We start from the raw sequence: 57,671 nt of genomic DNA on the forward strand, positions 1-57,671 counted from the left end.
ATTTCGGATTTCGGATGTGCGATTTCGGATTTATAATATGATTAAGCAAATATTAATCCAACTTTAAGCCTAACCAAATTGGCTTCTTCCCAAATAAAAAAATCCGAAATCGCACATCCGAAATCGAAATTCCGAAATCCGAAATCATATGTACCTTTGCAACGCCGATAAAATACTGATCAATGTCTGTAAATAAAGAAATAAAGCGCATCACCACCAATACTATCCAGGAGATGAAGGTTCGTGGCGAAAAGATCACCATGCTTACCGCCTACGATTACTCGATGGCTAATATTGTTGACGATGCCGGAACGGATATCATTCTGGTAGGCGATTCAGCCTCGAATGTGATGGCCGGGCATGAAACCACCCTGCCGATCACGCTGGACCAGATGATTTACCATGCCTCGTCTGTAGTGCGTGCCGCTAAACGCGCGCTGGTGGTGGTTGATCTGCCGTTTGGCTCCTACCAGGGCAACTCGAAAGAGGCCCTCAACTCAGCCATCCGCATTATGAAGGAGGCCGGTGCCCATGCTGTTAAAATTGAAGGGGGCATTGAAATTGCCGAATCAGTAAGCCGCATCCTCACCGCGGGCATCCCGGTGATGGGGCATTTGGGTTTAACACCGCAGTCTATTTATAAATTTGGTACTTACACCGTGCGCGCCAGGCACGAAGCAGAAGCACAAAAGCTGCGGGACGACGCCCTGAAACTGCAGGAACTGGGCTGCTTCGGCGTGGTATTGGAAAAAATCCCGGCCAAACTGGCACAGGAAGTAAGCGAAAGCCTGCAGATCCCCACCATTGGTATAGGCGCAGGCCAGCATTGCGACGGCCAGGTGCTGGTGATCCATGATATGCTGGGCATCAACAAAGGCTTTAAGCCCCGCTTTTTACGCCAGTATGCCAACCTGTACGATGTGATGCACGACGCGATAAAAAATTACAATACTGATGTAAAGGGAAATGATTTCCCGAGTGAAAAAGAACAATATTAATTAGTTCATAGTCGATGGTTCATGGATCATAGCAATTTACGTCTTTCCATGAACCATCAACCATGAACCATGAACTAAAAAAAATGCCCCGTCCCGAATTTAACTACAGCAGCAATGAGATTACCGATAAGGATGTTCTTTATGAGGATAACCATCTTATCGCTATCAACAAACGCGCGGGAGACATTGTGCAGGTTGATGAAACCGGCGATGAGCCGCTTGATGAGAAGGTAAAGAAATACATCGCTCAAAAATACAACAAACCCAACGGGGCTTTTTTAGGCGTAGTACACCGGCTGGACCGGCCGGTGAGCGGCGTGATCCTCTTCGCTAAAACCAGTAAGGCACTGGATAGGATCAACAAAATGTTCAAGGCCCGCGAAATGCATAAAACCTATTATGCCGTGGTACGCAAAAGGCCTTATCCCGAAGCGGGGACCCTGGTACACTGGCTGGTAAAAAATCCGCAAAAAAACGTAACCAAAGCGCACGATAAGGAAGTACAGGGCAGCCTGCGCTCGGAGCTCAGTTATAAACTGGTTGGCGAACTAAACGGCTACTATTTAATTGAAGTAGACCCGATAACAGGCAGGCCTCACCAAATCAGGGTGCAGCTTTCAACCCTGGGTACACCTATTGTTGGCGATAATAAATATGGCTACCCCCGCGGCAGCCTGCGCAAAAGTATCTGCCTGCATGCGCGCAAACTCACTTTTGTTCATCCCGTAAAAAATGAGCCGGTGGCTATTATTGCGCCTGTTCCGCGTGACGGTTTTTGGGAGAAATTTGAGGGAATGATGGTGGGGGAATGATCACATTGCTAAAACCTTCGCCCAGATCTTCTCATCTACCGGCACGCCTTCCTTTAAATTATTTTCCCTTGTTTTCAAAGTGCCTTCGCCGGGGTAAGAAATTGAAACACCTTCATGTTCGGGTGCGCTTGTTTGGGTATAGTTTATAATTTCTTCAATCAACTCCTGTGTTTGCCGGATGCCGGTAGGCCTGATGCAAATAAAAACCTGCGAAATTGCTGATTCATGCCCACTCCGGGTAATACGGGCAGTTGAGTTGCCACCGCTTAACAGGGTTGCAAGTATATCAAGTACCAGGGCCAGGCCGGATCCCTTCCAAAAACCGGCAGGCAACAACCTTTTGGTTTCGAGAATGGCCCTTGCATCGGTGGTTAATTTGCCTTCATGGTCGTAACCGCCCGGCAATGGCAGCGCCTGGTTATCATTGCTTTCAAATTGTTTCAGTTTACCAACGGCATATTGCGAAATAGCCATATCAAGCACCACATGCCCGTTTGCGCGCGGAACAGCTATTACCAGCGGATTGTTACCCAGCCTTGGTTCAAGCCCTCCCCATGGCGGTAAATTGGCAATGGTATTGGTGAACGATATGCTGATAAAACCAGCCTCGGCCGCCTGCCAGCCGTAAGTGCCGCCACGCATCCAATGGTTGGTATTTTTCAGGGCTACACAGCCTATGCCGTTATCGCGGGCCAGTTGCATGGCCCTGTTCATGGCGAATTGCGCGTTCAATATGCCCGGCCCCAAATTTCCGTCCCATTGTTCCAACGCGCCAAAACCGCCTGTTTTTTCGGGTCCGGCTTTAATAGCTATCAATCCCTGTTTAACAAAGTCAATAAAAACAGGAAAACGGTTTAGTCCGTGGGTGTACACGCCATCCCTGCTGTTTTCTGCGAAAACGGTTGCCATGGTTTCGGCTTTGTCATCCTCAAAATTAACAGCCAGCAATACCCTTTTAAATTCGGCCTTAAGTTTTTTAAACGGAACGCGCATCATAGTTTGAAATAAATTTTATTTACAGCGTTTATTACTGTAGGTTGATGCAAGGTAATCAACCATATTTTATAATTTTGCTGTTACATAATAAATGAAAAAAGTCCCGCTGTTGTTTTGTTCCTGCCTGGCTGGTATCGCGTTGGTTATTAATTCGTGCAAAAAAGATAACCTGAGCCATATTCCCGATCTGTTTGTGGGCAACTGGCAGCTGGCTTCCTTAACGGTTACCAATTACATTGGCGATACCCAGGTTTCCCTGGATACTTTAAACCAAACCTGCCAAAAAACACAGATCTTTGCATTTAGCGCCGATAATTCGTGTGGTTATGCCCGCTTTCAATGCGGTGACGACAGCGTGAAAGGTCGCTGGTCTCTTACCCAAAACAAACTGTTTTTAGTTTCGGATATGGTTTGCAAGGACAGCACCAAGGCATCAGGAGGAAGTTCAAAACCATTTGAAAATGCAAAAATAGTAACCCTGGGTAATTACGGACTGGTATTGGAAACCGGCGATGTGCAACCTAATTATTCGGCTACAAAAAAACGCCGGATTATGCGGTATGGCTTTGTAAGGATGAAAAAAACGACTACAACCCAATAGAATAATATTGATTTTAAATTTTAAAATGGTTTTAGTAAAATAGTTTCCATACAGATTAAACAATCAGGCTGATGAAACTATTGTAGCTTCATCTTCGTTGAAAACAAACACGATGAAAAAAAGAATCGCCATTTTTGCTTCAGGATCAGGCTCGAACGCTCAAAAATTGATGGAGCATTTTAAGCGCAACGCCGATGCCGAGGTAGTAATTATACTTACCAACAACCCGCAGGCCTACGTGTTACAGCGTGCCGATAACTTCGAAATCCCATCGCACATATTTACCCGGCACGAGTTTTTTCAAACCGATGATGTGGTGCGCCTGCTGAAAAACCTCCAGGTAGACCTCATTGTGCTGGCCGGCTTTTTATGGCTGGTACCGCAATCACTATTAAAAGCGTTCCCCAATAAAATCATCAACCTGCACCCCGCCCTGTTACCTAAATATGGCGGCAAAGGCATGTATGGCGATAACGTACACCGCGCCGTGCTGGAAAATAAGGAAGAGGAAAGCGGCATTACCATCCATTTTGTTAACGAGAATTTTGATGAAGGCGAGATCATACACCAATCAAAATTTAAAATTGAACCGGGAGATACGTTGGAAATTGTAAAATTTAAAGGACAGCAGTTAGAGCATAACCATTTCCCTAAGGTGGTAGAGGCGTTACTGAAAAAGATGAAGAGTTGAGGTTGGAGTTACTGATCAATCAATACAACAGCGACCCGTGAATGATCTCATAAACCGTTAACTGGTTGTTTTGAATTTTGAAAACTATAACCCAATCGTTAAAATGCCTGCATGAATATCTAAATGCTGCCAATACATGATGGTTGCAAATAGCGTATTCTACGCCTCCTGGCAATGCCATCTTTTTGATAGCTTCATGAAATTTTAAAGCATATCTATCGCCGCTTCCGGGGGGTATTTTTCGATTCAACAAAATCCGCGATAGCGTCAATTGCTCTTAAGGCCTTAGGTTTAATTACAATATTCAATTTGGCAGAATGTTATTTGTTATATTTAGCAAAAGCCTGCTCTAAAGGGATCCCCTCTTCATCTATATCTTTATTCAGATAATTAATCAATTCCTCATCCGTTGCTTTACTTCCTATTCCTCTCGCCATTGCTAATGCGTCTAATTCCACAAATTCTTGTGTTTTTACCGACAAACCGAGTTCTTCGGCAAGTTGCATTAACAAAAGGGTCTTTTTGTCTGAGTCAAATTTAATAATCACTGTTGTCATATCTCTAAATTAATAAATTATTTATAACTATTTGTTATAGTTACCAGATTGAACGCATAGCAGGCGTTGCAAATATCGGATTCGTTGAAAAACTATTGTGGAAAAATAACCAGATCCATGCCGATAACTAATCTCTGATTAACTAACCTCCAATTAACTAAATATCACTACCTTTGCGGCTCTAAAAACAGCGTGTACATGAGCCAGTCAGTTCAAATAAAAAATGCTTTAATTTCTGTTTATTATAAAGACAATTTAGAGCCCATCATTCATGAGTTAAACCGCCTTGGTGTAAATATCTATTCAACAGGCGGCACCGAAACTTTTATCCGCAATTTAGGTGTTAACGTAATCCCGGTAGAAGATCTTACTTCTTACCCATCTATCCTGGGTGGCCGCGTTAAAACCCTGCATCCTAAGGTTTTCGGTGGTATTTTAGCCCGCAGAAGTTTTGATGGCGATAAACAGCAGCTGGAGCAATATGAAATCCCTGAAATTGACCTGGTGATTGTTGATCTGTACCCTTTTGAAGAAACCGTACAATCGGGCGCAGGTGCCGAAGATGTGATCGAAAAGATCGATATCGGCGGTATCTCTTTAATCCGCGCGGCTGCCAAAAACTTTAAAGATGTGGTGATCGTTGCTTCGAAAGATGACTACGCCGGTTTGGAAAATATCCTGAAAACACAGGATGGCGCCACTACAATCGATCAGCGCCGTCTGTTCGCCCAGAAAGCATTCAACATTTCGTCGAACTACGATACGCATATTTTCAATTACTTTAACGAGGCCGAGCCACTTCCGGTATTTAAACAAAGCATCCAAACCAGCCAGGTTTTACGCTACGGCGAAAACCCGCACCAAAAAGGTACTTTTTATGGTAACCTGGATGCCATGTTCAACAAACTTAACGGCAAAGAATTATCATACAATAACCTGGTTGATGTTGACGCAGCTGTTGCTATTATCGATGAGTTTACCGAACCAACCGTTGCCATTCTTAAACACACCAACGCCTGTGGTGTAGCTACACGCCAAACCATTAAACATGCCTGGATCGATGCATTGGCCTGTGACCCGGTTTCGGCATTTGGTGGTGTAATCATTGCCAATGCGGAGATCGATGCTGAAACAGCTACCGAGATCGACAAATTGTTTTATGAAGTATTGATCGCACCTGCTTTCACTGACGAGGCTATCCAGATTCTTTCGGGCAAAAAGAACCGCATACTGTTGGTTCGTCAACCTGTTGAGTTGCCGGTTAAACACTTTAAAACTTTATTGAACGGTGTTATTGAGCAGGATAAAGACGCGGTTATTGAAGGCCCGGCCCAGATGACCACCGTTACCGAAAAAGCTCCGACCGAGGCAGAGTTGAAAGACCTGTTCTTCGCCAATAAAATTGTTAAGCATACCAAATCAAACACCATTGTGTTTGCTAAAAATAACCAGCTGATGGCAAGCGGCGTTGGTCAAACCTCAAGGGTTGACGCGCTGAAACAAGCCGTAATTAAGGCGCATAGCTTTGGTTTTGATCTGAATGGCGCGGTAATGGCATCCGATGCCTTCTTCCCCTTCCCGGATTGTGCCGAACTGGCCGCCGAGGCCGGTATTACCGCCATTTTACAACCAGGCGGCTCCATTAATGATAAACTTTCGGTTGCGATGTGTAACGAGAAGGGTTTAGCCATGGTTACCACCGGTGTTCGTCACTTTAAACACTAAATTTAAAGGTTGATTAGGTTAATTGGATCATTGAGTGAGAGGTTTTTGAGGAAGATTGGAAATAATGATTTTCTTTTAACTTAATCAACCTGAAAAATAACCTGTTCAACCTTTCTACCTGTTCACAACACAATAAATGTGATTTTTTAACGCTTTAGATTGCAAAATGCTAAACTATTTAAGCGTATTTTTATAAACTTTGCATAACATACTGAAAGAAATACCAGATGGGTTTATTTAACTTTTTTACACAAGAAATTGCTATCGACTTAGGTACGGCAAATACCCTCATTATACATAACGATAAAGTTGTTGTTGACGAACCGTCTATCGTGGCGTTCGACAGGACCACCAACAAAGTGATTGCCATTGGGCGCCAGGCCATGCAGATGGAAGGTAAAACGCACGATAACATCCGTACCGTGCGCCCGCTTAAAGACGGCGTAATAGCCGACTTTAACGCTGCCGAACACATGATCCGCGGGATGATCAAGATGATTAACCAGGGTAAGGGCTGGTTTTTCCCATCATTACGTATGGTGATCTGTATCCCCTCAGGTATTACCGAGGTAGAGAAACGTGCCGTACGCGACTCGGCCGAGATTGCCGGCGCTAAAGAGGTTTACCTCATTCACGAGCCAATGGCTGCCGCGGTAGGTATCGGTATCGATGTGGAAGAACCGATGGGCAACATGATCATCGATATTGGCGGCGGTACTACCGAGATCGCCGTTATCGCTTTATCGGGTATCGTTTGCGACCAGTCGATCCGTGTAGCGGGCGATAACTTCGATTCGGACATCGTTCAGTACATCCGCCGTCAGCACAACATCATGATTGGTGACCGTACTGCCGAGAAGATCAAAATAGAGGTTGGCTCCGCCCTTCCTGAACTGAGCGAGCCGCCGGGCGATTTTGCTGTTCAGGGCCGTGACCTGATGACTGGTGTACCTAAACAGATCATGGTATCCTACACCGAAATTGCACATTGCTTAGATAAATCTATCTCTAAAATAGAAGAAGCCATACTAAAAGCGTTAGAGATCACTCCGCCGGAACTTTCGGCCGATATTTACCAAACCGGTATTTATTTAACCGGTGGCGGTGCCTTACTGCGCGGCCTGGATAAGCGTGTAGCTGCCAAAACCAAACTCCCGGTACACGTAGCCGAAGACCCGCTTCGCGCCGTAGTACGCGGAACCGGTACCGCCCTGAAGAATATCGGTAACTTTAAATTTTTAATGCAGTAATTTAGAAGCAAGAAATCAGGAATCAAGAAACAGGAAGAAAATACCTTACAATCTACTCCTTCTTGTTTCCTGGTTCTTGTTATCTTGAATCCAACTTCAAAACTGATCTCCAACAATGCGTAACCTTTGGGCTTTTATAAGAAAGTATAACGCGTTTTTTTTGTTCCTGATTTTTGAGATCAGCTCGCTTATCATTTACATTAAGTATAATTCGTTTCAAAAGGCCTCGTTTTTAAACTCAACCAACGCGGTTACAGGTACTTTGTTTAAGCAGGTCGACGCGTTTAAAAGCTATCTCTCCTTAAGGGAAGCCAATGATAGCCTCGCGCGCGAAAACGCTAAGCTGCGCGGCGAAGTTAAATCCTCCTTTTATGTAGACAGTGTTGAGAAGCGCAAGGTTAACGATACCGTTTACAAGCAGCAATACAGCTACATTGTAGCCAAGGTTATCAACAACTCGTTCAACAAACGGAGTAATTATATCACCATAGACAGGGGCAGTAAAGACGGCATCCAAAAGGATATGGGCGTTATAACCGGAGCCGGCGTAGTTGGCCAGGTAATTGATGTTACGGAACATTTGGCCATCATTCAATCGGTACTGCATAAAAACACCCGTTTTAGCGCCATGCTTACCAATACCAAAGATATCGGCTCGTTTGTATGGGGTGATGATCTGGACCCGCATAAAGGTTTGCTGATTGATATCCAGAACAATGCCCAGCCCAAAATTGGAGAACTGGTGGTAACCTCGGGTTATTCGTTATTCCCTACAGGGATCCCATTCGGTAAAATAACTAACCTGCATGCCAAAGGCGGCGGTTTGCTGATCAATGTAGAGGTTTCACTGGCGGTAGATTTTACCAAACTGCAATACGTATACGTGGTAAACAATAAATTTGCCGCCGAACAAACGGGACTGGAGGCCGTACAAAACAAAAATGAGTAGGACTATCCTGATTAACGTTTTAAGGTTTTTGGCACTGGTTTTTATGCAGGTTTTCCTGCTCAAAAACATTACGTTTTATAACCTGGCCACGCCGTATTTTTATATCCTTTTTATTTTATTGCTCCCTTTTGAGGTTCCTAACATACTGCTGTTCACGCTATCGTTTGTTTTAGGTTTAACGGTTGATGTTTTTTACTATACGCCCGGTTTACATGCCGCCGCCTGTGTGGTACTGGCGCTGGTAAGGATCTTATTTATCAGCATTACTGTACAAAAGGATGGCTTTGATAACGAGCCTGAACCTACGTTAAGTATCATGGGCTTCCGGTGGTTTTTTACCTACGCGGTTGTACTTACCCTGGTACACCATTTTTTCCTGCTTAACCTGGAGGTATTCAGCTTTTCTGAGATCCAATATACACTAAGTCGTGTTGCTTTAAGTTCATTATTTACAGTATTTTTAATACTGATTTCGGGCCTGCTATTTTACAGGAGGAAAGAACGTAAATGAATAAATTTTTTGAACGCCGATACGTAATTACGGGTATATTTTTAGTGATTATTTTTACCGTACTGGCGAGGTTGTACTATATCCAGATAGTTGACGATAAGTACGAGATTTATGCCAACAGCAACGTAAGGCGTACCACCATCCTGTACCCTGCCCGCGGGCCGATACTGGACCGTAACGGCAAAATCCTGGTACAAAACGAACCCATTTATGATGTGATGGTTAACCCGAAAGATGTTAACCGCCCCTTTGATACCCTGCTGCTTTGTAAAATGATAGGCATTGATAAAGAGGGCTTTTACAAACGCTTTATCAAAGCCCAAAAACAATCGCCTGCCAAACCATTCATTTTCGAAAAACAACTTTCAGTACAGTTATATGCCGCCCTGCAGGAGAAGCTTTTTGAGTTTCCGGGCTTTTCGGTAGTGCCACGTACCATACGTACCTACCCGGACTCAATAGCGGCGCAGTTTCTGGGTTTTATCGGAGAGGTGACGGACAGAGATATCAAACGCTCAAACGGCTATTACCGGCTTGGCGATTACATAGGCGTTACCGGTGTAGAAAAAGCTTACGAAACCGTGCTCCGCGGACAGCGTGGCGTACAGGTACAAATGGTAGATTCGAAGGGGGTACCGAAAGGCTCATTCGCTAACGGCGCTTTAGATACCGTTCCCCGTTCGGGCGAGCGTTTAACGTCATCCTTAGATATCGAACTGCAAAGGCTTGGTGAAAAGCTGATGAAGAATAAATTGGGGAGTATTGTAGCGATCGAACCATCAAGCGGCGAGATTTTGTGCTATGTAAGCAGCCCTACTTATGATCCTAACCTGATGGTTGGCCGCCAGCGCGGTAATAACCTGGCCAAAATGTATAACAACCCGTACAAACCGTTTTTCATCAGGCCTATACAGGCACAGTATCCTCCCGGCTCATCGTTTAAACCTTTAAGCGCGCTTATCGCTTTGCAGGAAGGCATCATCAGCCCTAACGAAATCTTTTATTGTACCGGTCACTATAAGGCAGGTAACCGGTATGTGCCTTGTAATAAGGGGGAGGCTCATGGCAATGTAAATATGGCCCGGGCTGTAGCCGAATCATGTAATGGTTATTTTTCGATGGTTTTTCAGCGTATTGTTGACAGGTACGGCGTAAAAAATACAGAAGCAAACTTCAAAGCATGGCGAAACAATGTAATGAAGTTTGGCCTCGGCGCACGGCTTGACCTGGATATGCCGGCCGAAAGCCGCGGCAATGTACCTACTCCTTTGTACTATGATAATATCTACCACAATGGTGGCTGGCGCTCAAGCACCATCGTTTCGTTAGCTATTGGCCAGGGCGAGCTTTTAGCAACTCCGCTTCAGTTGGCTAACCTGGAATGTATCATTGCAAACAGGGGGTTTTTCTACAAGCCGCACCTGATTAAAGCCATCGGTACCGAAAATGTTATTAAAAAGGAGTATACCGAAAAGAACTATGTGGGCATTGATTCGGGATATTTTGAACCGGTGATTAACGGGATGCAACAGGTAGTTGAAAACGGTACCGCGCGCCGCTCAAAAATACCGGGCATTATCATGTGCGGTAAAACCGGTACAGCGCAAAACCCGCACGGTGAAGACCATTCGGTTTTTGTGGCCTTCGCTCCGCGCGATAATCCTAAAATAGCTATAGCGGTTGTTGTTGAAAACTCGGGCGAGGGCGCGCACTGGGCCGCTCCTATTGCCAGCTTTATCGTCGAAAAGTATTTAACGGGTAAGGTAACCGCGCGCGAAGCCGGCTATACGGTTGATTATTTTGCCAATGCCAACCGCCTTCCCGATCTGGCTTTATATGCCAAAGACTTGGCAAAGGAACGCAGACGAGACAGTATCCGGGCAGCTAAGATAGATTCAGTACGAAAATTCAAGACTGATTCCATCAAAAAAGCCAAGGCCGATTCAATTAAAAAAGCCAAACAGGAAACCGCCGGTAATAACAAAGCAGGCAGCATTATCAGTATATTAACAGGCAGGAGGGCACGATGATGAGTAACCAGCAACAACGCAGCTTTTTTTTCAATGTTGATTGGTTAACGGTTTTACTGTACCTGGTGCTTTGCGCTATCGGTTGGTTTAATATTCGTGCGGCTGTTTATGCACCCGGCCATTCAAGCCTTATCGATACGTCGACAAATTATGGTAAGCAATTTATATTTATTTGCGCATCCTTAGTGGTCGCTATCGTGATCCTGCTGCTGGAAAGCCGGTTTATAGCCGCCCTCGCCCCTGCGTTTTATGTAATAGTGCTTTTACTGCTGATCCTTGTATTGATCATTGGGCGAAATGTGGGCGGTAACCAGGCCTGGATCAATATGGGCGGCGGTTTCAGGCTGCAACCCTCCGAGTTTGCCAAGCTGGCCACCTGCCTGCTGCTTGCGCGCTATTTAAGCGGTACCAATATCCGGGTAACCGAACCTAAATCATTTATGATGGCAGCCGGCATTATCGGCTTGCCCATGCTCCTGATCCTGAGGCAGCCGGATATGGGCTCAACCCTGGTATTTTGCTCGCTGATATTTGTACTATACCGTGAAGGCCTGTCGCCTTACTTTCTGGTTATAGCGGGCCTGTTTATTGCTTTGTTTGTAATGGCTTTGCTATATAACCCGCTTTATATTATCCTTACCCTGGTAGCCATAACCGCCCTGGTTGTGTATTGGGGCAGGCGCAACCGCAAGCTGATAACAACCATGGTTATAGGGCTTGGTATTTGTATCGCGTTTATATTCAGTGTTAAATTCATTTATTCCAAAGTATTAAAACAACACCAAACCGAACGTATCAATATCCTGTTGGGTATCACTACCGATTTAAGGGGCGAGGGTTATAACGTCAATCAATCAAAAATAGCCATTGGCTCGGGCAAGCTTTGGGGTAAAGGTTATTTGCACGGTACACAAACGCAATACTCATTTGTGCCGGCCCCAAGTACCGACTTTATTTTTTGTACGATAGGTGAAGAATGGGGATTTGTCGGTTCAATAACGGTAATAGGCCTGTTCATGTTCCTCATTCTCCGGGTTATTTACATCGCCGAACGACAGCGATCGCCTTTTACGCGGGTATATGCCTACGGCGTAGCATCGGTTTTGTTCTTCCACGTGGTCATCAATATCGGGATGACTATCGGCATTGTACCTGTTATCGGTATCCCCTTGCCTTTTATCAGCTATGGGGGCTCTTCGTTATTAAACTTTACAATATTGTTATTCGTACTGATTAAGCTGGATTCGAACCGGATGGGGATTATTTAATTGGAGGATTCCATCAGTTATCAGTCAGCAAAACCTGAAGGTTGATAAGTATAAATTTGCTGCCACTCCCGTCAGATGTGGGATTTGCCGACAACAAGCTTTGTGTCGGCTTTTGTATCGGTATCATCCCGTTAAAACATAGCAACCAAAGCTATTGCCGGCACTATGGTTTCCGCAAACAGCAGCCTGTTTTCAGCTTTTATTTACTCTCTGTCGAATCGGGCACTACCACATACACATCCTCATTTTGCTTTTTCATGAGGTATTTTTCGCGGGCAAATTTTTCCAGTTGCTGCGGATTGGTGGTAAGTTCGTTGAGTTCTTTATTTACCTGGTCGGTTTGCGCTTTATAGAAATCACGCTCAACCCTAAGCTTTTTAACCTGCTGATGGTATTGATATTGTGAGAAAAGATCGTTCCTGTCAAAAAATATCATCCATACAATAAAAGCCAGCGTAACCAGGAAAAATTTGTTCTTGAAAAGATCAATAAGGCGTTTCATCGATATCGGCTGCGTAAATTTCATTTAAAGCTATTTGATTTTTTCTACAGCCGCAAATATGGTTATTAACTTATTAACAGGGAAATGTTTTTGTTGGTGAGTGGTTGATTGGGTTGATGAGGTGAGTGGTTGTTTTTTTGGTGGATGGTTTATTAGCTTGATTGAGTGAGTGGTTGTTTTTGGGAAAAAACAACCACTCACCTAATCCACTATTCACTTAATCAACCCCTTCTGGCCCCGCTCATACCGCTTTTACCGCTTTTACCGCCGGGTTTACCGGCTTCAGAGCGATTGCCGCTGCCTGATCTGTTATTGCCGCCGGAGCGGTTATTACCGGCCGACCGGCTATTGCTACCGCCGCGTTTACTGCCGCTACGGCCACCGCCGCGCTGGTTACCACCGCCCCCCGAGCCGCCTTTTTTAGGCGTTTCGTTCAGTTTAGCGGTCATAGCCGCCGGGCTTAGCGGGTATGGGTGACCTTCCTCTACCGGGATCTGTTTGGCTATCAGCTTGTGGATATCTTTTAAAAATTCAAGTTCTTCGGCATCGCAAAATGAAAACGCTATACCGTTGGCGCCCGCGCGGCCTGTACGGCCAATACGGTGTACATAAGTTTCGGGCACGTTAGGCAGTTCGTAGTTGATTACGTGGGTTAACTCATCAATATCAATACCACGGGCGGCAATATCGGTAGCTATCAATACGCGGGTGGTACGGTTTTTAAAATTGGTTAAAGCCCGCTGCCTTGCGTTTTGCGATTTGTTGCCGTGTATGGCTTCAGCGGTGATGCCTACCCGGTTCAAATCTTTCACCACCTTATCGGCGCCGTGTTTGGTACGGGTAAATACAAGTGCCGTTTTAATACCCTTATCTTTCAGGATGTGGATAAGCAGGTTTTTCTTATCGCTTTTATCTACATAATAAATGGCCTGCTGGATAGTATCAGCGGTAGATGATACGGGGGTAACTTCTACCTTTTCGGGATTATTCAGGATGCTATCGGCCAAACTCTGAATTTCTTTAGGCATGGTAGCCGAAAAGAAAAGGGTTTGCCTTTTGGCCGGAACTTTGGCAATGATCTTTTTAACATCGTTAACAAAGCCCATATCCAGCATCCGGTCGGCCTCATCCAGTATCAGGAATTTAACATGTTCCAGGTTAATGAAACGCTGGTTCATTAAATCCAGCAAGCGGCCCGGTGTTGCTACCAGGATATCAACGCCGCGGCGCAATGCATCAACCTGTGGGTTTTGCGATACGCCGCCAAAGATCACCAGGTTTTTAAGGCCGGTATGTTTGCCGTAGGCGGTAAAGCTTTCGCCAATTTGCAGGGCCAGCTCGCGGGTTGGCGTTAAAACCAGCGCTTTAATGGTTTTCTGCTCTTTGTGGGCTATCCTGTCCTGGTGTAAAAGCTGCAGGGTGGGTATAGCAAAGGCAGCGGTTTTGCCGGTACCTGTTTGCGCACAGCCAAGCAAATCCCGGCGTTGTAAAATAATAGGTATGGCTTGTGCCTGTATAGGTGTAGGTGTGGTATATCCCTCAGTTTTTAAAGCCTTGAGGATAGGCTCAATTAAATTTAAATTTTCGAATGACATTTGATCGTGTGTAATATATAATATGCTCACGCGAAGGCATAAGCGGATCTGAAAAGTTTGGAGAACTCAAAGCCGTAAGCAAACGGGTAATTGCCGCAAAGATACGCTTTTTATTGTTAAGAAGATTTTAAGGAAAATACCCTCAAAACATCCGGTGATAGGATTTTTTTAAACGATTTTTTACGAATTACACGATTTTTTTGACTGCTTTTACTCAGCTTAGATTTGTGTAATTCGATTAATTGTATTGAAAAAGCAAATAATTCGTGTGGAAATTTCTTTAATATTTACAACAAATTATCCTAATTCGTGTAATTCGTTTTAATTATTATCAGCCTGCAAAGTATTTGTGTCCTAAATTAATTAAGCAGTTGTTGTCTCCGCGTCTGCTTCCTCCTGCTGTTTCTTTTTGGCAGCTTTATCTTTTTTCCACGATTCAAGCAGAATAAGGCCCATACCCACCATAATGGATACATCGGCCACGTTGAACACCCCTGTTTGAAAAATATGGAAGTTCATGTGCATAAAATCGGTTACGCTGCCGTACATCATCCTGTCGTATAAGTTACCGGCCCCGCCGGCAATTACCAGCACAATACCAATAGTAGTAAGTTTGCCTATGGATGGCTTAAGCATTACATAACCTATACCGAAAGCCAACGCAATTAAAGGCAGTAAAGAAAGCAGGATAAAGCGCCAGGGGTTTTCCAACGAATCGCCGAGGCTTAAAAAAGCTCCGGTATTTTCGGCATGCAGTATGGTAAAGAAATTTTTGATTACAAATATGTTATCACTGATGTGAACATGCTCGCGGATATAAAGTTTGGTAACCCTGTCTAATCCTACGCTTGCAATAAATATCAGCACAATAGCCAGTATCCTCAAAATCCCTTTTTTGTTCATCAGTATTATGGTAACAAATTTATAACGTGGCTGCCGCGGTTTAATTATCCGGTTGCCGGGAGGCAAAGGTATAAAATATGTTTTGATCGATGAATGAAAATAGAGTACACAACATCTTAAAACGTTTTGTCATGCCGAGGAACGAAGCATCTTCTTCGCCCTGTATAGCCGCTATGCTTGCGAAGAAGATCATTTGCTACGCTCAGGATGACAATTCAGGACTACACAAAAAAAGGCCACCTGCTTGCACAGATGGCCTTTGATATCATCAAAACAAGAGATTACTTTTTAAAGAATTTGAAATCTTTACCGATGAATTTAGCGTTAGCGCCCAATTCCTCTTCAATACGTAATAATTGGTTGTATTTAGCGATCCTGTCTGAACGTGAAGCCGAACCGGTTTTGATCTGACCGCAGTTTAATGCCACAGCAAGGTCGGCAATGGTTGAATCTTCAGTTTCGCCCGAACGGTGGCTCATTACCGAAGTAAAACCGTTGGTTTGCGCTAAGGTAACCGCGTTGATCGTTTCGGTTAATGAACCAATCTGGTTAACTTTTACCAGGATTGAGTTGGCAATACCTTCGCTAACACCTCTTTGTAAACGTTTGGTGTTGGTTACAAATAAATCGTCGCCTACTAATTGTACGGTTTTACCGATTTTTTCGGTCAGGATTTTCCAGCCTTCCCAATCGTCTTCGGCCATACCGTCTTCAATCGAGATCACAGGGTATTTAGCCACTAATTCGGCAAGGTATTCAGCCTGCTCGGCGCTGGTGCGGATAGCGCCTTTTTCGCCTTCAAATTTGGTGTAGTCGTATTTACCGTCTTTATAAAACTCAGATGATGCGCAGTCGAAGGCGATGCAGATATCTTCGCCTGGTTTGTAACCCGCTTTTTCGATAGCCTGCAAAATGGTTTCAACACCATCTTCAGTACCTTCAAAAGTTGGGGCGAAACCACCTTCGTCACCTACCGCGGTTGATAAACCACGATCATGAAGGATCTTTTTCAGGTTGTGGAATACTTCGGTACCCCAACGTAAAGCTTCAGAGAATGAAGGGGCGCCAACCGGCATAATCATAAATTCCTGGAAAGCGATAGGCGCGTCAGAGTGTGAACCACCGTTAACGATGTTCATCATCGGGATAGGTAAAGTGTTGGCGTTTACACCACCGATGTAGCGGTATAAAGGCTGGCGGCTTTCCTGGGCGGCAGCTTTAGCTACAGCTAATGAAACACCTAATATAGCGTTGGCACCAATTTTACCTTTGTTTTCGGTACCGTCAATCTCAATCATTAAAGCGTCGATAGCGTTTTGTTCAAACACGTCGATACCTTTTAATTCGGGAGCTAAAATTTCGTTTACATTTTCAACGGCCTTTAAAACGCCTTTGCCCATGTATTTTGATTTGTCGTTGTCGCGAAGCTCAACAGCCTCGTGAACGCCGGTTGATGCACCAGAAGGTACAGCAGCGCGACCAAACGCGCCATTCTCGGTTAAAACTTCTACCTCGATGGTAGGGTTACCGCGCGAATCTAAAATCTGGCGGGCATGCACATCAATTATTATGCTCATAATGAATTATCAGAGTGGTTTGAATGAATACTATTAATAACGGCGGCTAAGTTAACTTCTAAAACAGGAAATCGCAATTGAAATTTTGTATTTGTAATGATTATTAGCCCAATGGCATACAATTTAACATGAATTTAATATAGAATTGGCTGTTTTTTTAAAAAACACACAACCCAACCTCGTTCAGGCTCGATTCTTTGAGGATTTAACGTTATTTTTTCGAATTGCCCGGGCATTCCCGACACCATAAAACCAGGATGAATTCAACTATAAATCCGAAATCGAAAATCCGGCATCCGAAATCTCAACATCACGTTTTCTGCTTTTTCTTTTTAGCGGCCGGGAACAGCACATTATTTAATATCAGTCTGTAACCTGGCGAATTAGGGTGCAGTTTGAGATCGGTTGGCGGATCATTTACCGCGTGCTGGTAATCTTCCGGGTCGTGACCGCCATAAAACGTCCATTGGCCTTTGCCGTATTCGCCGTGAATATAGCGGGCTTCATTGGCGGTTTTCATTTCGCCCATAATGGTAACGCCGGGCTTCAGCATGTTTTTATTATAGGCGGTGGTAAGGCCCATAAAACCTTTAATCACCTTATCATGGTTTTGGGTGAGCATGCTCGGTACCACATCCCATTTGGCCGAAAAATCAAACAACGTAAAAAAATCCCTTGTACGGTCAACCTGCCGGGTGGTGGTAACATCAATATTGCTGAACGAGTGTGAAACCGGGCTCATATCCAGCGTAAAGTTCCGGAAGGCAAAGGTTTGCGTAAAATCCAGTTTGGATTGCGCGTCCTGATCGGCGGCATCACCATCAAACATCCGTTCGCAGATATCGGTATTGGCTGCCGACAGGGCGATATCAAAAGTATCGGTACCCGAACACATGGCAAACAAAAAGCCGCCCCCGGCACAAAAATCGCGGATATTTTGGGCAACGGCCAGTTTCATTTTTGATACCTTGCTAAAGCCAAGCTTGCGGGCCATGGCTTCCTGTACTTTAACATCGTCGGTATACCATTGGGCGTAGCGGTAAACACCGTAAAATTTACTGTACTGACCGGTAAAATCTTCATGGTGCAGGTGCAGCCAATCGTATTTGGGCAGCTCGCCGTGAATCACCTCCTCATCATAAACCAAATCATAAGGGATTTCGGCATATTTTAAAACCAGGGTTACGGCATCATCCCAGGGCAGCTTGTTTTTTGGGGAATACACCGCCATTTTAGGGGCTTTTTCCAGCTTAACCACATCCATATTTACGGATGGATCGCTTACTTCGGTAATAATTTCGCCGGCTTTGGCATCGGCAATTACTTCATAACTCACGCCGCGGATTTTGCATTCCTCTTCAATTTTCTGCCCGTATTTCATCATAAAGCTGCCGCCACGGTAATTCAGCAGCCAATCAACCTCCTCGCCGTTTTTCAATACCCAAAAAGCAATACCATAAGATTTTAGATGGTCCTTTTGCTCATCATCCATCGGGATCAGTATAGAAGCAGCCCTGGTAATGAAAGGTAAAAGGAGAAAGGCTAAAGGCAAAAGGTATTTTATGCTGAAGATATGTTTATAGCCTGCTTGATTATTCACGGTACCTGTTATTTGTTATTGCCGGTTTATCAAAAGTAACTAATAATAATCGAAAGTCTTAAGTCGGAAGTTGGAAGTCAGGGCAGTCGCTAAAAAAAGAGTTACCATTACCAAAGCGGAAAGGCCTCACCCCGGCCATTTGTTTCTTAAAGTCCTCTCCTTTGGAGAGGATTTAGGTGAGGCTTTGGCATGACTTTTAAAAGCGATTGCTGGTCTTCAGTCAAAAGTTCCGGTTGTTCTGATGATGCGACTAACTTCTGACTTGAGACTTCCGACTTAAGACTTTGAACTTTAGACTTTCCAACTAAATCCCTAACTTCACCGCCCTGAAATCATATACTTTAATTATGAAATTATTAGAAGGAAAAACCGCGTTGGTTACCGGCGCGTCAAAAGGAATAGGCCGAAAAATTGCCGAAAAATTTGCCGAGCATGGCGCTAACGTTGCTTTTACTTATTTATCATCGGTAGAGAAAGGCCAGGCGCTTGAACAGGAATTACAAAGCTTTGGTACCAAAATTAAAGGCTACCGTTCTGACGCTTCGAAATTTGACGAGGCCGATAAACTGATCAATGATATTGTTGCGGATTTTGGCACTATCGATATCGTGGTGAACAATGCCGGTATTACCAAAGACGGCCTGCTGATGCGCATGACCGAGGAGCAATGGGACGAAGTGCTTGATGTAAACCTGAAATCGATATTCAACGTTACCAAAGCCGCTTCTAAAATTATGATGAAGAACCGTAAAGGGGTATTTATTAACATGAGTTCGGTAGTAGGTGTGCAGGGTAATGCAGGTCAGGCTAATTATGCCGCTTCAAAAGCCGGGATCATCGGTTTCTCTAAATCGGTAGCAAAAGAGTTGGGGTCGCGTAATATCCGTACCAACGTGGTTGCCCCGGGCTTTATCCGTACCGAAATGACCGAAGTGCTCGACCCGAAAGTGGTTGAGGGCTGGGCAGCGGGCATCCCCCTTAAACGTGCCGGCGAAGTTGAAGACGTGGCCAATGCCTGCGTATTCCTGGCTTCGGATATGGCAGCTTATATTACCGGCCAGGTTATCCCGGTTGATGGCGGTATGTTGTAAAAATTTTCTTCTGATGTCAATGCCGGTTAATACCGGCATTGACATTTATACCTAAACCTTGATATGAGTGCCTGCAAATGTATTTTTCTTACTTTATGTGCCTGGTGTTTAGCTTATCAAGTCAGCTCAGCTCAAAATAACAAGCATTCATGCATAGGTAAAACAGATTCCATTTTACATAAGTTTGTTTACACTTCTGTTGATCAAATGCCTGAGCCTGAAGGAGGATTTGAGAAATTAATTACTTTTCTGTTAAAAAACATTAAAGTCCCGGCTAATTCTAAGGAATATTTAGGAACGGTCATAGTCAGTTTTATTGTAGAAGCAAACGGTAAATTAAATCGGCTAAGAATCCTGCGTGATGCATCTCCTAATCATAAAATGGGCAAGCAATTTTTCAAACTCGCTAAAACGGTTAAATGGAAATCGGGTTTGTGCAATGGTGTCGCGGTTCCTGTCGTTTATTCGATTCCATTAAGATTTGAGCCATCGCTAACCGAATAAAAACTTATTCCCCTCTTCTCACAATAATTTCGCATTTTGCAGTTAATGTTACCGGGCCTGGTTGTCGGCGCCCCAATCATACTATAGCTACAAATGTTTTCACTTACATGGGGTTCTGTTTCGGGATGGTGGACACCGGTTTGCCTGTTATCAGGTTTGGCCTATGCCTGGCTCATGTACCGCCAACCTGTGGGAATAAGCCGTAATTTACGTTACGGTTTAGCGGCACTTCGCGCTTTAGCGGTTTTCTTCATCGCTTTTTTATTAGTCTCCCCGCTTGTTAAGTCGGTTAAATATGAGCCTCAAAAACCCCTGGTGCTCATCGCCCAGGATAATTCTTCATCCGTTAATACCTTTAAACCGGCAGGTTTCAATTCACCGGGTTTTATTGATGAGCTTACCCGGCTGAAAGAACAGTTGGGCGATCAGTACGATGTGCGCGAATTTAACTTCGATAAAGATTTGCACCGCGGCTTATCCAAAAGTTTTAACGGTAAACAAACCAATATAGCAGGCGCGCTTCGCCAGTTAAATAACGGGTTCGCCAACCAAAACATCGGCGCGCTGGTGCTGGCTACCGATGGTTTATACAACCAGGGTAACGACCCGCAATATGAAGCCAAAAACATCAAAACCAGTATTTATACCGTTGCCCTTGGCGATACCACGGCCAAACGCGATCTGCTTATCGGCAATGTCAATTACAATAAAACCGCTTTTTTAGGGAACGACTTTGTAATTGAGATACTGGCGGCCGCCTACCAAAGCGAGGGCGAAAACATGGCGCTTTCCATTGCCGAAGATGGCAAACAGGTATACCAACAAAACATCCGGGTTACGGCAAGCGATTTTAAAAAGGTGATCCCTGTAAAATTAAATGCTGCCAGAAAAGGGTTACGAAAATATACCATCAGCATAGCGCCGGTAAAAAACGAGCTTTCAACCCAAAACAATACCGAAACCATTTATGTAGAAGTGCTTGATGCGCGTCAAAAGGTTTTACTGCTTTATAATGGTCCGCACCCGGATATCACAGTTATAAAAAAAGCCATCGAAACCAATAAAAACTACGAAGTTAAAGCGGCCTCAATTAGCTCCGCTGCAGATATCAAACCGGCAGATTACAGCCTGGTTATTCTTTACCAGGTAAGCGCGGCCGATTACCCACCTGTAAAAAGTTACATCAGCAAAAGCAAAACGCCTGTATGGTACATCATCGGTTCGCAAAGTAATTTACAGGCTGTAAATAATGAACAGGGCGTCGTGAAGATCAGCGCCGGGCATGCTGAAACCCAGGAAGTGCTGGCTTTACCCGCTAATGATTTTACAGCCTTTAACCTTTCGGATTCTGCAAAAAGAAAGATCGCCGTGTTGCCGCCCCTGTTAGCTCCGTTTGGCAGTTACGGCACATCAACCGGCGCTACTGTTTTATTAAGGCAAAAAATAGGCGCCGTGGCTACAACTTATCCTTTACTGGCTTTTGGGGATGAGGCCGGTCGGCGTGTGGCCGTATTAACCGGCGAAGGTATTTGGCGCTGGCAGCTATCGCAGTATCAAAACTACGAGAACCAAAATGCTACCGACGAATTATTTAGCCAAACCGTACAATATTTAACGGCTAATTCCAACCGCAGGCGTTTCAGGGTTTATGCTGCCCGTAACGTGTTTGATGAAGGGGAAAATGTGATATTAAACGCAGAGCTATATAACGATGCGCTTGAACTGATCAATACGCCGGACGTGAAGATTGAACTGAAAAACGCTGCAGGCAAAAATTACAGTTACCTGTTTACCCGCACCGGCCAAAGCTACCAGTTAGATGCCGGCCCGCTGCCGGTAGGCGAATACACCTATAACGCCTCCACCCAAAACGGCAGGCAGGATTTTAAAGCAAGCGGGCAATTCACCATTAAACCTTTAAACCTCGAGGCCCGCCAAAGCGCAGCCAACCATGTGCTGTTAAACACCCTTGCCAGGCAAAGCGGCGGACAAATGCTCAAACCCGCTGATATAGGCAAACTGGCTGATCTGATCCGTAAAAATGATAATGTTAAAACTGTGGTTTATGAAGATAAACATTACAGCGATCTGGTGGATATAAAATGGCTCTTCGGCCTGATCTTGTCACTTTTATCAGCCGAGTGGTTTTTAAGGAAACGTGAAGGGGAACTTTAGCCTGCAGAATTGGGATAATAAGAGATAGCAGGTGAAGTCAAAGACACTTCAACACGGATATAGCCTAAATGCCCCATACTCCCAGATGCAGGAAATAAAAAATCTGAACCCTTTATATGGGTTACTATATCAGCAGCGGTACCGGGAGATCACGCGCCCGGATATCAGCTAACAGGATATCTCCTCTTTAACAAGGCGTAAAACTTCGCGGTGGTAGTGGGTTTACTTTCCCAGTTATTTTTAACAACGTAATTGGTTTTCAGGAAACGCTCAGCCTCCTCGAAGGTATTAAACCGGTTTACTATTTCAATGGCTTCGCTGTAGGCCAGGCTGTAACCGTTAAACAGATCTTTAATGTAAAGCAATTTATCGTTCAGGTTAATGGCCGATTTCAGATCAGTAACAGGAAGTTCGGCAGGCGTGTTTGCAGCCGCGGTTTTCTCTGCCTTCTGCGCCATCATCTTCTGGTTAAAGGTTAGTACCTGCTGCCCTTCGGTATCTGCTTTTGCTATAACCGGCTGCTGCACTTCGGGCTTTTTAATTTCGGGCTCAATTGTAGTTTCAGCTGCAACCGGAGCCGGTTCCGGCGCGTTTTCAGTTACGGTGTCGTCTAAAGTATCGGCTTCGTTTAAATCAAGCTCAAAGCTTTTGCTTTCCGGTATTTCCCGCTGAAAGGAATAACTGTCTTTTTCACTTGCCGTGGCCAGGTCTATCTGAGGTTCGGGCGCCGTTTTCTGCTCAGGTTCGGCGGGCACCAGATCAATAACCGGGGTGTTGAAAGGCGCAGGCGCTACGGGCACCGGATCTTTGGTTATCTCAATTTTATTAACGGGAACCGGGATGTGCTGCTGCACTACCGGCTCAAAAAAACGCTGCTCGTGCAGGGCTTCGGTTTTGAGTGGCGGCGGCGGTACGGGCCTGGGTGTTACTTCCGGTTGCGGCGGCTCTGGTTTGGGCTGCTCAACCGCGGCTTGTGGTTTTTCGGCAGGTTCGGCAGGTGCTGCCGCACGCTCGTTAATACGGCGCAGTATTTCGGCATGGTCTTTTAAAAAATGGGCGTTAGCTACAAAAAGCTCCAGTTCAAGCTCATTCAGTTCGCCGGGATCGGCTGCGAGGTAGTCATATTGATCATTAAGCTCTTTTAAAATCCCACCTATCTTTTTAAATACATCCAATTGCTTCATGGCCCCAATGTTACTAAAATGCTTCTCAAAAGTAGGATTAAATTCTGATATTTGCCGACTATAAAAGGCATAAATGGTATATCACGAAGAGGTTTTCAGGCGTAAAAGCGAGTTTGGCGGCAGCATCGAAGTTATTTGCGGATCAATGTTTTCGGGCAAAACCGAAGAGCTGATCAGGCGCCTCAGCCGTGCCCGCATAGCCAAACTTAAGGTGGAAATTTTTAGCCCCAAGGCCGATACGCGTTACGGTGAAGAAGCCATCATATCACACAATGCCAATAAAATAACTTCTACCCCGGTTGACAGTGCCGCGGCCATTTTACTGTTAGCCAGCGATGCCCATGTAATAGGTGTTGATGAGGCCCAGTTTTTTGACGAAGGGCTGCCCGAGGTTTGTACCCTACTGGCCAACCGCGGCATCCGTGTAATTGTTGCCGGTTTGGATATGGATTTTAAGGGCCGCCCCTTTGGCCCCATGCCCGCCATTATGGCCATTGCCGAATCGGTTACCAAGCTGCAGGCCGTTTGTGTACGGTGCGGCAACTCCGCGCTTTATTCGTACCGGCTGGTACCCGACGAAGCGAAGATTTTGCTGGGCGAAAAAGAGAGCTACGAGCCCCGTTGCAGGGTTTGCTACAACAGCAAAGCTTAACCGGCTCCGGCAACTAATATTTTTTTATTTATTACGATACTAAAACAAATACCCGGTATTTGATTGTTATAACTACAAAAAACGGCGCGTAATAGCCCCGCTCAACAAGCATATATCAATCATGGCCAAAAAGGTTTTAGTAATAGAAGACGATAAGGACATTCGCGATACCGTAGTGTATGTATTGGAAGAAGAGGGTTATGAAGTGATCCAGTCTGACAATTCGCGCATATTACGCACATTGGCCACCTTACAGCCCGACCTGATATTGCTTGATAACTGGCTAACCGACTGGAGCAGCGATGCCAACGGACAGCAGTTAAGCAAAACTATAAAAGACGATCCGGCTACAAGTGATATCCCCGTTGTAATAATTTCGGCGGTGAGCAATATCAAGGAGGTTGCCAAAGCGGGCAATGCCGATGGTTACCTGGCCAAACCTTTCGACCTCACTTCATTATCAGAAACAGTAAAGAAGTTCATCAGGTAAAAAGCCTTATCATACCAACTACGTAAAACGGCTTCTCCATTACCCGGGGAAGCCGTTTTTTTGTATGGCTGCACTTTTAAATCGCTGCGCTTGTTACCCCTCTCTACTCCGCCCACACTACAATCTAAGTGATATGATTTAAGAACACCCAGGATTATAAAAATGTCTTTCATCTATAAAAGAGGATATTTATTAGTATTCCAAGAGGACGCAGGCCAATTTCATATTGCTTTTTTTATAAATTCGATACCTGTATTATTCATAATAGGATGAAAAAGTATTTAGGATATGGTATAGTAGCATTTTTTTTTATTTATGTGCTTTTTGAGTTTTATACTGCACATGGGAACATAAACTCTCAGTTTATCGGCATTGTGCAAAAAGTCTCAAAAAAGCCTTTCTCTTCAAGTCAGATAATCACTGTAAATGATAAAGATTATGACTTGGAATATATCAGATGGTACGATGATGCAGCAATAGTAGCGGTTGGCGATAGCGTAGTTAAAGAGAAAGGAACCCAAATGATGTCTTTGTTTAAAAAAGGAAATAAATAGATACCGAATACAGGCATTACCCTACCCGGTATCTATTTTTAGAGAAACCTTATATCCTCAGCCCAAAACCAACATTAAATGTACTTCCGTCGGCAGGTAAAATACCCGGACCGGGATACATGTTAATACGGCGTGTAAAATATTTAGCGTTAAAAATATTGTTCACGTTTGCTGTAAAATGATAGTTTTTCAGAAAGTTATAATTAAACGCCCAGTCAAATAAATGATAGGCCGGTACCACACCTGTAGCGCCCGTAGGGTTTAACAACGTGTTATTAGCATCGCTAAAGCTTTTGCCAACATAGCTATATTGCAACGTGCTGCTTACATGGCCACTTAAAAAGGTTAAGCCCGCGCGGTCAATCCAATCAGGAGTACCCTCTAAATGGTTACCTACCAGGCTCACATTTTTACCGTTTTGGCTGATAGAACCAGTAGTATAACGGGCATGAGTGTAGGATAGGGAGTTGAATAACCTCAAATCGCCGGTGGCGGTTTTATTAAACGAACGGATAAGCGATACCTCGGTGTAGGCCTCAATGCCCTTAGCCTCACCATCGCCAATATTGGTTAGGTACAGGTGGTTTACGTTGTTGGCATCTATTTGGGTTAATGTACCCGCACGGTTGCCGTAAAAAACATAAAACGCGCTCAAGTCAAAGCTAAACACGGTGCTGAAATGCCCGCGGTATCCCAAATCGGCGCTGTAACCCTTGCTGTCTTTAATATGAGGGTCAATGATGGTCAGCTGATCGGCAGGGGTAACTGCCGCGTAAAGGAACGGGCGGTATGCCTGCGATATATTGCCGTAAAGCTGGTTGCCGTTATTAAACTGGTATTGCAAACCTGTACCGAACAGCGGAAAGTTACGATCATTTTTATAGCTTACCGGCACGGTGCGGTTCACGATAACGCCCGACGTAGTAGTACGGATATCCTCAAACCGTACGCCCGGTGTAACGGTAAAGCCATGTGTAACCTGGAACATATTTTCGGCAAAGGCAGCATAATTAAGGGTGTGCAAGCTCAGGTCGATACCATAATCTTTAACCAGGCTCAAATCAAAATCAGATGCCGCGGTGCCAACACCCTTTTGCTTACGCCGGGTAGTTTGCTCAAAATACCTTAGCCCGGCGGTGAACGAGCTGTTCAGGTTACCTAATTTATATAGGTGCAACAACCTTGCTTCGGTAGTAAAGCCGCGGTAGTAATCCCTGTCAACCTGGCGGGGGTTAAAGGTTTTCAGGCTTGTATTGACCGTATCGGGGATATTGGCCGTATTAATAAACTGCACGCTGTTACGCTGGCCCGATAATAAATGCGATACAATTTCAACTGTGGTATTTTTATCAAACAGGTAGTTGAACAACAACGCCGGGATATTAATTTCGGGGTTAAAAAAGTTACGCGTACGCGTGGCCTGGCGGTTGTTGGCATCAAATTGAGCATCGGTTAAACCGCCTGCTATCTGCTGCCGGTAATCCGACCTTGAAAACTGAAACGCGATGCTGCCTTTATTATTAAACCGGTATTTGATATTGGCATAGTAAGCCCTCGAGTTGAAAGCCGCGTCGGGCCGCCAGCCATCACCGGTGCGGGCGCTGTAATAAGCATAATAGCTTACTTTACCTACCTTACCGCCAATGGCATTGTACGAGTTGAAAAAACGGTTTGAACCCGCAGATTGCTCACTCTCAAAGCCAAAAACCTTGGTGCTGTCACCCTCTTTAATTTTAAAATTGAGCATGCCGCCAAACTGGCTGCCAAACTGTAACGCCGCCGAGCCACGAACAATCTGGATTTCACTTACCGCCTGGAAAGGTACATTGTAATGATTTTCGGGGTAACCGGCCATGTCCGAGTTGGTGTTGTAACCGTTTTGGCGGATATTAGTTTCGATAGAGCGGTGCGTATCAGTGCCACGTGTACCAATGTTAAGCTGCAAACCCGCGCCATCCATTTCCCAAACGTTAACGCCCGGTACTTTGGCAAAAGCCATGCGGGCATTGTTATTGGCTAAGTTGGCCTTACCGGCATCAAAAAACAAATCAAATGTTTTTTTTCCGGCAAAAATGTTGGTACCCGATATATTTGGCAGGTGCCTGGTGCGGCTTTCGCGAATGATAACGCTATCTAATTGTAAGGTATCTTTTACGCTTTTATGCTGCGCGGCGGCCTTACCCGCGCAACAAACAAACAGCGCAGGCAATAAAATTTTATAAAAAGTATTCATTTATTCAAATTAAAAAAACAGGAAATGCTGTTGTAACCGCCATAGTAACACTGCCGTGCACGCAAAACGGCATAAGGCAATACTTGCTTAGGCCGGTAAACAAAACAGGTTTAAAAATCAAAAAAAAGAGGTTATGCAAGCGGGGCTTCAGGTGGCTGACCGCCAACAGGTACTACAGGATCGGGTATGCTGATATTAATGAACGTGCCTGGCTGTTGAATAAGCTCATCGGGCTTTGTAAATGAGAAGGTAATTTCCGGGCAATTGTATTTAGCATCGCTCCCGAGTTTTTTGTCTGTCGATTCATGCATCCTCTTACTTACCGGGGCTTTATCTAAATTTTTGGCACAAATAATATTTTGATTGAGGAGCCTGGTTGTTTCATAGTTCGGGATACATTGCAGGTAAAGCGTATCGCGGGTAACCCTCATTTTTACATAATTGTAAGATGTGCCATTAAGCTGTACCTGACCCGAAATATGCTCATATCCGGGCCAATTATGAATACCGGGAAGGTTTTGCGCTATTTTTATCTCAATCAGTTCGCGGCTGTCATACTTACCGCTGCTTATTTGCCGGGCAATTACGCCAATTGACCGATTAGCAAAATATTGATTAAGCATCATATAACCCAACAGGTTAAGCAGGTGCGTAGTAAGCATCAATATAGCAAAAAGCTTTTTCAATCAATAATTACGCTGGGTAAAGGCAATGCTACATAAAATTTATGAAAAATAATCATAGTGTTAAAAACATTAAATAAAGATTATTAATCCTGGATAAATCCTGTAGAATAGTAGTGCAACGATGGCTGAATGATTGCTAACGCTGATATTATGCTATTAATGAGCATTTAATGCAGGGTATGATTGATCAGACTCTAATAGACAGCTTTAATCAATTGGCTACAAATCTTTTTTATTTTTATTTGGATTTATTCTAAATAAGGTATTTCTTTGTTGAGTTATTTATCTGATTGAATTTGATGCGCGGGTGTAAAAACAGCATGATGGAAGTTATTGCGCTTGTATGCATCATTAAAATATAAAGTCCTGTTCTGTGGTGGTGCAGTTCGAAGCCGGATTACACCAGTAACAGAGCAGGCACTAACTAACAAAAACCGGTTTATGTGCGAAACGAAGATACTTAGTAAAAAAGGCGCTGCAGTGATAAGCAGGTGTGCCGAATGCCGTTGTATATTTATATGGCACCATAACCTCATCCTAAGTTTTACGCCGGGCCAGTTTATCCAGTTTAAAAACTTCACGGTCGATCTTGAATTTGGTGATCATTCGTTTCCTTTTCCCGACGGACAGGAACGCGTGGTAATGCGTACCCCGGTTAACGATATCCAGCTTACCTTTACCAGCGATGAATGGGACGATTTTCATGCCGCCATGGACGAAGCGGCCTACATGTACGAAATTTACATGCTGGTTGACGGCGACCGTTAATTTTAGCTACCGGTTAAGATTTATCACCACAACAAAAAATACCCCTGATGAAAGATATCCCCGTACATCAATTAATTGAACGCTCAAGCTCGGGCCTTGAAATCAGCTACTTTACCCTCGGCGACCGGCCTAAAGAGAAAGAGCCGCTGGGTGCGCACCGCGACGATCATTACCTGTTTTTTTTGGTTGAAGCGGGGTCGGCCTCATTGATGATAGATTTTCACGAAATCCGGTTCAGCGAAGGATCCTTATACTATATTTTGCCGGGCCAGGTACACCACCGTATCCGCAATGAGGTTGCCGGCGGCTGGTTTGTAGCGTTAGATACCCAGCACATTCCGCCTGGCTATCGCGCCGTATTTGAGAACCAGTTGTTACTGCAGCAACCCTGCCAGCTAAGCAACTGCGAATTGAACCAGTACCAACAACTGCTCCACCTGATTAGTGAAAAGCATGCCGAAAGCACGCAGAACCCATTTTATGCGCCAGTTTTGCAATCGCTGCTACAATCGTTCACCGGCATGGTGGCTGCCAACTTCAGCAAGGTACACAACCCCGAAATGCAGTTGTCGCGCCCCGGGCAAATCTCGCTGATGTTTAAAAAATTGCTGATGGAGCAGGTGCGTGTTATCAAAAGCCCCTCCGCCTACGCGGCGCTACTCAATGTATCAGAAACGTACCTGAACGAGGTTTTGAAAAAGACCACGGGTTTCCCCGTGAGCTACTGGATTACGCAGGAGGTGATGCTGGAAGCCAAGCGGCTTTTGTTTTACAGCGATTTAAATGTAAAGGAAATTGCCCACACGCTGGGTTATGATGACCATACTTATTTTTCGAGGTTGTTTAAAAAGTCGGCGGCTGTAACGCCTTTAACATTCAGAGATAACAGCCGTAAATAATCCAACCATTACCGCAATCAATCTATTTCAGCACAGCTATATACACCGTTTCTTTGTAATATAAATTTAATATTACATGGAAACATCCACTTTAAATAAACTGAAAAGAAGGGCTGGTAACCTGTTGGAAAACCAGATTTTGCAAAGCGGCCGTGTGCTGGAAGTAAGGCGATGGCAGCCATCAACCATGATAGAAGTTGATTTGCACCTGCCGCAGGCTAATATGCACACCTGGCATGAAGTGCCTTATATCAAGGTGAAGGTTGATAACTTTACCTATCGCGATTATACCCCTGCCGGCTGGGATGCCGATACCAGTACCTGCACACTTTATATCGACGCCGCACACAAAGGCCCCGGCAGCCAATGGGCCAGGCAACTTAAAACCGGCGATACGATGCGCTATATAAAAATCGGTTCTACCCGGCATGTCCCGGCAAGCACACCCGCCATTATAGGCCTTGGCGACGAAAGCAGTATGGGGCATTTGCTGGCCCTGCAACAAATGGTATTACCGTTAACGCGTTTTTCGGGCGCCATTATTATGGCTAACGATGACCACCGGGAATTATTCGGTCAGTATTTTAAATCGCCCATAAAACCCATCGACCGCAGGGATGCTTTTGGTCATCACAGCCTCATCCGCTGGGTGATGGAACAACACTACAACCTTGAACATTCGGTATTTTACCTTGCCGGTAACCATACCATGGTTAGCGAGTTGCGTAAGCTGTTAAAACTACAGGGCTATAGCTCAAACCAGATCAGGGCGCAGGGCTTTTGGTCATGACTAAAACTTTGACAACGCTAATTCATCCTAAAGGGGCCGGTTTTATTTGCGCTATTGGGAGCCTTCCCTGCCCGGATATAGCCGTCAACTTAAGCAAAAAACGACGGCATTGTGCGATTCCCCTCTTGAGAGCATAGCCGTTAACTTAAGCTGCCGTATGCAAATTTTCCAATGCGCCGTTAGGCGCTACCCGTTTGTAGGATAAATATAAAAGGGCATTTTGCCTCGTAGAGGCTACCCCCTATAAACCATGCCTATAAATGTCCTAAAGAGGGGTAGCCTCTACGAGGCAAAAGACTGTCTGCCTGTATCTTCTACAAACAGGTATCCCCCGCGGGGAATCTAAGCACAGTAGTTCATAGGGCATGAATCATACCTTTCTCCTCAACTTTTGAATGGCTTTTGTCCTTAAGTTAACGGCTATGCTCTTAAGAGGGTGTGTTATTCTGCGCGAGGCCTATCGCTCGCATCCCCCCCTGCTTTCGCCTTTTTCCGTCGCACCTATTCTCGAGGGGGATTTTAAAAGCTTGATTCCTTAATTTAACGGCGCGCCGCGCCGAGGCAACATTTGGACGGACTTTCACCTCATCTTACCCCCATACTAAAAAACTTTACCGATACTTCCCCGTTTCCAACAGCATTTCTCCGATGTTTTAACCCCGTTTACCGGAAGTTGGAGCCCGTTTACCTAATAACCCTAACGGCAGGGTGCTATTTGTATGCAATTTTGGATCACTAAACAACAACAATTAAATGCCATGAAAACTTTACTTGCAGTACAAATAATCCATTTGATAGTGAAAGCCGCCGAACACGCGGTAACTATAGCCCACTCAATTGGTCATCTTATTAAATAAGCTCCGGCACCCCCGATGGAGCCGTTATTTCATCTTTGTTAAATCAATAATATCCCCGCAGTGTTATCTGAAAAAGAATGAACATATGAAAAAGGGAGATGAAGTAACCTGGAAATGGGGAAAATCAGAGGCTGAAGGCAAGGTGGTTAAAAAACATACCGAACCGGTAAGCAAAACCATAAAAGGGGCAAAGGTTAAACGCAACGCCGACAAAAATGAGCCGGCTTACGAAATTGAGCAGGATAACGGCAATAAAGTGCTGAAATCAGAAAGCGAGTTAAGCCCCGCCCGCTAACCCCCTAAAGGGAGAATACTTGCGCAAAGTAACTAAGCCCGGAGATTATGCTTCCGGGCTTTTTCATTTCAGCAAAGTTAAACTGAAAACATGTTCAAAACTTAACCCCAATCTTTGCGACTTAGCGCCTTCGCGTGCCCAAACAATCAGAAAGAAAGGCTATCATACTGCGCATTTCCGGGCCTTTTCCTGCTTAAACCGCAACCAGGACAGCCTAAACGTACATTCACCGTAAAAATTATGCAACTCGCCGAAAAACTCATGGTTATTTCATTAACGAAATGCATTTTTACGTTATGGCAAAACAACCCATTATCACTGTAAATAACCTGGTAAAAAATTACGGCGATTTTGCCGCCGTTAAAGGCATCAGTTTTGAAGTTTATGAGGGCGAAATCTTCGGTTTACTTGGCCCTAACGGCGCCGGAAAAACCACCACCCTCGAAATTATCGAAACCCTTCGCGATAAAACCTCGGGCAGCATTATTGTTGATGGTTTTGATATTGAAACAGATGCTAATCAAATAAAAAAACGTATCGGCGTGCAATTGCAGGCAGCCGGGTATTACCCTAACCTTAACCTGTCCGAACTGATCGTACTGTTTTCCGGTCTCTACGGTATTGATAAAACCCCTGCGGAAATGCTGGAGAAAGTGGCGCTGACAGATAAGGCTAAAGCCAAATATAAAGACCTATCGGGCGGTCAGAAACAACGCTTTTCTATCGCTACCACGCTTATCAACAACCCGAGGATAATTTTTTTAGATGAGCCTACAACCGGCCTCGACCCACAGGCCCGCCGTAACCTCTGGGACCTGATCCGTGAGATTCGCGACCAGGGAACAACAGTGGTAATTACCACCCACTATATGGACGAAGCCGAAGTACTGTGCGACCGCGTAGCTTTTGTTGACGGCGGCCATATTATCGGCATCGATACCCCCGATCATTTTATTGACCAACTGGTTGCCTCTGGCTTTGAGCGCAAAAAACAGGTAAAACTGGCCAACCTGGAGGATGTATTTATTAACCTCACCGGAAAGGAATGGCGGGAAGGGTAAGCCCCCGGCCTCCTGAATGGGGAGGGAGTATACAGTTTTTAGTTGCAGTTAGCACGCTGAAAATGTCCCAATGACCTAATGACTCAATGACGCCCAAAGGCAAATGATTTAAACAAAATGAACCCAAAATATAGCAATACAAAAGCAACACTCGCCATTGCCAGAGCCAGTTTCCGGTCGATATTACGCAGCCCCTCGGCGGTTGTGTTTACGCTGGCGTTCCCGTTAATATTCATCATCGTTTTTGCCAATATTGGCGGCGGCGGTATGAAAATAGATGTCGGGGTAGCCAAGGGTAGCGATACCTCATCAAAAAACCCGGTTTACATGGCCCTGAAAAAAAACAAGATCATGAACCTCATCACCGATCAAACGGCTGATGAGATGAGCAAAAACCTGGCTAAGGGTAATATCGACGCCATTCTTGACCTGAAACCATTTGCGCCGCCCGCTGCCATGACCGTGCATGTACAATACAGCGAGGCTTCGGGCGATAAGGGCAGTGTATTAAAATCGGCCCTGAATAATATTTTTTACAGGATCCAATCAGAAGAACTTGCCCGGATCCAATCTTACACCAACACGCAAATACCTAAAATAATCGACCTGAAGGAAGAAACCATCAGCGGCAGGCCTTACAAATACATCGATTTCATATTGCCCGGCCAGTTGGGCTTTTCGTTATTAAGCAGCGGCGTTTTTGGTACCGCCTTCGTATTTCTGAGCCTGCGTTTAACCCTGGTTATCAAGCGATTTTTCGCTACACCCGTAAAACGCTACAGCATTGTTTTGGGCGAGGCTATTGCAAGGCTTACTTTTTCATTACTGGGCGCGCTGTTTATCATTTTAGTTGGCCATTACTTGTTTGGCTTTACGCTGATACACGGGGTAACTACCGTGTTGAATATGCTGGTGCTCTCGGCTATCGGGTTAATTATATTTATGGGCTTCGGCTTTACCATATCGGGCCTGGCTAAAAACGAGAGCTCGGTTCCGCCGCTTTCAAATATCATTACCCTGCCGCAATTTTTGTTGTCGGGTACTTTCTTTTCTATAACGGCTTTCCCTAAATGGTTACAATATATCAGCAGGGTTTTACCCTTAACGCACTTAAACGATGCCATGCGCAAAGTAGCCTTTGAAGGGGCCGGCCTCGGTGATGTAACGCACCAGTTACTGATACTTTTAGCCTGGTTTATTGGCGTATACGCTGTTGCCGTTAAAACCTTTAAGTGGGAATAGCGTATTGATTTCGGATATCGGATGTTCGGTTTCGGATTTATTTTTTTATTGATTATCGTCACAACATATCAATGATTTCATTTTAAATTAATGTTAATAAAATGCAATTTTGCAACTTATTAACATTAATTTAAAGTGTCCAGATTTTTACGTTCCTTATTTCTTTTAGTATTTATTTCATCAGCTGCATGGGCTCAGGATTCGAAAGTAGGCACCTGGGGAATTGCCACAGTGGTTTTACCAGGAGATAGCGCACACAAATGGGGCGGCTACACCGAGTTTCAAACCCGCACCAATAACGTTTTCAGCCAGTTTCAATATTTTGAAATAAAAGGCGGCATAAGCTACGATATCGATAAAAATTTTACCGCGCTGCTGGGCACAGGCCGTTACACCACTTATGATTATATGGACGTAGGCAAAGGCCCAACTATTACCGAAACCCGCTTTTGGGAACAGATTACCAGCAACCAGTTTCTTTACCGTTTAAAGCTGGAACATAGGTACCGGGTTGAACAACGCTGGGTTAACGGCGATTACCGCAACCGTTTCCGGTACAGGCTTAATGTCTTTGTTCCGTTTAACAACACCAAAATAGTAGCCAAAACATGGTTCCTTTCGGTTTTTGATGAGGTTTTCCTAAACAATAAAGTCCCTAATTTTGAGCGTAACCGCGTGTCGGCGGCTTTGGGCTACCAGTTTGATAAATCGTTGATTTTGCAGGCGGGCTGGATCAATCAATACAATTATTCGGCCACCGCCAAAAGCGATAAGAATAATATTATGCTGATCCTGATGTACCGCATCCAGCGCAAAAATGCGATACAGCGCGAGCATGTACCTACAACAAGCGATTAACAGTGGATCGCACCATTTTACTCCCTAAGAACTACTGTGCTTAGATTCCCCGTAGGGGATACCTGTTTGTAGACGAGGCAAAGGGTCCTTTTATCTTTATCCTATAAATGGGTAGCGCCTAACGGCGCATCGAAAAATTTGCATACGGCAGCTTACGTTAACGGCTATGTTGGTAACGCTGACTTAGCCGATTTGCCCGGATCAATTATAAAACGTCCACGAAACGCCAAACTTCAACACGGCATCCTGCTGCGGGTAGCGGTTAACGGTGTAATAACCTTTACTCCAGGCTCCCTGGTTAACATAATCGTACGCTACAAAAAGGTTGGTGCGCTGCAGCGTGGCCTTAAAGAACAGGCCGAATATGGGGTATGATGAAAAAGTAACGTTAGCCCCGTTATAAAACTGCCCTAAACCCGGCGCAAATGATGGCGCCACATATTCGGTATTATACCGCCCGTTTACACCAAAGCTGGAGTGCAGCACATTAAACAGCAGGCGGTTTAAATACAGGCTGCTGTAGGCGTAAACTTCGGGGGTACGCAGGGTGTTTTGGTAATCGGTTTTTTGATACACCACATAGTTATCAAAATGCAAACTGCGATAAGTGAAGTTTTTAGCCAGGCTTATTTTAAGCAGGTTGATGGAATTGTTTAGCTGTGCCGGGCGGGCATCGGTGCCACCGGGCTGCGCCGTAAAGTAAAGGTAGTTGTTAATTAAAAAATACTCAGCCTTTAAATCAATCGCCAAAGCATCGTTGATATAATTGAACGAAGCGCTGGTAGTTTTCTGGTTGCTGAAATTGTTGTGAAAAATGTAATGGTTTGAGATCCAGTTGTTGTAAACCAGCGGCGGGGAGCTGTTTTGCGCATAAGCCTCCAAAACAATCTTTCCGGTTTTGTTGCCGCCTGCAAGGGTTAGTTTGGCATCATAAAGATAATTGCCAAAATCACGGCCCTGCGCTATCTGCCTGAAATCGGCATCCAGGGCTATGCGATCGCTAAAGCGGTAACCGAGTTTTGCTTTCAGCGTAATATCCTGAAAGGTGTTATGCTGTACCTTGTCCTGGTGAACATACTTTACCCCGTACTCGTTCATGGTGGTATCGCTTACATACTGGTTGTAAGTATAAAAGTCATGCACGAGGCCCAGGTCAAGCTTCAGTTCATTTTTAACAAATTTTACCGATTTACTGCGGAGATAAAAGCTATACGAGAATTCGTTTTGAATGTGTGTTACAACCGTCGAATCCCGCGACCGGTTGCTGCTGTAAAAATAATCAGGAAATACGTTATAGGTATCTACGCCGCTTTGCTTGTACAGGTACCTGCTGTTTTGTATGTGCAGGGTATGGGCTACGCGCTGCGTAGGTAAAATCTTCGAATCTGTTTTTCCCTTATTCAGACTATCAATTCTGCCGAGGTAATAAAATTGCTTGATATATAAGCCCTTGTCGTTCCAGTTTTCATAACTGTAGGGCAGGCGTACCTGGGCCCTGTCTTTTGAAAAGGAATTACTTACAACGGATGATGTAAAAACGCTGTCGTTAAGGATGCCCCCGGTTTCGGGAGCTTTCAGATTATTGAACAGGAGGTTGGCCAGCAGGTTATAGCGTTTGTTTTTTGATTCGTACCAGGTAAAGATGGAAGCATTCAGGCTGCTTACATTCTGGCCCAGTACATTATTGAAGCTATAAAATCCCTTCGAACCGTTAAAGTTAAGGTTGAAGCCGATGTTCCAGTTAGGTTTGATATTCTGCGTATGCAAAACATTAAACAACTGCACAGCCGCTTTACCAAATGTGTTGTACAAGGTAAGTTTGCTATACGGTACCCTGGTATTGAAATAACTCAGATCCTGCGGCTTAAGCGCATAAATATCCAAGGAGTGCAAGCCGAGGTCAAACCCGATGGTTTTATCCGGCTCGAACAACAAAGGGCGCTGCGCCAGGCCAACATTACCCAGGTGGATACGCGGACTGCGCGGATCGACAAGCGGACTATAAATTTCAAAATTGGTGATGCCCGTATCCAGCGGGAACATCTGCGTACTATCATTCAGCAAACGTTCGTTGGTGATGCGCACAAACTTTGAACTGAACACTACCGAATCTTTCTTGTTTTCTTCCTTACGGCGCAAGCTATCCAGCAACTGATCGTCGGTGAGTTGTTTGCCCTGCCTACGGGTGCTGGTATCGCGGGTGGGAAGATTGCGCGGATTGGTACGGTTACCGTATTGTGCAACGGCGGCTTGTACCGATAAGCACATCAGCAATAAAAAAAAGTATTTGAGCTTTTGGCGCATTAATTACCGGCTATCAGTTCTTTAAGTATCTGGGTCATTTTGGGTTCGGCTTCCTGCGCAATGGCAATGATCTCTTCAAGCGTTATGGGCTTCAATATTTCAGGGAAACCTTCATCCGTTAACACCGAAATGGCAAACACCGGGATGCCCATATGGTTGGCAACTATCACTTCGGGCACAGTGCTCATGCCTACAGCGTCGCCGCCAATAATGCGCAGGTATTTATATTCGGCACGGGTTTCCAGGTTGGGGCCGGTTACCGCTACGTAAACGCCTTTATGGCAGGTAATATTATTTTTTTGAGCGATAGATAAACCTTTTTCGATCATATCATGACGGTAAGGCTCGCTCATATCCGGGAACCGCGGACCCAACTCCTCATAATTGCGCCCCACCAGCGGGTTTTGCGGCTGCAGGTTAATATGATCTTCAATGATCATGAGGTCGCCTTTTTTAAACTCCGGGTTTAATGATCCGCTGGCATTTGAAACGTAAAGCGTTTTGATGCCGAGGTATTTCATCACCCTCACCGGGAAGGTGATCTGCTGCATATTATAACCTTCGTAGTAGTGCAAACGGCCCTGCATGGCTACCACCCTTTTTCCGGCCAGCGTACCGAAAATCAGCTTACCCGAATGAAACTCGAGGGTTGAGATGGGAAAATCAGGGATGTTGGAATACATAAGCTGTTTTTCAACCTCAATTTCCTTTACCAGGCCGCCAAGTCCGGTACCTAAAATTATACCCACTTCGGGTTCAAAATCGCCTATACGGTTTTTGATATACCTGGCGGTGCTTTCAATATTGTCTAACATAGTTTTGTATGAGTATGTCAAATTGTTGCCGGCCGTTATTTAAAAAACTGATCCCTATGGGCAGCACCCAAACGGGCAGTTTCAGTACTTCGGCAAGCAGGTCCTGTTCCCCTAAACGCTGTGCATCCTTTTCTGTTGTGATGATCACTTTTTTTTGCGCCGTACAGGCCTCAAATTCACCGGCAAGTTTACTGATATTTTTCAAGCTAAAGCGGTGATGATCCGGATAATTATGATGTATAATGCTTTGCGTTTGCTTTTTTAAATGTATTAATAAAGGCGTTGGGTTGGCAATGCCTGTTAGCAGGAATATGGTGGTTTCGGCATCAATTGCCTGGTTAACCGGCTCTCCGGCCATGTTTTGCAGCGGAAGGTAAGTTATCGATGTAAAAAACAGCGACTGGTGCGGATACGGCCTGATACGTTTTATAACCCTTCCCTGTTCCAGGAGGGTTAAGGTTGCCGGGCATTTGCTGATGATGATGATGCCGGCCCTTTTTCGCCCGGCAAAAGGTTCGCGCAGGTTACCGGCAGGCAGCAGCAGGCGCGGCTCGTTTACCCGGCTGTAATCAAAAAGCAAAATACTCAATCCCGGTTTTAAAGCGCGGTGCTGGTAAGCATCATCCAAAATAATAACTTCATGGTCATCTTTAAGATGCTCCACACCTGCTACCCTTTTTTCGCACACGGCCACACCAATATCCGGAAATTTGCTTTTAAACTGCGCCGGTTCATCGCCAATATCTGATGCGGTGCTTTGTGCCGATGCCATTAAGAAGCCCTTAGTTGCACGGCCGTAACCGCGGCTAAGGGTGGCTATTTTGTATGATGATTTTAATAACCGGATCAGGTACTCGGTCATGGGGCTTTTGCCTGCGCCACCTACGTCAAGGTTGCCTACCACAATAATGGGCATCTCAAAACCGGTGCTTTTCAATATTCCCCAATCATAAAACCGGTTACGAATGCGTACAACCAGGCCGTATAACAGTGAAAGCGGGAGTAAAAGCAGGCGGAGGTATTTCATATAATCAGCCTGTAAAGATAGCTGTTATAAACTAATGATAGTTGGACCAGCGGAGATGCCTTGTTTTAAATGATTTTTTATTTGCGGTACAAGCTTAACCAATACAGCATGGATATCAATTGGAGCCATCAATACCATCACCGCAATAGTATATTTATCGAAATTTTGTTGGTGCTGCAAATTCTTATCAAACGTTAACAGCGCATCGAAGCCTTCTTGTAAAAGAAGTTTTAACAGTTCGCCGTTCTTTACACCGTTCCAGCCTTTGTCTGAAACGGCATATATCTCATGTTCAGGAAAATCACTTTTCAGCTTTTTAGGCAGGTTTTCATCAAGCAACAGCTTCATAAAGTTTGGCAATATCTTTTGAAGAGATCAGTTTACTGGCAATATCCAATAAGCCGATAGCTTGTTCTTTTTTTACCGATGGAAAATCATCAAGAAATTCATCAAGCGACACCCCTGCTTCCAGGTGATCAAAAAGAGTATCAACCGGAACACGCGTGCCCACAAAAACCGGCTTTCCTCCAAGGATATCCGGATTTATATCTATTACTTTTTGGATGTCCATGATATTTTTTTTTTCGCCATTTATTAATTTATTGCCGTGCCTCTTCCATAGCGGCTATCTGTTCCTCCGAAAAAGAGGGCGCTTTTAATAAAAGCTCTTCTAATTCTTTTAATTCTGCATCCCTTACAAGTTCCTTATCCAACTCTTATTTAAAGCGGATAAGCTCCTCTTTGGGAAGTTGCTTTACAATCTTAACCAAATTATCAAAACCTATATCTACCTGAACTTGCATAGTCAAGTTTACTAAATAATTTATTGAGTTTTCAATACTACAATTATACCTGCAAACCTCACATTATCACCCCAAACTGCTTTAAATGATGTGTAAAATGCTTGCCATGCCAAATGATCCACTCGTAATAATCCAGCGGACCGAAACCGCCGTGAATCACTTTAATATCATTGGTATTAAAATACCTGTCGAATGTGTCCAATTCTTTCATGAGCTGATTGATGGCGGTTTCCAGGTCGGGATAAACCAGTACCTCCGGCACGTTGCCCAAAACTACATTAAGCGGAATTTCGGCATCGGTGTAAATGCCGTTTTGCTTACGTAAGGCGGTATTTTCATCCGGGCCATCCCAGGTTGGTATTTTGGTGCCGTTGGTGTATTGCACCTGGTCGATAAGGTGTTCAACCATTTGCTGCGGCGTCATTTTGCCCCAAAGCGGTTGGGCTGAAGGATCGAGCATTAAAAACATCCGGTACAATACCCTGCGGTTGGTGATATCAACAAAGTGGTTCATGAATAATGGCAGATTACATTTTTGCCAAATGTAGGAAGTTAAATTTGGGTTACTGATTTTTAGATTGGAATCAAATTACAAGAATTTGAATCAGAAATTCGTGTAATTCGATCTAATTATACGACCTTGAAGTTATTCGTGTTTTATTAATAGTATCTCATAATCCCCATCATATGAAATTTAAACTGATTGCACCGTTGCTGTTGTTAACAATACAGGCCTTTGCCCAAACAGATCATAAACTCGCGGTTAAATTACAGGATGCCGTGAAAGGTTTTCGCGGCCATGTTGGCATTTACGTACAGAACCTGAAAACAGGTAAAACAGCCGAAATTAACGCAGATACACTGTTCCCTACAGCCAGCATGATTAAAGTGAGCATCCAATGCGGCGTGATGGATAAAATTGAAAAAGGCGAACTTAAATATAACCAGAAACTGGTGTACCGCGATTCGCTGTTATACGCGGGCGAAGACCTATTAGGCTCGTTTAAAGATAAAGACACCATACAACTAAGTAAAGTAGCTATGCTGATGATTACTATGAGCGATAATACGGCAAGCCTCTGGCTGCAAAAGCTGGTTGGGGGCCCATACATCAACAACTGGCTCGAGCAAAACGGGTTTCAAGTAATGCGGGTGAACTCGCGGGTACCGGGCCGCGAGGCGATCAGGAAAATATATGGCTGGGGCGTAACCACCCCGCGCGAGATGTGCCGCTTGTTTACCCTGATCCGCGAGGGTAAGGCCGTAAGCGCCGCCGCCAGCGAGCGGATGTACCGCAATATGGGCAGGATTTACTGGGACGAGGACGCATTATCGCAAATACCACCATTTGTGCATACCATTTCCAAGCAGGGCGCGGTAGACGAATCGCGGTCGGAAACGGTTTTGGTGAACGCCCCGCATGGCGATTATGTTTTTTCAATCATCACCAATCACAACACAGATACCAGCTGGACACCCAACAACGAGGCTGGGCTGCTTATTAAAAAAGTTTCGGCTTTGCTGTGGCATTATTTTGAGCCGGAAGATAAATGGCACCCAGCTGAAGGAGTTGATAAATTAATGTTGAATGAATAGGTAACCGAGGCTGTGGCAATAAGAGATTTCCACACGAATTATTGGAAAAATTTCCAAAATTAATCGAATTACACGAATATCATTTTACAAGTAATTCGTGTAATTCGATAATTCGTAAAAATTCGTGTAGAAATTTCTAAATATTTTTTTTTATAGTTCAAACCATCAATCAAACGATAAAATTTTAAGTAATATTTACGCAATACAGGTGTTAATTGTAAGTCATTTTGCTATTATTGGGCAATCGATTACGATGTGTAAAAAACACACATTAAACCACACCTATTTATGCGCAAATTATTTACTTTTTTACTTTTATTCGTCGCCGCGCTCAGGGCTCAAAGCCAGGCCACAGGCGATTTACCCGGCACCGTTACCGATACCAAAGGCCGCCCCGTTGCCGGGGCAACGGTTTACCTGCTTAATACCAATTACAGCACCAGCGCCGATAAAAACGGGAATTTTAACTTAAGGCATATCAGCCCGGGCAAATACACCCTGCATATCAGCGCGGTAGGCTATGCGGCAAAAAACATCCCGGTAAATATGATCGGCACGGCCCGCCCGGTAACCTTTCAGCTTAATGACGCGGGTAACCAGCTTGACGAAGTTACCGTATCCGCCCAGAAAGTTGAGGAGCAGGCCCAGCGTGTACCTTTCAGCATCTCGACACTATCGGCCAAACAAATCCAGGATTACCGCCTGTGGGATTTGAAGGACCTGACCGCCATAGTTCCCAACCTAAACTCGGGCGCCCCCGGCGATGGGCGTACCGTTACCGGTATCCGTGGTATTGTTACTACCTCGTATGATCCGGCGGTGGCTACCTACATAGATGGCGTTAACCAGTATGGCCTCGATACTTACATTCCGGCACTTTTAGATGTCGACAGGATTGAAGTGTTACGCGGTCCGCAGGGAACACTTTATGGCCGCAATGCTACCGGCGGCGTTATCAATGTAATTACCAAACAACCCTCAAACACGGTGAGCGGCTTCGCGGGTATTGATATCGGCAATTTTAACCAGCAGCGTTATACATTAGGTATTAAAGCGCCATTGGTAAAAGATAAATTATACCTTGGTGTGGCGGGGATTTACTCGGGCTTTAACGGTTTTTATACCAACACTTTTAACAATACGCACTTTGATAAGCAACACTTTTTTTTAGGTAACTATTACCTGAAATTCCTGGCTACTTCAAAACTGGCATTCACCCTCAATGTAAAAAATTACAACAACCGCAATAACGGCGCATTTACACTGGCTGGCTCTCCGCAGGATGCACTGGAGCACCCCTTCGAGGTTAACCAGAATGCCACTACCAGGATGGTTGATAACACCTTCCAGTCATCATTAACGGCCAATTACAGCGGCAGCCATTTTAACTTCACCTCGCAAACCTCCTACCAGGAAAACAACAGATACTACACTACACCTATCGATGGTGATTTTTCACCTTATGATGCTGTTTCAATTATCAATAACTACGGCGGTAAATGGAACAAAGTAAAAACCACAAGCCAGGAATTTCGCTTTTCATCGCCTGCTTCATCGGCCTCAAAACTTAAATGGGTAGCAGGAACCTATGGTTTTTATCATTACGCTCCAAATAAACAAGGTATACACATCGGTGTAGATACTACTGGTCTGGGCGCACCCATGACTAACTTCGCCAGCATCAACACCAACACCGATAGGAATTACGGTGTAGCCGTTTACGGACAGGCCACTTATGCTTTCACCGATCAGTTTGACATCACCGCCGGTTTACGCTACGATTACGAGCATAAAAAAGAAAGCATCAGGGGCGAGTTTCAGCCTGATGGCGCCGATGCGATTGTGACCCGTTCGGATACCTCATCTACCGCGCATTACAAAGCCTTTACACCTAAAATAAGCCTCGCCTATCATGTATCGGCGCATAATAACCTTTATGCCTCTTACAGCCGGGGGTTCCGCGCGGGAGGGATCACCGAGTTGGGCTCTGACCCTTCGTCTCCCCCCTTGTATTCGTTTAAACCTGAGTACAGCAACAATTACGAGATCGGCTCAAAAAACGATTTCCTGGATAACCGACTGCGTGTAAATGTAACCGCCTTTTATACCCGCGTTACCGATGCCCAGGTGCCAACACTGGTATTGCCCGATGCCATCACCATCACCAAAAACGCGGGTAAACTGAGCAGCAAAGGTATTGAAGCCGAAATTAACGCCACTCCGGTTAAAGGCCTTGAAGTTGATTATAATTTTGGCTACACCCATGCGCGTTACACAACATTGGTTGTAGGCAGCAACGGCCAGGAGCTAAACCTGAAAGGCAACAAGCAAATTTATACCCCCAACATTACCAGCATGCTTGCCCTGCAATATGGCTATAACCTTGGCGGTGCGCTAAAAACCAGGCTCATCGCCCGCGGCGAATGGCGTTATCTTGGCGATCAGTATTTTGACCTTGCCAATCAAATCGAACAAAAGCATTACAGCAAGTTCAACGCGCGTATAGGCGTTAGCACCAAAAGGTTTGGGCTGTTTTTCTGGGAGAGTAACATCGCCAACAAAAAATATATCGATTACGCCTACGATTTCGGGGCAACGCACTTAGGTAACCCGCGTACTTACGGGGTATCGCTGAATACTGCTTTTTAATTTCGCAAAAGCATTTCAACACAACAGTAAAAAGGAAATTTCCACACAAATTTTTACGAATTATCGAATTACACGAATTTCAAATCCAGGCCAATCAACATTCGTGTAATTCGATAAATTATAGCCTCCCTGTGCATAAATTCGTGTGGAAATTTTTTAGTGCAATTTATTCGAACAACTTAAATTACTGCACAAAAGGACATCGTGGCGGGTAACATTTTCAGGCGATTTTTTTTACCATCAGTACTTTACCGCTTTCATATGTAATTACTACCTTTGCCGTCTGTTTTCATAAAAAACAAATAAAATGAGCAAAGCAATTATCAAAACCGAAAAAGGCGACATGACCGTTGAGTTTTACGATCAGGATGCCCCAAATACCGTTGCTAACTTTAAAAAATTAGCAAAATCAAACTTTTATGATAATGTGATCTTCCACCGCGTTATCCCTAATTTCATGATCCAGGGTGGCGATCCAACCGGTACAGGTGCCGGCGGTCCGGGTTACAAAATTGATTGCGAGCTTACCGGCAACAACCAATACCATGATCGTGGTGTATTATCAATGGCACACGCGGGCCGTAACACCGGTGGTTCACAATTCTTTATCTGCCACAACCGTACCAACACTGCTCACCTTGATCGTAACCACACCGTATTTGGTAAAGTGATTGAGAACGTTGACGTTGTTGACGCTATCCGCCAGGGCGATAAGATTTTAGGTGTAGAAATTATTGAAGACTAATTGAACGGTTGATTTGGAGAGTGGTTGATTGGTTTTAACCACTTAACCACTCACTCAATCAACCCAATCAAAAAAATATATGAATTTACAGGGAATAGTATCGGTATCGGGCAAGCCGGGTTTATGGAGAGCGTTAACGCAAAACAAAACCGGTTATGTACTGGAAAGTTTAGATGCTCAAAAAACCAAACTGATTGCCAACCTCTCAACAGCTAAATTAGCTGCCTTGGCCGAGATCACCATTTTTGGCCTTGATGACGACATCAGGTTAACAGATGTTTTGGAGCGCATGAAATCAGTATCAGGCATACCTGATGTTAAGGCTGATGGGAAGGCATTACGCGCTTTCTTTTACGAAGTAGCGCCAAATCATGATGAAGAAAAAGTTTACTCATCAGATATCAAAAAAATTATAGCCTGGTTCAATACCCTGAAACCGCTGCCGCTTTTTGACGAGGCGGATCCTACACAGCCACCGGTAGCCGAAGAGCCGGTTGCAGTTGAAGAACCGGCTGCAGAAGCAGTAGCAGCCGAGCCGGAAGCAGCACCAAAAGCAAAAGCTAAAAAAGCCACAAAAAAAGCCGAATAATATTCGGCTTTTTTTGTGGGGTATCCATCTTGTTAAACTATCGTCATTGCGAGGTACGAAGCAATCGCGAACTATACAGATCGGATTTGCTTCCGTGCGATTGCTTCGTACCTCGCAATGACGTTATTGGTATAATATTCCAAATAACACGCCTACTCCGTATCTGTATAAGCATCTCCCCCAATAAAGATCATCGTGTTGGTAGCATGCGCAGGCGAGCCTGTTGCGCCCAGGGCGAACGATTTTTTGATCACCTTGGTTCCGTAATTAAGCTCGATGGTATTACCCGATATTTTATAGGTGCCGCCGTTTGCCGTTTTTTTCCAGGCGGTTGCGCCGGATGTCATCACACCACCGTTTGCCCCTTCGGTAAAGTGAGTGGCATCAATAAAATTGATCTTGTTGATAACAAGTGCATTGGTGCCGTTACCATAATCACCGCCGCTTACTTTTTCGTATGCTTTTTTTAACCTGATGGCCCCGGTATAAGCATAGGCCGGGAACCAGTTGCCGACGCCTAATTTATAATCGTGCGGTTTGCCATCACTGTTAATGAGCGTGAACGTCGCGCCTGTTTTTTTCCAGGTTCCCCAGGCCTTTGGCCGGCGACTTTTGGAGGCAGCCACATCTAAGGTTTCGATGGGTTCATCGCCAACATCAAAATATTCGCCGTTTTTAAACAGCACAACAGGCTCAAACGAGATGGCCGCAGGGTAACCGCTTACCGCCCTGAAATACCAGCCTTCAACAGCAGGGGCGACAGGTACGGATTTGTGATACGCGCCACCGCTTTTAATTTGGGCAGCAGCGCTTAAATGTAATGTGAAGCCTGAAACGGCAAGGCATATTGCCAGGTGTTTAACTTTCATATCATTTAATGTTTGGTTAACTATATTAGTTAACTTAAACATTAATGATTGGTTTTAACGGCGCTTATTAACCTTCTGTTAAATATTAAACATCCTGTGCATCATACACAATCACTTTCTCCCAAAGATGACTACAGTTTTTAATAAACTCGAGGTGGATAGGGTGCGTTTGATAGGTTGCCTGCCCGGCAAGATCACTGAAAAACATCAGCTCGGATACTGCCCATGAGTTATCAACCACATCGCGTTTTTCGGTACTGGCCACAATGCCTACGCGTAGCTTACGTACAGTTTCTATTTTGGCAAGGGTTTTAACACCGGCCACCAGTTTATCGCGGTCTTCTACCGAGCCAGGGTTTTTAAGCCAGAAAAACACGTGGTGAACTATCGGCCATTCTTCTTTTTGGGCATTCAATGATATTGCCGAGGCGGAAACGGTACCGGCGGCCAATGCTGCCGAGGTTGCTATAAATTTTCTTCGGGTTGATTTCATAACAGGAAATAATTGGGTATTAAGATAATAATAAAATACCTTATTTGCCTATTTGCCAGGAAAGATCATCTACATTATCCATGAGTGTATATTCAATAAACGCTATTCTTTTTTCTAACATTTTGGCGAGTTCTATCGTCGGCGCAGCATTAAGCGGATAACAATCAGTTAAAGACTTCCCGTTCTTCACGTTTTCAACCCATTGCTTAGCCAAAGCGATATAGCTCTTAATCGCGCTCCTTGTTGTTAAACAACCGTGTACATCTAAATACATCGGGGGGATATCACCTGTGATCACCCATAAAAAGTTATCATTGGTACTTTGGGTATTTTCTATCTCAAATAAAAAAATACAAAATACCGAACCCAGGTTTGTGTATAAAAAACAATCCTTAACAGCACGACACCATATAAAGCTTTGCAAATAACCAATGGCTTCCCGGTACATAGCATGCAACTCCGGGCAAAATTCGGTGTCGGTACCGATATTTTTATAGTTGATGGGATACACCATATCAGGCTCAGGCCAAATCTAACAGGTAAACCATAAAAATAATGGGCAATACGTTTAAAAATATTACTAATCCTATGTTCTGGTCTTCGGGTTCCCGTTTAGCGTAACGCGCGAGGAAGATGACAAAGATTACATAGTAAATTAGGGGGATCGCGAATATAGCTGCCAACACAGCACCTGCGGCACTGAACAGCTGGCCCCAACCCAATATGATTGGCCACGCTATCATCCCAATAATTTCGAGAAAAGTTATAATAGAAAGTACTTTTAAGGTTTTGGCTTTGCTCATTTAAGGTAATTGCTTACCATAAATATAGGTAAATCAAGCTGTTTAATAAAATACAAGGCTTACAAACACTCCGGCTGTTTACACTCCTCCTCCGTAAATTCAGGCTCAAAAGTACTATGGGTAATATCCAGGTGCTCCAGTCGGTGGCGCAGATCGTGCTTGATATCATCAAACTTAGCCATGGCCTCGGGTTTGATAAGCAGGTGGGCGGTGAGCGCGTTTTCGGTAGTGCTTAAGGCCCAAACGTGGATGTGGTGCGCGTTGATCACGCCATCGCATTTCATCAGCTCGGTCCGGATTTTTTCGATGTCCATTTCAGCAGGCACACCATCCATTTCCAGGCGTAAACTGGCCGTTAGCAGGCTCCATGTGCCCCGAAGGATGACAAAACCGATAATGAGGCTTACTACACTATCAATCCAGTACAGTTTGGTAAAGTAGATGATAACGCCCGATATAACCACGCCCAGCGAAACAATAGCGTCGACAGCCATGTGCAGGTAGGCGCCCTTCACATTCAGGTCGGTATCCTTATCTTTTACAAATAACCAGGCGGTGAAACCGTTAATGGCAATGCCTATAAAAGCCACCCAGGCCATAGTACCGCCTGATACCACCTCCGGATTCATCAAACGCATTACGGCCTCATAAATGATAAAACCTACCGCCACAAACAGTATCACCGCGTTAAAAAACGAAACGATAATGGTTGAGCGCTTGTACCCGTAAGTATATTTGCTGTTGGCATTTACTTTGGATAATTTGAAAGCCAGCAAGGCAAGCGCCAGCGAAGCAACATCGCTCAGGTTATGCCCCGCATCGGTTAGCAGCGATAAGGAGTGGGTAAAGAAACCCGTAGCGGCCTCCACAACCACAAATACAGAGTTGAGCGCGATACCCCATATAAAAGCCGAATTTAAGTGATCTAACTTAGGCGCATGGTCATGATGATGGTGCCCGTGCGAATGTGCGTGTGAATGATCGTGGCCTGCTGACATGCAGCAAAGGTAGGGAAAGATGTGCAGATTATGTTGTGGATGTGCAGATGTGCATATTTCAAATGTGCAGATTATGCTATGGATGTGCAGATGTGCATATTTCAAATCTGCAGATTATGTTGTGGATGCAAATAAAAAAATCTCGCAATCATTCATCTGCACATTTGCACATCTGAAATTTGCACATCTGAAATCTATTCATGATGATACGGCTCGCCTTTCATAATGGTATACGCCCGGTAAAGTTGCTCCACAAAAAACAGCCTCACCATCTGGTGCGAAAACGTCATGCGTGAAAGCGAAATTTTATCGTTAGCCCTCTGATAAACCGAGTTATCAAAACCATACGGGCCGCCAATAATAAAAACAAGATTGGCCGATGTGGTTACTTCCTTTTTGTTAATATAAGCAGCAAATTGCGTTGAGGTATATTCGCTGCCCTTCTCGTCCATCAATATCACAAAATCAAGCGGCGTTATTTTTTTGAGGATCAGCTCAGCCTCTTTAGCTTTTTGCTGTTCGGGGCTAAGGGCTTTGGTATTTTTAAGCTCCGGTATTTCGGCAAGCTCAAGCTTGGTGTAATGTTTAAGGCGTTTTACATATTTTTCTATGCCTTCCTTCAGGTAGGCATCTTCGGTTTTTCCAACGGTAAGGAACGTGATCTTCATATCTCAAACAAATAAACGTTTATTTAAAATATATGTGTTTATTTAGGCTCATTTTTATCTGCAAATGGAACAAACTATAATTACCGATTATACCCGGCGATCCGCCGCAGCGGCTGCCGAAGCCTCCAAATATAAAAAGGCGGCCAATACCTACTCCCTCCTTCGTCTCGGCACCTTTTTAATGGTTGGGGTATGCATAGCCATTGCCATCCATTTCGATGATTTCAGCATTATAGCCGTGGCCGTTGTGCTATTGGTATTCGCCTTTGCCTGGCTGGTGGCCCGCCAAAGCCGCTTTGAAAAGCAAAAGCAATACTTTGATGATTTGCAGCGCATAAACGATAACGAGATTGCCGGCATACAAACCAACGCCAATATTTATAATGATGGCAGCCATTACGCGGACGAAAAACATTTTTACACTTCCGACCTTGATATTTACGGTAAAGCATCCCTTTATCAGCTCATTAACCGTACAGCCACCACGCCTGGCAACGATAAACTGGCAAAATGGCTCAACGCACCTGCAAATAAAAGCACCGTACTGCAACGCCAGGAAGCGGTAAAAGAAATAGCCGCTAAAAACAGCTGGAAACTCGACCTGCAAACACGTTTGGTATTTGCCATTAAGCAGGATACCGATCAGCTTAAAAACCTGTTTAAATACCTGCGCATACCCTTGGATATGCCCGGCGAAAAATGGCTGGGCAACTACACCAAAATAGCGCCTTACCTGTTTACCGCCCTGCTGATCACAACTTATTTTTTCGGACCGGCAAAACTGGCTGCCATCATCGTAGGGCTTTCCCATATGGGGTTGGTTTTTTCAAAGGCGGCGTACATTCGCAAGGCAGATGTGATTGCCGGAAAAATAGGCAGTACGCTGACTAATTACGCCGAGGCTTTTCAATGTATTGAAGCAGAACAATGGCAGGCGGATTATAGTAATTTATTGGCACAACAGCTTAAAACCAATAAAACATCAGCCAAAATAAAAGAACTGGCCGAACTGATCAACAAGCTCAATTATCACCTTAACCTGATTGTTGGCTTTGCGCTCAACCTATTTTTTTTATGGGATATCCGCCAGATTATCGCTATTGAAAACTGGAAGCGACAAAACCAGGAAAGCCTTGAAACAGCCTTCGATGTTATTGCCGAATTTGAGGCATTGCTGAGCCTGGGCGGCCTTGCCATTAATTACCCGGATTGGTGCTTCCCTGCAATTGATGACCGCGAGGGCTACACCTTAACGGCTAAAAGCATAGCCCACCCGCTTATCAACAGCGCCAAACGCGTTGAAAACGATTATGAACTGGAAAACGCATTTAAGGTGGATATCATCACCGGATCCAACATGGCCGGCAAAAGTACTTTTTTACGTACTATCGGCATCAATACGGTGCTGGCCCTGAGCGGGGCGCCCGTTTGCGCCGCCGGCATGCAGGTATCAGTAATTACCATGGTCAGCTACATGCGCATTAAAGATTCGCTGAACGAAAGCACATCCACCTTTAAGGCCGAACTTGACAGGTTACAGATGCTGCTGGCCGCCGTTGAAAATCATAGTAAAATATTTTTCCTGATTGATGAAATGCTGCGCGGCACCAATTCGGTTGATAAATACCTCGGCTCGAAAGCGGTTATTGAACAACTGATCCGTAAACAGGCGGTGGGCATGGTGGCCACCCACGATTTACAAATTGCCCAGCTCGAAACCAAATACCCCAACTATGTGCGTAATTTTTACTTCGACATACAGGTGGTGGATGGCGAAATGCTGTTTGATTATAAGATCAAACACGGAGAATGCAAAACCTTCAATGCATCGCTTTTATTAAAGCAGATTGGTATAGCGGTGGAAGCTGAGTAATTTGTCAGAAATCAGAATTCATAGCATTATAGGATTTTCAGAATTCCCGTACAACCATTAATTCTGTTAATTTTCAAATTCTGTAAATTCTGATTTCTGACAAAATTCTGCGTATCCCACAATAAAAAAATAAAGCCGGAAGATTTCTCTCCCGGCTTTTATTTTTTATGCTATCCTGATTCTTTACTCTAAAAATCCTGAATCTCAATTATCGGCCTCCGCCTGTTGGGGCACCCTGACCACCACCCTGGTCGCCTTGTTTCATGTCATCATTGTTGATGCCTTTTTTAGGCTGTTGCGGGTTGCTGAAGCTTAGCTTACCAAAGCTGTAGCTAAACGTAACACCGAACGAGCGGAATGGGAACGCGAACTTGCTGCTTTGTGTAAAGGTTGGCGTTTTAATATCGGTGTTAAAGTTTTTGTAAGTGTTAAACGGCTCGATGGCGTTAATACCAAGGGCCAGTTTCTTTTGCATAAACTGCTTTTTAACACCCATGCCAAATATACTGAACGATGGGTTTGAACCCTGTATAGTACGACGGGCCGAGTTTTGAACAGCAAAAGCCTCGGCAATAAAGTTGCTTGGCAGGGTAAGCTGCGCGCTCAAAAACGCGTTGTACTGGAAGTATGTTGAAGTTTGTGTTTGCTGATTAGTTAACTGGTTACTTGCGGTTGGCTTATAAGTATAGGCGTTAATGCTGCCGCGGATGGTCAGGATTTTAAACGGTGTTATTGCACCGAAAAAACTTGCACCATAGGAGTTGTTAACACCAATGTTTTGATAGGTAGTGATGGTACCTTCCTGGCCATCGGGCAAATTAGTTAACAAACCTTCAATTAAACCTGTTGTATGTTTGTAATAAGCCGAGAGGTTAATAACCGACGATTTAATAAAAGTATTATAACCCAGCTCAACAGTTTGCGAAACCTCCGGCGCAAGGAACGGGTTACCTACGGTTTGCGCGGTTGGGTTACTTTTATTTACAAACGGATTTAAAAACTGCAGGCTTGGGCGGGTAATACGTTTGCTATAGGCCAGCTTAAGGGTTTGTGTAGGCGTAAGCGCTTTTTGCAAGGTTAAGCTTGGTATAAAAGTGTTATAGTTTTGATCAAAGGGCTGGATGTTTTGCACATCGTTGTGCGGCTCGCCGTGGATATCGGTATTCTCCAACCTTGCGCCGGCAAGTACAGAGTAACCTTTAGGTAAGGTAACCGTTAACACCGAGTAACCGGCCCAAACAGTTTGGTCATAGCTGTATTTATTGGAGTTTACCGGGTCATAAACAAAATCGGCACCGCTTGGGTTAAAGTAATCCGAAACACTCCTGATTCTCCTGATGATATTTTTACCGCCAGCTTCCAGTTTAAACACTTTGTTTATAGGCAAGGTATAATCTGTCTGGAAGGTGTACTCGTTATTGATACCGTCAATGTTATTTTTTAGGTTAGGAAACTCTGTAGGGTCTTGCAGGCCGGTAAATAAGGTGGTGTAGTCTGTTACTACTTTACTGTGGCTCCACTGAGTTGAAAAGCTCAGCTCATGTCCTTCTTTTTTAAACTTGTGCGTGTAATCCACATTCCAGTCAAAACCGCCAAAGGTATTATGGCCAATGTTGTTGTTATGATAGGTATTATTCTTCGTAGGATCGTAAAAATAGGTACGGGTATAATCGGTATTGCTGTTAGGGTCAAAACCACCCTGGTTTAAGCGTATAGTGCTGCGAAGATTGTTAAAGGCATTGAAATCGTACCCTGCAGATACCGAACCGATAACACCATGACGTTTAACACGGCTTGTACCTGTAGAGGTTTGCGAACGGTGCTGTGCAGGATCGTTAAAAAAGAAATCCTGATCGGACGAGGTAAGCGATGTTTGCGGCCAGGTAGCGTTACCGCCAACGTTTGCCGATAAACTTAACCTGTTATGGTTATAGTTGATGTTGCCGTTACCATTGTTCTGGCGTGTACCTACACCGCCGCTGATCGAGCCGCTGAAACCCGAAACATTTTTTTGTTTGGTGATGATGTTCAGGATCCCGGCCGAACCTTCGGCATCATATTTAGCCGATGGCGAAGTAACCACCTCAATGCTTTTAATCTGATCGGCAGGGATGGTTTTCAATACATCCGATAAGCTGGCCGAAGTTGCACCCGATGGTTTACCGTTAATCAACACGCGTACGTTTTGATCGCCGCGGATAGATACGTTACCGTTTAGGTCAACCGCTACCAATGGTACTTTTTGTAATACGTCGGTAGCGTTACCGCCCGCGGCAGTCAAATCCTTTTCGGCGTTGTAAACAATTTTGTCAATTTTGTTTTCGATCAAAGCCGCCTGGCCCACCACCTGCACTTCCTTAAGCGCGTGCGAGCTTGGCGCTAAAAGCACCTGGCCCAGCTTGGCATCGGGTTTTGAAGCGGTAGTTTCAACCGGTTCGATATATTTGGTTGGGTAACCGATAAAGGAGATAGCCAACTTGTATTTGCCGGGCTTCACATTATCCAGTTTAAAGTTACCTTTTTCATCGGTTACCACACCGGTAATAGGCGATTTGCCGCCGCTGCGGTATAAACCAACCGAGGCATAATCCATCGGCTTTTTGGTAAGCGAATCGATAATGGTGCCCGAAATCCTGCCCGTGGTAGTTGGCCCGCCGCCGCCCACGCCGAACTGGGCATGAGCTGATAACGTAAAGCAGAACAATGCAATAAGTATGTAAAAACGTTTCATTTAGTGTTATTTTGGTAATTGGAGGCGAAATTACCTTAAATGTTACACGTAGAAATTTTATTTTGTTACAAAATGTGCAATTGTCATGTATAAGTTACACTTAGGTGAAACGAACCGTGAATTTTACAATGGGCGTTTACAATGGTCTGACAAAAAGGGAGATGTCTGAACCGGAATTTGGGGGAATGAAGGAATTACCAGAATGCTATGCAAATTCGAAAAATTCTAATAATTCCCCCAAATTCCGGTTCAGACAAACTAATTACTGCGTTGTTACCCTCAAACTTAAAGTATCGGCCTGCATAGCCGTAAAAATTCCCAGCCCGTTAACTACGTTGGTTGGTGTATTCACTAAATTTTGCGAGCTGCCGCGGGTATTGGTTGTAAGGATATTGATATACTCATCGTTTACCCTCATTAAAATAACCTGGTAGTGGCCGTAATATTTAAAGGAGTTTTGGGTGATATTGTATATCGATGCTTTTTCGGTATTGATTTGAAAACTGGGTTTGTTATTGCTTCTTACCGCGATAATTTCAAAGGGATCGCTATCCAGGTTTTTAAACAGCAGCAGGTGTTGCAGCGAATCGGGATTGGTCCATGTTACGGTTTGCAAAACTTTGTCGTTATAAGCCGGATCAATGGTGTTGGGTACGTGAAAAACACTGTCCGATAGTTTAAAGCCAATCGGTTTGCCCGGCATCACGGTTGATGCGCTTATGGTTGTATTATCATAGTTAAACTGCATGGTGTAAGTTTTACCCGCAGTAACAAAAGTAGCGTCGCTGTAAGTGTAGGTACCATTAGCCCCTTCGGTAAGCTTAACCGTTTGGCTTCCGTTGCTGATATTGATGTTCAGCCCGGTTAAAGCCGCGCCGTAAGTTGCCGTATCCGTTAAATCTTTTTGCTGATATACTTTTATTGAAACCGGCTGCCCGGCTACCAGGTACGCCTCAACAACCGGTTTATTTACGGCGCTGATATCCGCACTATTCTTTTTACAGGCGGCTGTCATCAGCATAAAACCAGCTGCAAATGCCGCTAAAATATATCGTATAGGTGTTTTTATTTCCATTTTAAGCTTAAAGTTAAGTTAGGGGTAAACCCGAGGTAGTTAACATTGGTGGTAATTACCTGGTTATTTTGCAGCTGGTATTCGCGGTACCAGGAGTTAACATGGTTGTAAACGTTAAACAGCGAAAAACCTATCGAGCCTACTTTACGCCCGTCTATCTTTAACAGATCGTAAGAGGCCGAAAGATCAAGCCTGTGGTAAGCCGGCAGGCGTTCGGCATTTTTATCGCTCAGGTTGATGTAGGTAATGGCGTTGCCGTCTACCGTTTTAACCGTATAGGTTGATAAAGGCGCTGTGTAAGGGTGCCCCGTACTGAACAGGAAGGTTGCCGCGAAATTCCATCGCTGGTAATGGTACATGTTGATGGATTTAAACTCATGGCGCACATCCTGGTCGGCATCGTAATAGTTATCGCCGTAGGCCGAAAATTTGTTCTGCGCTTTTCCTAACGTATAGCTGATCCACCCTGTATAGCGGCCCATTTTTTTCTGCACCAGTAATTCTATCCCCCTGGTACGGCCGGTGCCTTCATAAAATTTTTCTTCGATAGTTTGGTTTTGATTGAAGTTCATGAAACCACCGCCGCCTGCACCTGCCGGGCGGGTTTGCTGTACCGTATATTGGGTAAGCCCGTTAAGCGTTTTGTAATAGCCTTCCAGGCTAAACAGAAAGCCGTCATTTTCATAACTGGCGCCCAGTATAAAGTGCCTGGCCTGGCTCACCGGGATATTGGCATTGTTGGATAACACCCAGAAATTACGGTTGCCGCCCAAAACATCCTGCCGTATCACCTGGTTCTCGAACTGGTAAAACTGTCCCGTGGCGCCCTTTAAAGTAATCTGATCGCTAAGGTTATAACTTGCCGAAAGCCGCGGCTCAAAATAAGGTTTTGTTGTAGGACCAAAGTACGACGCGCGCAAGCCGGGCTGAATATGGAATTTATTATTCGGGTCGATAGCCAGCTCGGTATAAAAACCGGCAAGCATAGCGCTGTTATGCTGATTAATCAGTTTGCTGGTATCATTCTGCGTGTATTCGTAATCTATTTTTTTATAGGATGCAAAGCCGCCGAAAAGCAGTTTGTATTTATTACTGGCTGTCCACTCCCATTCAGATTTGTAGCCCACATCTTTCAGGTTATTGGTTTCGAGCGTACCGTTGCTCAAGGTGTGCGATATGCCGTTGGTATCAATTTGCGAAAAGCCAGATGAACTCCGGTTCCTGTCGTTAAAATAAGATGAATATGTGATGTAATTATTGGAGTACAGTTTTTTGTTCCACTGCCTGAACCATTTGATACTGCTGCCCAGGTTACCGTATTTGGTATAATCGGTGATACTGATACCGCTGCTGCCCGATGACAGGAAGGAAGGCAAACCTAAATCACGGCTGTTATCCGTTTTATCGGTACCGGTGTATAAGCTCCATGATACCTTATCTTTCTGGCTGATGGTGTAGGTGTATTTGGCATCAAAATCATAAAAATACGAACTTGGGGTGATCTGGTTGGCAAAGCCGCCGCCACCAAAACCACCGCCGGGGCGGCCACCACCACCACCCTGCGTGGTTGAAGTTTGGTTAAACTGGTTAAAAATCTTGTTATAAAAAGGCCCCTGGTATGAGCGCCTAACGGCCAGCAATAATGTCGATTTATCCGAAAGCGGCGTTTCAAGGTAGCCGCTGGCGCTTAATAAACTCAGATCTGTACCTATGTTGGTTTCGTTCTTGTTGCCCTCTTTGCCATTAATCTCGGTAACGCTGGAGAGCCTGCCGCCATATTTGGATGTAAAGCCGCCTTTATACATCTGCACATCCTTAACGGCGCTGGCATTAAAGGCGCTGAAAAAGCCGTACAGGTGGTCTACCTGGTAAATGGTGAAACCATCCAGCACCACCAGATTCTGATCGGGCGTACCCCCGCGTACATACGCTCCCGACGATGACTCGTTGGTACCCGCAACGCCCGGCATTAACTGGAAGGCCCGCAATATATCCTTATCGCCCATGGTTGGCAGCTTATCCAGGTTGGCGGGCGAAAGCTGCAATACGCCAACCTGCCGGCTATCGGTATTCATCACGCCGCTTTTTTTGCCGGTAATGGTAACCTCGTTCAGGCTGTTGAGCGATGGGAACAAACCGCAAATTAAGGGCGAGTTGAGCTTGTCGCTGCTCAGCCTGAAATAATCAGTTTGAAAACCGGTATAGGATACCTCTACCACTGATGTATCTGACGGTACACGAAACAGCGTAAAATAACCATCGGAGTTGGTCATGGTGCTCAGATCCGTACCCCTGATCTTTACCGAGGCCGAAGGCAGCGATTCGCCGGTTTGCTGATCAATCACCCGGCCATTCACATTGATCAAAAAATGTTTGGGTTTGGCTTTGGGCGCTTCAATCTCTTTAGCCTTAAGCCCTGTATTGGCCGCCTGCAAAGCCAGCTTATTGAGTTTTTGCAGGCGGGCCAGGTCATCGGTGTTTTGTAGTATATAAATTGTCCCGGTAGATTCTATCCAGTAATGCAGACTGTTCTCGTTGCATACTTTGGCTATAACGTCTTTCAGCGGTTCTTCAAAAAAATGTTCCACCACATCCATCTCATGCAAGGGCGTACGCTCAAATACGATGCGAACCTGGTAATTGAGGGCCAGGGTATCCAGCAGTTCATCCAACGGGCAGGAGAAAAAGTGATTGACCAATATCTTTTTCAACTTTTTTTGTGTTTGCTG

Annotated in this window: 55 protein-coding genes (1 of these 55 running past the window's edge); 28 read left to right on the forward strand and 27 right to left on the reverse strand. The window is 44.7% G+C overall.

Annotation, left to right across the window (positions count from 1 at the left end; all coding sequences use genetic code 11):
- Positions 1-182: 182 nt before the first annotated feature.
- Both panB and LX99_RS05165 read left to right on the forward strand, forming a co-directional pair.
- Positions 183-998 (forward strand): 3-methyl-2-oxobutanoate hydroxymethyltransferase, encoded by an 816-nt coding sequence (panB, locus tag LX99_RS05160; RefSeq protein ID WP_109606860.1) that lies wholly within the window; start codon positions 183-185, stop codon positions 996-998.
- 62 nt (positions 999-1,060) lie between these two features.
- Positions 1,061-1,810, forward strand: coding sequence for an RluA family pseudouridine synthase (locus LX99_RS05165; RefSeq protein ID WP_245927844.1), 750 nt, complete (start codon positions 1,061-1,063; stop codon positions 1,808-1,810).
- Here the strand turns inward: LX99_RS05165 and yiaK are convergent, their stop codons facing one another.
- On the reverse strand, positions 1,811-2,806 hold the full coding sequence (yiaK, locus tag LX99_RS05170; RefSeq protein WP_245927845.1) for a 3-dehydro-L-gulonate 2-dehydrogenase: 996 nt from the start codon (positions 2,804-2,806) through the stop codon (positions 1,811-1,813).
- A gap of 91 nt (positions 2,807-2,897) precedes the next feature.
- Between yiaK and LX99_RS05175 the strand changes: the two genes are divergently transcribed.
- On the forward strand, positions 2,898-3,407 hold the full coding sequence (locus LX99_RS05175) for a hypothetical protein (RefSeq protein WP_109606861.1): 510 nt from the start codon (positions 2,898-2,900) through the stop codon (positions 3,405-3,407).
- A gap of 112 nt (positions 3,408-3,519) precedes the next feature.
- The gene (purN, locus tag LX99_RS05180; RefSeq protein WP_109606862.1) at positions 3,520-4,098 is read left to right on the forward strand and encodes a phosphoribosylglycinamide formyltransferase; all 579 of its coding nucleotides are present in this window, start codon (positions 3,520-3,522) and stop codon (positions 4,096-4,098) included.
- Positions 4,099-4,117: 19 nt separating this feature from the next.
- Here purN and LX99_RS25550 read toward each other — a convergent pair whose 3' ends face one another.
- Entirely contained in the window at positions 4,118-4,279 is a 162-nt protein-coding gene (locus LX99_RS25550) for a hypothetical protein (protein WP_170122632.1), read from the reverse strand.
- Between the two features lie 139 nt (positions 4,280-4,418).
- Positions 4,419-4,655: a hypothetical protein gene (locus tag LX99_RS05185; protein WP_109606863.1), complete on the reverse strand. Its 237-nt coding sequence runs from the start codon at positions 4,653-4,655 to the stop codon at positions 4,419-4,421.
- Between the two features lie 198 nt (positions 4,656-4,853).
- Here LX99_RS05185 and purH point away from each other — a divergent pair, with 198 nt between their 5' ends.
- From purH to rodA, 6 genes are all read left to right on the forward strand, one after another.
- Positions 4,854-6,380, forward strand: a complete 1,527-nt coding sequence (gene purH / locus LX99_RS05190) for a bifunctional phosphoribosylaminoimidazolecarboxamide formyltransferase/IMP cyclohydrolase (RefSeq protein ID WP_109606864.1) — start codon at positions 4,854-4,856, stop codon at positions 6,378-6,380.
- 227 nt (positions 6,381-6,607) lie between these two features.
- Positions 6,608-7,630, forward strand: a complete 1,023-nt coding sequence (locus tag LX99_RS05195; RefSeq protein ID WP_109606865.1) for a rod shape-determining protein — start codon at positions 6,608-6,610, stop codon at positions 7,628-7,630.
- Between the two features lie 115 nt (positions 7,631-7,745).
- A complete protein-coding gene (gene mreC / locus LX99_RS05200) occupies positions 7,746-8,579 on the forward strand; it encodes a rod shape-determining protein MreC (protein WP_109606866.1) in 834 nt (277 codons plus the stop codon).
- Positions 8,572-9,090 carry a rod shape-determining protein MreD gene (locus tag LX99_RS05205; protein ID WP_109606867.1) on the forward strand — a complete coding sequence of 173 codons (519 nt, stop codon included), beginning with the start codon at positions 8,572-8,574 and terminating at the stop codon, positions 9,088-9,090. The genes mreC and LX99_RS05205 overlap by 8 nt, the downstream gene beginning before the upstream one ends.
- Positions 9,087-11,120 carry a penicillin-binding protein 2 gene (gene mrdA / locus LX99_RS05210; RefSeq protein WP_109606868.1) on the forward strand — a complete coding sequence of 678 codons (2,034 nt, stop codon included), beginning with the start codon at positions 9,087-9,089 and terminating at the stop codon, positions 11,118-11,120. The genes LX99_RS05205 and mrdA overlap by 4 nt, the downstream gene beginning before the upstream one ends.
- Complete coding sequence (rodA, locus tag LX99_RS05215) at positions 11,120-12,388, forward strand: rod shape-determining protein RodA (RefSeq protein WP_109606869.1); 1,269 nt, start codon at positions 11,120-11,122, stop codon at positions 12,386-12,388. The genes mrdA and rodA overlap by 1 nt, the downstream gene beginning before the upstream one ends.
- A gap of 199 nt (positions 12,389-12,587) precedes the next feature.
- On the opposite strand, the gene LX99_RS05220 is transcribed toward rodA, so the two are convergent.
- The 6 genes from LX99_RS05220 to LX99_RS05240 all read right to left on the reverse strand — a co-directional run bounded on the left by LX99_RS05220 (position 12,588) and on the right by LX99_RS05240 (position 18,457).
- Complete coding sequence (locus LX99_RS05220) at positions 12,588-12,914, reverse strand: FtsB family cell division protein (protein WP_245927846.1); 327 nt, start codon at positions 12,912-12,914, stop codon at positions 12,588-12,590.
- Positions 12,915-13,111: 197 nt separating this feature from the next.
- A complete protein-coding gene (locus tag LX99_RS05225; RefSeq protein WP_109606870.1) occupies positions 13,112-14,485 on the reverse strand; it encodes a DEAD/DEAH box helicase in 1,374 nt (457 codons plus the stop codon).
- A gap of 363 nt (positions 14,486-14,848) precedes the next feature.
- Positions 14,849-15,388, reverse strand: a complete 540-nt coding sequence (gene lspA, locus LX99_RS05230; protein ID WP_245927847.1) for a signal peptidase II — start codon at positions 15,386-15,388, stop codon at positions 14,849-14,851.
- A 40-nt stretch (positions 15,389-15,428) separates the two neighbouring features.
- Positions 15,429-15,581, reverse strand: coding sequence for a hypothetical protein (locus LX99_RS25555; protein ID WP_170122573.1), 153 nt, complete (start codon positions 15,579-15,581; stop codon positions 15,429-15,431).
- 88 nt (positions 15,582-15,669) lie between these two features.
- A complete protein-coding gene (eno, locus tag LX99_RS05235; RefSeq protein ID WP_109606871.1) occupies positions 15,670-16,965 on the reverse strand; it encodes a phosphopyruvate hydratase in 1,296 nt (431 codons plus the stop codon).
- Between the two features lie 310 nt (positions 16,966-17,275).
- The gene (locus LX99_RS05240) at positions 17,276-18,457 is read right to left on the reverse strand and encodes a hypothetical protein (protein ID WP_031266859.1); all 1,182 of its coding nucleotides are present in this window, start codon (positions 18,455-18,457) and stop codon (positions 17,276-17,278) included.
- A 455-nt stretch (positions 18,458-18,912) separates the two neighbouring features.
- Here LX99_RS05240 and fabG point away from each other — a divergent pair, with 455 nt between their 5' ends.
- The 3 genes from fabG to LX99_RS05255 all read left to right on the forward strand — a co-directional run bounded on the left by fabG (position 18,913) and on the right by LX99_RS05255 (position 22,335).
- Entirely contained in the window at positions 18,913-19,656 is a 744-nt protein-coding gene (gene fabG / locus LX99_RS05245) for a 3-oxoacyl-[acyl-carrier-protein] reductase (protein ID WP_022832262.1), read from the forward strand.
- 63 nt (positions 19,657-19,719) lie between these two features.
- Positions 19,720-20,160, forward strand: a complete 441-nt coding sequence (locus LX99_RS05250) for an energy transducer TonB (RefSeq protein WP_109606872.1) — start codon at positions 19,720-19,722, stop codon at positions 20,158-20,160.
- A gap of 93 nt (positions 20,161-20,253) precedes the next feature.
- A complete protein-coding gene (locus LX99_RS05255) occupies positions 20,254-22,335 on the forward strand; it encodes a hypothetical protein (protein ID WP_146203066.1) in 2,082 nt (693 codons plus the stop codon).
- Between the two features lie 164 nt (positions 22,336-22,499).
- Here LX99_RS05255 and LX99_RS05260 read toward each other — a convergent pair whose 3' ends face one another.
- Positions 22,500-23,519 carry a hypothetical protein gene (locus LX99_RS05260; protein WP_109606874.1) on the reverse strand — a complete coding sequence of 340 codons (1,020 nt, stop codon included), beginning with the start codon at positions 23,517-23,519 and terminating at the stop codon, positions 22,500-22,502.
- Positions 23,520-23,592: 73 nt separating this feature from the next.
- Here LX99_RS05260 and LX99_RS05265 point away from each other — a divergent pair, with 73 nt between their 5' ends.
- The 3 genes from LX99_RS05265 (at position 23,593) to LX99_RS05275 (ending at position 25,215) form a co-directional block, all read left to right on the forward strand.
- Positions 23,593-24,171: a thymidine kinase gene (locus tag LX99_RS05265; RefSeq protein WP_109606875.1), complete on the forward strand. Its 579-nt coding sequence runs from the start codon at positions 23,593-23,595 to the stop codon at positions 24,169-24,171.
- Between the two features lie 121 nt (positions 24,172-24,292).
- Complete coding sequence (locus tag LX99_RS05270; protein WP_109606876.1) at positions 24,293-24,661, forward strand: response regulator; 369 nt, start codon at positions 24,293-24,295, stop codon at positions 24,659-24,661.
- A gap of 269 nt (positions 24,662-24,930) precedes the next feature.
- A complete protein-coding gene (locus LX99_RS05275) occupies positions 24,931-25,215 on the forward strand; it encodes a hypothetical protein (protein ID WP_109606877.1) in 285 nt (94 codons plus the stop codon).
- Between the two features lie 49 nt (positions 25,216-25,264).
- Here LX99_RS05275 and LX99_RS05280 read toward each other — a convergent pair whose 3' ends face one another.
- Complete coding sequence (locus LX99_RS05280) at positions 25,265-27,448, reverse strand: TonB-dependent receptor family protein (protein WP_109606878.1); 2,184 nt, start codon at positions 27,446-27,448, stop codon at positions 25,265-25,267.
- A gap of 131 nt (positions 27,449-27,579) precedes the next feature.
- Positions 27,580-28,134 (reverse strand): hypothetical protein, encoded by a 555-nt coding sequence (locus LX99_RS05285; RefSeq protein ID WP_109606879.1) that lies wholly within the window; start codon positions 28,132-28,134, stop codon positions 27,580-27,582.
- A 441-nt stretch (positions 28,135-28,575) separates the two neighbouring features.
- Here LX99_RS05285 and LX99_RS05290 point away from each other — a divergent pair, with 441 nt between their 5' ends.
- From LX99_RS05290 to LX99_RS05320, 7 genes are all read left to right on the forward strand, one after another.
- Positions 28,576-28,902, forward strand: coding sequence for a DUF6686 family protein (locus tag LX99_RS05290; RefSeq protein ID WP_109606880.1), 327 nt, complete (start codon positions 28,576-28,578; stop codon positions 28,900-28,902).
- 47 nt (positions 28,903-28,949) lie between these two features.
- A complete protein-coding gene (locus LX99_RS05295; protein WP_109606881.1) occupies positions 28,950-29,801 on the forward strand; it encodes a helix-turn-helix domain-containing protein in 852 nt (283 codons plus the stop codon).
- 76 nt (positions 29,802-29,877) lie between these two features.
- Entirely contained in the window at positions 29,878-30,591 is a 714-nt protein-coding gene (locus LX99_RS05300) for a siderophore-interacting protein (RefSeq protein WP_109606882.1), read from the forward strand.
- Positions 30,592-31,533: 942 nt separating this feature from the next.
- The gene (locus LX99_RS05305; protein WP_109606883.1) at positions 31,534-31,743 is read left to right on the forward strand and encodes a hypervirulence associated TUDOR domain-containing protein; all 210 of its coding nucleotides are present in this window, start codon (positions 31,534-31,536) and stop codon (positions 31,741-31,743) included.
- Positions 31,744-32,039: 296 nt separating this feature from the next.
- Positions 32,040-32,804, forward strand: coding sequence for an ABC transporter ATP-binding protein (locus LX99_RS05310; protein WP_022833427.1), 765 nt, complete (start codon positions 32,040-32,042; stop codon positions 32,802-32,804).
- 117 nt (positions 32,805-32,921) lie between these two features.
- The gene (locus tag LX99_RS05315) at positions 32,922-34,046 is read left to right on the forward strand and encodes an ABC transporter permease (protein ID WP_109606884.1); all 1,125 of its coding nucleotides are present in this window, start codon (positions 32,922-32,924) and stop codon (positions 34,044-34,046) included.
- 135 nt (positions 34,047-34,181) lie between these two features.
- Entirely contained in the window at positions 34,182-34,904 is a 723-nt protein-coding gene (locus tag LX99_RS05320; RefSeq protein WP_109606885.1) for a DUF2490 domain-containing protein, read from the forward strand.
- 201 nt (positions 34,905-35,105) lie between these two features.
- Here LX99_RS05320 and LX99_RS05325 read toward each other — a convergent pair whose 3' ends face one another.
- The 6 genes from LX99_RS05325 to LX99_RS05350 all read right to left on the reverse strand — a co-directional run bounded on the left by LX99_RS05325 (position 35,106) and on the right by LX99_RS05350 (position 40,367).
- Positions 35,106-37,208, reverse strand: a complete 2,103-nt coding sequence (locus tag LX99_RS05325; RefSeq protein WP_245927848.1) for a putative porin — start codon at positions 37,206-37,208, stop codon at positions 35,106-35,108.
- Positions 37,208-38,023 carry a purine-nucleoside phosphorylase gene (locus tag LX99_RS05330; RefSeq protein ID WP_022831914.1) on the reverse strand — a complete coding sequence of 272 codons (816 nt, stop codon included), beginning with the start codon at positions 38,021-38,023 and terminating at the stop codon, positions 37,208-37,210. The genes LX99_RS05325 and LX99_RS05330 overlap by 1 nt, the downstream gene beginning before the upstream one ends.
- Entirely contained in the window at positions 38,007-39,050 is a 1,044-nt protein-coding gene (lpxK, locus tag LX99_RS05335) for a tetraacyldisaccharide 4'-kinase (protein ID WP_109606886.1), read from the reverse strand. Before lpxK ends, LX99_RS05330 begins: the two co-directional genes overlap by 17 nt.
- 24 nt (positions 39,051-39,074) lie before the next feature.
- Positions 39,075-39,398: a DUF5615 family PIN-like protein gene (locus tag LX99_RS05340; RefSeq protein ID WP_109606887.1), complete on the reverse strand. Its 324-nt coding sequence runs from the start codon at positions 39,396-39,398 to the stop codon at positions 39,075-39,077.
- The gene (locus LX99_RS05345) at positions 39,382-39,621 is read right to left on the reverse strand and encodes a DUF433 domain-containing protein (protein ID WP_109606888.1); all 240 of its coding nucleotides are present in this window, start codon (positions 39,619-39,621) and stop codon (positions 39,382-39,384) included. Before LX99_RS05345 ends, LX99_RS05340 begins: the two co-directional genes overlap by 17 nt.
- Before the next feature lie 290 nt (positions 39,622-39,911).
- Complete coding sequence (locus LX99_RS05350; protein WP_109606889.1) at positions 39,912-40,367, reverse strand: hypothetical protein; 456 nt, start codon at positions 40,365-40,367, stop codon at positions 39,912-39,914.
- A gap of 173 nt (positions 40,368-40,540) precedes the next feature.
- Between LX99_RS05350 and LX99_RS05355 the strand changes: the two genes are divergently transcribed.
- The 4 genes from LX99_RS05355 to LX99_RS05370 all read left to right on the forward strand — a co-directional run bounded on the left by LX99_RS05355 (position 40,541) and on the right by LX99_RS05370 (position 45,432).
- Positions 40,541-41,449 carry a serine hydrolase gene (locus LX99_RS05355; protein WP_109606890.1) on the forward strand — a complete coding sequence of 303 codons (909 nt, stop codon included), beginning with the start codon at positions 40,541-40,543 and terminating at the stop codon, positions 41,447-41,449.
- A 288-nt stretch (positions 41,450-41,737) separates the two neighbouring features.
- Positions 41,738-44,098 (forward strand): TonB-dependent receptor, encoded by a 2,361-nt coding sequence (locus LX99_RS05360; protein ID WP_109606891.1) that lies wholly within the window; start codon positions 41,738-41,740, stop codon positions 44,096-44,098.
- A 307-nt stretch (positions 44,099-44,405) separates the two neighbouring features.
- Complete coding sequence (locus LX99_RS05365) at positions 44,406-44,843, forward strand: peptidylprolyl isomerase (RefSeq protein ID WP_109606892.1); 438 nt, start codon at positions 44,406-44,408, stop codon at positions 44,841-44,843.
- A 79-nt stretch (positions 44,844-44,922) separates the two neighbouring features.
- Positions 44,923-45,432, forward strand: coding sequence for a DUF5606 family protein (locus LX99_RS05370; RefSeq protein ID WP_109606893.1), 510 nt, complete (start codon positions 44,923-44,925; stop codon positions 45,430-45,432).
- Between the two features lie 152 nt (positions 45,433-45,584).
- On the opposite strand, the gene LX99_RS05375 is transcribed toward LX99_RS05370, so the two are convergent.
- The 6 genes from LX99_RS05375 to rlmH form a co-directional block, all read right to left on the reverse strand.
- Positions 45,585-46,301, reverse strand: a complete 717-nt coding sequence (locus LX99_RS05375; protein WP_109606973.1) for a hypothetical protein — start codon at positions 46,299-46,301, stop codon at positions 45,585-45,587.
- Positions 46,302-46,386: 85 nt separating this feature from the next.
- Positions 46,387-46,794, reverse strand: coding sequence for a Dabb family protein (locus LX99_RS05380; protein WP_109606894.1), 408 nt, complete (start codon positions 46,792-46,794; stop codon positions 46,387-46,389).
- A 40-nt stretch (positions 46,795-46,834) separates the two neighbouring features.
- A complete protein-coding gene (locus tag LX99_RS05385; RefSeq protein WP_109606895.1) occupies positions 46,835-47,308 on the reverse strand; it encodes a DUF4826 family protein in 474 nt (157 codons plus the stop codon).
- A gap of 7 nt (positions 47,309-47,315) precedes the next feature.
- Positions 47,316-47,597 (reverse strand): hypothetical protein, encoded by a 282-nt coding sequence (locus tag LX99_RS05390; protein WP_109606896.1) that lies wholly within the window; start codon positions 47,595-47,597, stop codon positions 47,316-47,318.
- Between the two features lie 59 nt (positions 47,598-47,656).
- A complete protein-coding gene (locus LX99_RS05395) occupies positions 47,657-48,595 on the reverse strand; it encodes a cation diffusion facilitator family transporter (RefSeq protein ID WP_109606897.1) in 939 nt (312 codons plus the stop codon).
- A gap of 194 nt (positions 48,596-48,789) precedes the next feature.
- Positions 48,790-49,263 carry a 23S rRNA (pseudouridine(1915)-N(3))-methyltransferase RlmH gene (rlmH, locus tag LX99_RS05400; protein ID WP_109606898.1) on the reverse strand — a complete coding sequence of 158 codons (474 nt, stop codon included), beginning with the start codon at positions 49,261-49,263 and terminating at the stop codon, positions 48,790-48,792.
- A gap of 64 nt (positions 49,264-49,327) precedes the next feature.
- On the opposite strand from rlmH, the gene LX99_RS05405 reads away from it, so the two are divergent.
- Positions 49,328-51,136, forward strand: coding sequence for a MutS-related protein (locus tag LX99_RS05405; protein WP_109606899.1), 1,809 nt, complete (start codon positions 49,328-49,330; stop codon positions 51,134-51,136).
- Between the two features lie 208 nt (positions 51,137-51,344).
- Here LX99_RS05405 and LX99_RS05410 read toward each other — a convergent pair whose 3' ends face one another.
- The 3 genes from LX99_RS05410 to LX99_RS05420 form a co-directional block, all read right to left on the reverse strand.
- Positions 51,345-53,867 (reverse strand): outer membrane beta-barrel family protein, encoded by a 2,523-nt coding sequence (locus LX99_RS05410; protein ID WP_109606900.1) that lies wholly within the window; start codon positions 53,865-53,867, stop codon positions 51,345-51,347.
- A gap of 262 nt (positions 53,868-54,129) precedes the next feature.
- The gene (locus LX99_RS05415) at positions 54,130-54,942 is read right to left on the reverse strand and encodes a DUF4249 family protein (protein ID WP_109606901.1); all 813 of its coding nucleotides are present in this window, start codon (positions 54,940-54,942) and stop codon (positions 54,130-54,132) included.
- Positions 54,933-57,671 carry the 3' portion of a TonB-dependent receptor gene (locus LX99_RS05420; RefSeq protein ID WP_109606902.1) on the reverse strand. 63 nt of this gene lie beyond the right edge of the window, so 2,739 of the gene's 2,802 nt are visible here — the last part of the coding sequence; its start codon lies off the right edge, out of view — the gene reads right to left on this strand; it ends in the stop codon at positions 54,933-54,935. The genes LX99_RS05415 and LX99_RS05420 overlap by 10 nt, the downstream gene beginning before the upstream one ends.

This window comes from Mucilaginibacter oryzae (assembly GCF_003148845.1).
Taxonomy (GTDB): Bacteria; Bacteroidota; Bacteroidia; order Sphingobacteriales; family Sphingobacteriaceae; genus Mucilaginibacter; species Mucilaginibacter oryzae.

What these genes read in the sequence shown, in the direction of transcription:
- LX99_RS05395 (WP_109606897.1), bottom strand. Translation starts at nt 48,595, where the DNA reads ATGTCAGCAGGCCACGATCATTCACACGCACATTCGCACGGGCACCAT.
- LX99_RS05315 (WP_109606884.1), top strand. Translation starts at nt 32,922, where the DNA reads ATGAACCCAAAATATAGCAATACAAAAGCAACACTCGCCATTGCCAGA.
- LX99_RS05290 (WP_109606880.1), top strand. Translation starts at nt 28,576, where the DNA reads ATGTGCGAAACGAAGATACTTAGTAAAAAAGGCGCTGCAGTGATAAGC.
- LX99_RS05340 (WP_109606887.1), bottom strand. Translation starts at nt 39,398, where the DNA reads ATGAAGCTGTTGCTTGATGAAAACCTGCCTAAAAAGCTGAAAAGTGAT.
- LX99_RS05255 (WP_146203066.1), top strand. Translation starts at nt 20,254, where the DNA reads ATGTTTTCACTTACATGGGGTTCTGTTTCGGGATGGTGGACACCGGTT.
- LX99_RS05295 (WP_109606881.1), top strand. Translation starts at nt 28,950, where the DNA reads ATGAAAGATATCCCCGTACATCAATTAATTGAACGCTCAAGCTCGGGC.
- LX99_RS05225 (WP_109606870.1), bottom strand. Translation starts at nt 14,485, where the DNA reads ATGTCATTCGAAAATTTAAATTTAATTGAGCCTATCCTCAAGGCTTTA.
- LX99_RS05325 (WP_245927848.1), bottom strand. Translation starts at nt 37,208, where the DNA reads ATGCGCCAAAAGCTCAAATACTTTTTTTTATTGCTGATGTGCTTATCG.
- yiaK (WP_245927845.1), bottom strand. Translation starts at nt 2,806, where the DNA reads ATGATGCGCGTTCCGTTTAAAAAACTTAAGGCCGAATTTAAAAGGGTA.
- LX99_RS05205 (WP_109606867.1), top strand. Translation starts at nt 8,572, where the DNA reads ATGAGTAGGACTATCCTGATTAACGTTTTAAGGTTTTTGGCACTGGTT.
- LX99_RS05375 (WP_109606973.1), bottom strand. Translation starts at nt 46,301, where the DNA reads ATGAAAGTTAAACACCTGGCAATATGCCTTGCCGTTTCAGGCTTCACA.
- LX99_RS05345 (WP_109606888.1), bottom strand. Translation starts at nt 39,621, where the DNA reads ATGGACATCCAAAAAGTAATAGATATAAATCCGGATATCCTTGGAGGA.
- purH (WP_109606864.1), top strand. Translation starts at nt 4,854, where the DNA reads ATGAGCCAGTCAGTTCAAATAAAAAATGCTTTAATTTCTGTTTATTAT.
- LX99_RS05175 (WP_109606861.1), top strand. Translation starts at nt 2,898, where the DNA reads ATGAAAAAAGTCCCGCTGTTGTTTTGTTCCTGCCTGGCTGGTATCGCG.
- LX99_RS05370 (WP_109606893.1), top strand. Translation starts at nt 44,923, where the DNA reads ATGAATTTACAGGGAATAGTATCGGTATCGGGCAAGCCGGGTTTATGG.
- lpxK (WP_109606886.1), bottom strand. Translation starts at nt 39,050, where the DNA reads ATGAAATACCTCCGCCTGCTTTTACTCCCGCTTTCACTGTTATACGGC.
- LX99_RS05300 (WP_109606882.1), top strand. Translation starts at nt 29,878, where the DNA reads ATGGAAACATCCACTTTAAATAAACTGAAAAGAAGGGCTGGTAACCTG.
- LX99_RS05360 (WP_109606891.1), top strand. Translation starts at nt 41,738, where the DNA reads ATGCGCAAATTATTTACTTTTTTACTTTTATTCGTCGCCGCGCTCAGG.
- LX99_RS05365 (WP_109606892.1), top strand. Translation starts at nt 44,406, where the DNA reads ATGAGCAAAGCAATTATCAAAACCGAAAAAGGCGACATGACCGTTGAG.
- LX99_RS25550 (WP_170122632.1), bottom strand. Translation starts at nt 4,279, where the DNA reads ATGGCATTGCCAGGAGGCGTAGAATACGCTATTTGCAACCATCATGTA.
- LX99_RS05405 (WP_109606899.1), top strand. Translation starts at nt 49,328, where the DNA reads ATGGAACAAACTATAATTACCGATTATACCCGGCGATCCGCCGCAGCG.
- LX99_RS05260 (WP_109606874.1), bottom strand. Translation starts at nt 23,519, where the DNA reads ATGAAGCAATTGGATGTATTTAAAAAGATAGGTGGGATTTTAAAAGAG.
- LX99_RS05165 (WP_245927844.1), top strand. Translation starts at nt 1,061, where the DNA reads ATGAACCATGAACTAAAAAAAATGCCCCGTCCCGAATTTAACTACAGC.
- eno (WP_109606871.1), bottom strand. Translation starts at nt 16,965, where the DNA reads ATGAGCATAATAATTGATGTGCATGCCCGCCAGATTTTAGATTCGCGC.
- LX99_RS05240 (WP_031266859.1), bottom strand. Translation starts at nt 18,457, where the DNA reads ATGGATGATGAGCAAAAGGACCATCTAAAATCTTATGGTATTGCTTTT.
- LX99_RS05390 (WP_109606896.1), bottom strand. Translation starts at nt 47,597, where the DNA reads ATGAGCAAAGCCAAAACCTTAAAAGTACTTTCTATTATAACTTTTCTC.
- LX99_RS05350 (WP_109606889.1), bottom strand. Translation starts at nt 40,367, where the DNA reads ATGAACCACTTTGTTGATATCACCAACCGCAGGGTATTGTACCGGATG.
- LX99_RS05305 (WP_109606883.1), top strand. Translation starts at nt 31,534, where the DNA reads ATGAAAAAGGGAGATGAAGTAACCTGGAAATGGGGAAAATCAGAGGCT.
- rodA (WP_109606869.1), top strand. Translation starts at nt 11,120, where the DNA reads ATGAGTAACCAGCAACAACGCAGCTTTTTTTTCAATGTTGATTGGTTA.
- LX99_RS05310 (WP_022833427.1), top strand. Translation starts at nt 32,040, where the DNA reads ATGGCAAAACAACCCATTATCACTGTAAATAACCTGGTAAAAAATTAC.
- LX99_RS05380 (WP_109606894.1), bottom strand. Translation starts at nt 46,794, where the DNA reads ATGAAATCAACCCGAAGAAAATTTATAGCAACCTCGGCAGCATTGGCC.
- LX99_RS05265 (WP_109606875.1), top strand. Translation starts at nt 23,593, where the DNA reads ATGGTATATCACGAAGAGGTTTTCAGGCGTAAAAGCGAGTTTGGCGGC.
- LX99_RS05385 (WP_109606895.1), bottom strand. Translation starts at nt 47,308, where the DNA reads ATGGTGTATCCCATCAACTATAAAAATATCGGTACCGACACCGAATTT.
- LX99_RS05195 (WP_109606865.1), top strand. Translation starts at nt 6,608, where the DNA reads ATGGGTTTATTTAACTTTTTTACACAAGAAATTGCTATCGACTTAGGT.
- LX99_RS05220 (WP_245927846.1), bottom strand. Translation starts at nt 12,914, where the DNA reads ATGAAATTTACGCAGCCGATATCGATGAAACGCCTTATTGATCTTTTC.
- rlmH (WP_109606898.1), bottom strand. Translation starts at nt 49,263, where the DNA reads ATGAAGATCACGTTCCTTACCGTTGGAAAAACCGAAGATGCCTACCTG.
- LX99_RS05330 (WP_022831914.1), bottom strand. Translation starts at nt 38,023, where the DNA reads ATGTTAGACAATATTGAAAGCACCGCCAGGTATATCAAAAACCGTATA.
- purN (WP_109606862.1), top strand. Translation starts at nt 3,520, where the DNA reads ATGAAAAAAAGAATCGCCATTTTTGCTTCAGGATCAGGCTCGAACGCT.
- LX99_RS05185 (WP_109606863.1), bottom strand. Translation starts at nt 4,655, where the DNA reads ATGACAACAGTGATTATTAAATTTGACTCAGACAAAAAGACCCTTTTG.
- mreC (WP_109606866.1), top strand. Translation starts at nt 7,746, where the DNA reads ATGCGTAACCTTTGGGCTTTTATAAGAAAGTATAACGCGTTTTTTTTG.
- lspA (WP_245927847.1), bottom strand. Translation starts at nt 15,388, where the DNA reads ATGAACAAAAAAGGGATTTTGAGGATACTGGCTATTGTGCTGATATTT.
- LX99_RS05415 (WP_109606901.1), bottom strand. Translation starts at nt 54,942, where the DNA reads ATGGAAATAAAAACACCTATACGATATATTTTAGCGGCATTTGCAGCT.
- LX99_RS25555 (WP_170122573.1), bottom strand. Translation starts at nt 15,581, where the DNA reads ATGATCTTCTTCGCAAGCATAGCGGCTATACAGGGCGAAGAAGATGCT.
- LX99_RS05250 (WP_109606872.1), top strand. Translation starts at nt 19,720, where the DNA reads ATGAGTGCCTGCAAATGTATTTTTCTTACTTTATGTGCCTGGTGTTTA.
- LX99_RS05280 (WP_109606878.1), bottom strand. Translation starts at nt 27,448, where the DNA reads ATGAATACTTTTTATAAAATTTTATTGCCTGCGCTGTTTGTTTGTTGC.
- LX99_RS05275 (WP_109606877.1), top strand. Translation starts at nt 24,931, where the DNA reads ATGAAAAAGTATTTAGGATATGGTATAGTAGCATTTTTTTTTATTTAT.
- LX99_RS05355 (WP_109606890.1), top strand. Translation starts at nt 40,541, where the DNA reads ATGAAATTTAAACTGATTGCACCGTTGCTGTTGTTAACAATACAGGCC.
- panB (WP_109606860.1), top strand. Translation starts at nt 183, where the DNA reads ATGTCTGTAAATAAAGAAATAAAGCGCATCACCACCAATACTATCCAG.
- LX99_RS05410 (WP_109606900.1), bottom strand. Translation starts at nt 53,867, where the DNA reads ATGAAACGTTTTTACATACTTATTGCATTGTTCTGCTTTACGTTATCA.
- LX99_RS05270 (WP_109606876.1), top strand. Translation starts at nt 24,293, where the DNA reads ATGGCCAAAAAGGTTTTAGTAATAGAAGACGATAAGGACATTCGCGAT.
- mrdA (WP_109606868.1), top strand. Translation starts at nt 9,087, where the DNA reads ATGAATAAATTTTTTGAACGCCGATACGTAATTACGGGTATATTTTTA.
- fabG (WP_022832262.1), top strand. Translation starts at nt 18,913, where the DNA reads ATGAAATTATTAGAAGGAAAAACCGCGTTGGTTACCGGCGCGTCAAAA.